Raw genomic sequence first — 56,553 nt, forward strand, 5'->3', positions numbered from 1 at the left:
TGTTGTCACAGGACGTGACGAACTTAATCGAAGATCCTTAACTCGTAAAACTTAAAAATTGATTCAGGGTTCTTTTTAAAAAGACCCGTTTCACGCTTGGCTTTTGTTCAGTTTTCAAAGAGCTGTTTTTCGCTGCCTCGTTTTTGAGGCGACCTAACTAATGTAACATCCACAAAAAATAATGTCAACAACTTTTTTGAAATAGTTTTGAACACCGTTTTTGCGGCAACAAAAAATACTTTACCAAAGCCCTGCATAACTGTCAATAAGATTTTTTCACTTTTGATTCGAAATTTTATGGCGCATATATTTTACACAGTCGGCTGGATTTGAAAAACGCTGCAGGATCTTGAAGACAAGCTGATATCTTTCTTCCATAGCGCGTTTGATGATTCCTTCAACACGATGATCTTCCATATCATGCAATAGTTCTTCAAGTTCTTTTTTTAAAAGGTACTCCATTTCTTTAACTTCTTTCTCATTGAGAACAAATCCAAGCATGGTATCAATCCCTCATTTATTTTTTTATCATTATCCCTTCTTTTTCCAATTTCTATTCCAAGATAAATCTAAGCAGATGATTACAGAAGTAGCTCCTTGGATTGAAAAGACAAGACAGGTCTATCTTGTCCTCTCATACATATACATGTACTGAGTGAATAGGATAGGAGGTAGACGACGTGAACTTCTTTTGGGTCGTGAACGGAAAAAGGTTCAAACAATATTTGATTATAATTATCGCTTCTTTCTTTGCTGCCTTGATTGCTTTTGTAGAAGCACAAGATCTCGAAGTTTTCAAAACAAAGGACGGAGATCCAAGAGCCATTTATAAGGGAGAAGAAAAAGGGAAAAGAATAGCACTCACCTTCGATGTAAGCTGGGGCGAAAAACGGATTCATGAAATTCTTGATCTTTTAGAAAAAGAAAAAGTGAAGGACACGACATTCTTCCTTTCGGGAGAATGGGCAGAGAGGCATCCCGATATCGTTGAAAAGATCACTAAAAACGGACACGAAATCGGCAGTCTTGGATATCGATATAAAAGTTATACCGAACTTGAGGCAGATCAAATTAAACGGGACATGTCGAAAGCACAGCAAATCATCAATGAGGTTTCTGGAGAAAAGCCAGTGTTGCTTCGCCCGCCGAACGGACAATTCAATAAAGAGGTTTTGGATATCGCAGAGAAACTGAACCAAACCATTATACAATGGAGTATCAACACCCATGATTGGAAAAATCCAGGTGCAGAACGAATTAGTGATACGGTTTTGTCTCAGGCGAAGGGTGGTGACATCGTCCTTCTTCATGCATCAGACGCAGTAAAACAAACCAGAGATGCATTGGAAATAATCATTTCAGAACTGAAAAAAGAAGGTTACACGTTCACTTCTGTCGGTGAACTGATTGCAAATACGGATAGTAAAACGAAAGAAATAAAATAAAGAAGTTGGGCTCTCTTGGCTCAACTTCTTTTTATGAGACGATGTAAGATTAAAATCTGCCAGGTGTTACATGCTAATAATGGGACGATGGACAACCATAGCCAAAGTATATCGCCTTGCTTCAATACAGGGATCCATTCGATAGTCGTTACCACTACAATGAAAAAAAGTGCTGGAACAAAAGCCGCTTTGTTCGTTTCCTTCATTTTGATATAGGCGACGATCATTCCGTACACCAGTAAAGCAACTGGTACAAAGATAAAATTGAATAAGGTCAACCCCGTATCTTTAAAGGCAATGTAACGTAAGTAGAATAAATCAAAAACAACGAAGGCGAGTATCAATATTTGTACCCAACTCCATAGCCGCACTGACTTGAAAATTCCTAACCCGAATCGATGGATCGTCAAATAGGCGAAATACCCCATCTGGCTGATGATGCTGAAGATGAATCCGAATCCGAGTAACCAGGCGATCATGACAAAAAAGCTTGCCATGCTCTCGATGTCCTCCCAACGAAGCAGCAGCCCGATGGCAACAGCACTAACCCCACCGATCAATAATGTTGTAAAAAATAAATAAACCCATTTCCTTATATTCACGAATAACAATTCCCCTTTAATTCTGCTCGTTTCGATTGTACCAATCCACCTGTAAAAAAGCTAGTTTCCTTTATTTAGTCCGCATATTTGTCACAACTTTCTCGAACGCTAAAGGTAAGATTGAATACTGAAAGGGGCAGTCTAGGATGAAAAACTGGATGTTCGTCCTCATCATAGCCTTTGGTTTAGTATTACAGGGGTGTACTCCTGCAGCAGCAGAAGAAAAAGGTTCTTATGAGGAAACAAAGAAAATGCTCGTGGACCTTTTAAAAACAGATGATGGTAAAAAAGCGATAGAGGAAGTCTTAACGGACGAAAAAATAAAATCACAAATCGTCATGGACCAAAAATTCGTAAAAAAGACGATTGAAGATACACTGACTTCTAAAAAAGGTCAGGATTTTTGGAAAGAATTGATGAAAGATCCGAAAACAGCTGAAGCTCTTGCCAAAAGTATGGAAAAACAAAACGAAGAGCTACAGAAGAAATTACTCGATGATCCTGAATATCGGAAAAAAGTCATCGAAATCATGAAGGATCCTGAAATATCCAAGGAAGTTATGGACTTGATGACTTCTCAAGAATTTAGGGAGCAACAAAAGAAAGTAATGATGGAGACATTTGAAAGTCCACTTATGAAAGCTCAGCTTTCTGAAATGATCAAGAAAACGGTGGAAGAAGAAATCAAAAGCGGTAGCGCTTTGAAACAAAAAGGGAAAGGTGAAGAAGGCCAATCTGGTGAAGATCAGGGTGGTCAAGGACAAAAATAGGACCGGCGAATGCCGGCCCTTTTTGTTACATTTAAAGAAAGTAGAAGGTCAACAAAAGGCTTGGCTTTGCCTAGTTTTCTTATCCTTCGACTTTTTTGATGACGTTCAACGCAATTTGCTTATAAATCTGCCCGATTTTCGAGTCTTCAAGATAAACGGATGGTGCAAAATCATCTTCACGCATTTCCGGTTGGCCGAGCGGGATTCTACCGAGGACTTCGGTATTCAATTCTTCAGTCAGTTTATCTGCCCCACCTTGCCCAAAGACATATTCTTTTTCACCCGTCTTCTTACTTTCGAAATAGGCCATATTTTCAACGACACCGAGAATATCATGGTCCGTTTTCAGCGCCATCGCTCCTGCACGTGCTGCTACGAAGGCTGCCGTAGGATGTGGTGTTGTGACGATGATTTCTTTACATTGCGGAAGCATCTTATGGACATCTAAAGCAACATCCCCTGTCCCAGGCGGTAAATCCAAGATAATATAATCAAGATCTCCCCACTCGATATCATTGAAGAAGTTCGTCAACATTTTCCCAAGCATAGGTCCGCGCCAAATGACTGGTGCATTATCTTCAACGAAAAATGCCATCGAAATCACTTTGACCCCGAAACGCTCTACAGGGAAAATTTGTTCACCGACGACTTTTGGACGCTCTGCAATACCCATCATGTCTGGCACACTGAATCCGTATATATCTGCGTCAATTAGTCCTACTCGCTTCCCTTCACGAGCAAGGCTGGTCGCGAGATTCACGGAAACTGTTGATTTCCCTACTCCACCCTTACCACTTGCTACTGCGATGAAGGTCGTTTCTGTTTGTACTCCGCTCGTCGTTTCTTGTTGAGGCGCTGCACCTTCGCGTTGTTCGAAACGCAAGCCGACAGAAGCGACCCCCGCTTCTTTTAACGTATTTACGATTTCTTGCTGTAGCTGCATTTGTTCTGGCGAATTCGCCTGGGCGATTGCAATTTTCAATCCCACGTAATCTTCTTTGATTTTGATTTCTTTCACACTATCTGAATCAACAATGCTTTTATGTAAAAAAGGTTCTTGTATCGGTTTGAGAAGCTCTAAAATTTGTTCTTCTGACATCATAACCTCGAACACCATCCTTTTTAATCGCTTTCACCCCTTAGTATAACACAGAAAAATCCGCTTTTAGAAATGTTAGGGTTGTGTTGATTAGTCAAGTACTTGGAGTCTCTACTTTTTAAAGCCTGTGAATCCCTTCATAGCTTTTGGTTCCCTGGTGTTTTTTGAAGGTAAATAAACATTTTACTCATATGACTGTGCCCAGGCTACTCGATGCTTTTCTTTAAAAAAGAAAAACCTGGTCCATCAATCACCTGGAGCAGGTTCGTTTGCATAATATCGTAAAATCCCCTGGTAAATTGAAGCAGCGAGCTTCGTCTGATAAAGTTTCGATTTCAGCAGCTCCCGCTCATTCGGATTGGACAAAAAGCCGACTTCGACTAACGAACCAGGAATTTCAGCTTTACGGACCATATAAACAGTACTGATTGGCTTCGCTTTACGCGTCGTGTTCTCCAAATTGGAGCGGATTTGTTCCTGGATGAGTTTCGCTAATTTTTCATTTTCTTCTATAGCAGGGTTGTAAAAAACTTGAGCACCATACCATCGAGATGAAGGAATGGCATTGAGATGAATGCTGACGAACATATCAGCTTCAGATGTGTTTACAATTTCAGTTCTTTTTAACAAATCTTCCGTTTTACGATTCCTGATCCGTTTCGTTCCGTCACTTGCCAGATCCCTGTCTGTTTCCCGAGTCATGATGACAAGTGCTCCGGCTTGTTGAAGGTAGTCACGGAGCTTTAAGGAAATATTCAAGGCGATATCCTTCTCCTGGACATTTCCCTTTCCAACTGCACCACCATCGACTCCCCCATGACCGGCATCCAGTACGATGATTTTTCCTGTTAACGGAAGACTCCATGTAGACCAGGAATCGTTCGAATGTAATTGTTGTTGGATGACATATAATAAAAGTGCAGCACAAAAACCAGTCAGACCCCAAAATAGCCATTTTTTCCACTTCACCACATTCCCTCCCGCATCCCATTACTTGTATATATGTATGGGACAAGTGGAGGAAATATACCTTTTTCAGATTAGTGAAGCCGCATGCGATATCGCCGCTGTCCGTTTTCGTATCCTTCTCTCCACCATCGCTGGACGAAAGCGTCACAGCACATGTGAAGGGACTCGAGAACATGATCAGGGGTATAGCTCCAGAATTGCCAGTATTCGAAAAGCGTGTCATACAATCGCTTTTCAGATGCTGCACTGCGTTCTTTAATGCTGTCAAGCGATTCACCATGATAGCCGAACTTACTGTATTCAGCCCCTAATAAATAGGCTTCAATTGCTATATCAATGCATGTATCCTGGATTTCATCTTGGAACAATAAACTATATTGTAAAAACGGGAAGAACAACCTTTGGAATTCGGTCTTGATCCCATTCAAGGAAAGTTCACGTAATACTTTTCGTTCAAATGTAATTCGCTTTTTGTATTGTCTGTCTCTAAAGGTGGTGATTACATTCATCGGTTTCGCCTCCTTCCCCATTAGTGTTCGACCGCAAAACCGATTCATACCATGGGAACTTTGGTAAAAGACAGTATGTATACCACACCCTCATTACGCAAAACTAAAAAGGAAGGACACGATTGGACACTTGTACCAGGCACTTTTTACAAACCCTTGAGCCACAACGGATCTCAAAGTGTACCTGGCACCGTTTCAGAACCCTTCTCCCCGAAGGAATTCGAAAAGGTGCCTGGCACCATCACAAAACCGTTGGGGCGCAAAGGGGAAATTGTCGTGCCAGGCACACCAGGAAAAAGCACGTAAAAAAGCTCTGGCGCAGTGGCCAGAGCTTTGTATAAGCGGTATATGATTAACGCTTTGAGAATTGTGGTGCACGACGAGCGCCTTTGAGTCCGTACTTCTTACGCTCTTTCATACGTGCGTCACGAGTAAGGAATCCTGCACTCTTAAGCGTAGAACGCAATTCTGGATCTACTTCTAGAAGTGCACGAGCAACACCATGACGGATTGCACCAGCTTGACCAGTGTATCCTCCACCATCAACGTTTACAAGTACATCGTACTTTCCTTCTGTTTCTGTTAAAACTAATGGTTGTTTAGCGATAACTTTCAATGTTTCAAGTCCGAAAAATTCGTCAAGGTCGCGACCGTTTACGATGAAACGTCCATCACCAGGTACAAGACGTACACGAGCAACAGAGTGCTTACGACGGCCGGTTCCGTAATATTGTACTTGAGCCAAGTTAAACCCTCCTTATTATTTATCCGCGAAGTTCGTAGTTTTCAGGATTTTGTGCTTGATGTGGATGTTCGTTCCCAGCATACACATGAAGCTTTTTCGCCATCTTACGACCAAGGCTGTTCTTAGGAAGCATGCCTTTGATTGCAAGTTCAAGCATTTTTTCAGGACGCGTGTCACGCATTTCCTGTGCCGTTCTCGTTCTAAGACCACCTGGGTGTCCAGTGTGACGGTGGTAAAGCTTGTCAGACATTTTCTTCCCAGTCAATTCGATCTTGTTTGCATTTAAGATAATTACGTGATCACCAGTGTCAACATGTGGTGTGTAAGTCGGCTTGTGCTTACCGCGAAGAACAGATGCAACTTCACTTGAAAGACGTCCGAGAGTTTTACCTGCAGCGTCTACCACATACCATTTACGATCAATTTCTTTTGGCTTTGCCATATAGGTACGCAATTTATTTCCCTCCTGATTCATTCACTTACAAATCTATTTTCAATACGATTCGTTTTTTCCATTTCGACGATTTCCTCATCCGGGGCTAGTGGATTTCAGAAATACCAAAGAATATCTTATAATAATTAGACAACGATGTCAAGTGTGTCAATCCGTTTTTTAGCCTATTCATCAATGTTTTTTATAGTTTACCTTCCAAAGATACAATCCATGGGCTGGCGCTGTTTTTCCAGCAGCATCCCGATCCTTCTTTTCCAGTATGCTCGAGATATCGGTTGCTTCTCGCTGCCCGGTTCCAATCTCTAACAATGTGCCGACGATGATCCGCACCATATTGTATAGAAAGCCGTTTCCTTCAATGCTTATGACCAGTTCATCGCCAGCTTCTTCAATCTCCAGCTTTGTAACGATGCGAACCCGCTCCATCACTTCCGTTTTCGCTGAACAGAACGATGTGAAGTCATGCTCTCCAATCAAAAGCTCTGCGCCAGTCCGCATACTCGATACGTCAAGCTCATACGGAAAATGATAGGTGTAGTTCCTTCTGAAAACATCCTCATCTGAATTCCTTAAAATTCGATAACGGTACTCTTTTGCTGATACATCATAACGAGCATGAAAATCAGGATCCTTCTCGGTTATTGATTCAATGCGGATATCAGCTGGAAGGAGCGTATTCAACGCGCGTTTCCAGGCTTGCGGTTCAATTTGAAGCAATGTATCAAAATGAAACACCTGACCAACCCCATGAACACCTGCATCAGTCCGGCCAGAAGCAGTCGTCCTGATAAACTCTCCTTTATGCATTCGTTGGAGAACCTTTTCGATCGTCCCCTGGACCGTCCTCTGGTCTGGTTGGATCTGATATCCCGAAAAACCAGTCCCATCATAACTGACTATTCCGCTTATCCGTTTCAAAAAGGCCACCCTCTAAGATCTTAGTAAGAATAATACGATGATCAATACGCCCACCATAAAAAGTGCCAGCGTATCAATCCCTTGCCACTTCAATATTCTGAGCTTCGTCCTGCCCTCACCACCACGGTAACCTCTGGCTTCCATCGCAAGCGCCAGATCCTCAGCTCTTTTGAAAGCACTGATGAAAAGCGGGACGAGCAATGGAACGAATGCCTTGATCCGTTCTTTAATCGGACCACTCGAAAACTCTGCACCTCTTGCCGATTGTGCCTTCATGATTTTTTCTGTCTCTTGTAAGAGAGTCGGAATGAAACGCAAGGAAATCGACATCATCAATGCGAATTCATGAACAGGGAATTTCACTTTTTTCAACGGATTGAGCAGACTTTCAATTCCATCTGTTATATCGATCGGTGTCGTTGTAAGGGTTAATAAAGAGGTTAAAAGAATAAGGAATAAGAGCCGTAAAGCAATGAATACCCCTTGAACGACACCACCCTCATGTATGGCTGTCCAACCAAAATCCACTAATACCGGACCTTCTTTCGTCATGAACAGGTGCAAGATCATCGTAAATAGGATGATCCAAAGAATCGGCTTCAACCCTTTGATGATAAAGGAGACCGGCACTCTTGATAAAAAAGCTGTCCCAATCGTGAAGATACCGAGAAAAGCATAGCTTGCCCAGTTGTTTGCAAGAAACACGATGATGACATAGATGAAAACTGCCACCAACTTAGCTCGCGGGTCCATACGATGGATCGGTGAATTTCCAGGAATGTATTGACCGATTATGACATTTTCCATCATTGGAGATTCCCCGCCTTCATCGTCCGCTCAATGATCTCTACGACTGCCTCTTCTGTAAAACCACATTCAAAAGAAATTCCGAAACGTTCTTGGAGAGATTTGAGAAAGCGTGTAGATTCCGGGATGTCCAATCCTACAGCTTGAAGCTTGTCTTCCTGCCTGAAAATTTCTGCTGGAGTCCCTTCCATATAGACGGTTCCACCCGACATGACCATGATCCTATCAGCGTAACGTGCAGCATCTTCCATGCTATGTGTCACTAAAATGATTGTAATGTTGTCTTCCCGTTGCAATGATAAAAACAAGTCCATCATTTCGCGTTGTCCGCTTGGATCGAGACCTGCAGTTGGTTCATCAAGGATCAGGACATCAGGCTTCATTGCTAAAACGCCTGCAATGGCTACACGACGCATCTGGCCACCGCTCAACTCAAAAGGTGATCGTTGCAAGTACTCTTCTCCAAGACCTACTGTGACAAGTGATTCCTTCGCCCTTCTTTTTGCTTCAACCTCACTTACACCAAAGTTGCGAGGTCCGAAACAAATGTCTTTCTCGATTGTTTCTTCAAACAATTGATGTTCAGGGTACTGGAATACCATGCCGACGTGCTTCCGGACTTCCTTGAGCCTCTTTCCTTTTTCATCCGGCCGTATTGTCGTATTGCCAATTGCAACAGAACCCGAAGTCGGTTTCAAAAGTCCATTCAAATGTTGGATCAATGTCGATTTCCCTGAGCCGGTATGACCGATGATCGCATAAAAGCTCCCAGGCGGTACATCGATTGAAACATCATATACTGCACGACGTTCCTTCGGTGTCCCCTTGCTATAGATGTGAGCTAGCTGTTTTGTCGATAGTTCCATAATGCATCCACCAATTCTGTTTGTGTTAAAGTCGGCGCAGGTAAATCAATCCCTTTTTCCTTCAACCGCTTTTGGATGTTCAAGGAAAAAGGTAATTCCAGTCCAGCATCTAACAATAACCCAGTATTTTGGAAAACTTCTTTCGGTGATCCAGATGCCACCACTTCCCCTTGCTTCATCACAACGATCCGGTCTGCTTTAATTGCTTCTTCTAAGTCATGGGTAATGGACAACACGGTAATGCCATCTTTTTCATTCAACTCACGGATTGTTGCTAATACCTCTTGTCTTCCTTTTGGATCAAGCATGCTCGTAGCTTCATCCAGGACGATGACATCAGGTCTTTGTGCTAAAACCCCTGCAATCGCAACTCTTTGTTTTTGTCCACCTGATAGTTGATGAGGCTCCTGATTTTCATACTCGTTCATCTGTACCCGTGCTAACGACTCAGAAATCCGATCAATCATCTCTTCACGTGGTACACCGTTATTCTCGAGGCCAAAAGCGACATCGTCTTTAACAGTCGTCCCGACAAACTGGTTATCCGGATTTTGAAAAACCATTCCGACCTGTCTTCTGATTTCCCACAGGTTTTCTTCTTTATCTGTCCTCTTTCCGCCGACAGTAACGGTCCCTTCATCTGGAAGCAACAGTCCATTCAACAGTTTCGCAAGCGTCGATTTCCCTGAGCCATTATGTCCGACGATTGAAAGCCATTCGCCTTCGGGAACAATCAAATTCACATTGGATAATCGATATGGCCCATCAGTTTCATAGCGGAATGATACATCATTTACCTCGATCAATTCCTTCATTCTGTCCCCTCCTCTACACTGCAGGGCTGCCCTTTTTTTATTGGCTGTTTTTGATTTTGGGTATAGTTCGATTGAGCGAAATTAATGACACTCCTACCGAAAAAATGAGCCAGTTGCACTCAAGCTTCCGTTAACGGACACTAGAGCCGTTATTAGTGACAAAATCGGTAGTTCTGAAATTTTAACGGACACCACAGCCGTTATTTGTGAAAAAAGCAGCTGATTTTTGATGAAACTAGCGAAATAAGGTCCCTGGTGTCCGTTAGCTTTGTAAAACCCTGTTGTTTTGGCCAAATAAGGTCTCCTGTGTCCGTTAACGGATGACGATGCTTGCGGTACATCCGCGCAAAGCGTGTGAATTTCAAAAAAAATAAACTTTTGAACGTACGAAAAAAAGGGCATAGAATCAGTATCTGCTTTAGATTCTGTCCCGCCCTTTTCGTCGATGTTATTGCACATTAATCTATTGTCGATTAAACAAGCTCAATAATAACCATTGGTGCACCATCGCCGCGGCGAGGACCAATCTTCTGAATGCGAGTGTATCCACCCTGGCGATCTTCGTAGCGAGAAGCGATGTCAGTGAAAAGCTTCTGTACTGCTCCTTCTCCAGACTCTTCGTTCGCAACTTCATTCCGTACGAATGAAGCAGCTTGACGGCGAGCATGAAGGTCACCACGTTTGCCAAGTGTAATCATCTTTTCAACGACGGAACGAAGCTCTTTCGCTTTCGCTTCTGTAGTTTCGATGCGCTCGTTGATGATTAGATCTGTTGCTAAATCACGGAGTAAAGCTTTTCGTGCAGATGATACACGACCTAACTTTTGATAAGCCATGAGAGGTCCCTCCTTCTTTTGTTATTTCTTTATATCTGTATCGTTGCTATTCTTCATTACGTAAGCCAAGTCCAAGTTCTTCAAGCTTCTCCTGGACTTCTTCCAATGACTTCTTACCGAGGTTTCGAACTTTCATCATGTCCTCTTCAGACTTCTGAGTGAGCTCTTGTACGGTATTGATGCCTGCACGTTTCAAGCAGTTGTAAGAACGAACGGAAAGATCAAGTTCTTCGATCGTCATCTCGAGTACTTTTTCCTTCTGATCTTCTTCTTTTTCAACCATGATTTCAGCTTTTTGTGCTTGGTCGGTCAAACCTACGAAGATATTAAGGTGTTCCGTAACGATCTTCGCTCCAAGTGAAACAGCTTCTTCAGGTCGGATACTGCCATCTGTCCAGACATCGAGGGTTAGTTTGTCATAGTTTGTAACTTGGCCGATACGAGTATTTTCTACCTGGTAGTTCACACGAGTAACAGGCGTAAAGATCGAGTCAATTGGAATGACTCCAATTGCTTGTTCTTCCGACTTATTTCCTTCCGCTGGTACATAACCTCTACCACGGACCGCAGTGATTTTCATTTGAAGATGCGCATCTTTGTTCAATGTAGCAATGTGAAGATCTGGATTGAGAACTTCAACGTCACTATCATGTGTAATGTCTGCAGCTGTTACGACACCTTCACCTTGAACATCAATTTCAAGGGTCTTTTCTTCTTCAGAATAAATTTTCAACGCCAGCTTTTTAAGGCTTAAAATGACTGTTGTCACATCTTCTACAACACCATCAATCGTTGAAAACTCATGCAATACCCCGTTTATTTGAACTGAGGTAGCCGCAGCTCCTGGGAGAGAAGACAATAAAATACGACGTAAGGAGTTGCCCAACGTGATCCCGTATCCACGCTCTAGAGGTTCAACAACAAATTTCCCGTAAGTTGCATCGTCGCTGAGCTCTACCGTTTCAATTCTTGGCTTTTCGATTTCAATCATTCAACAAACCCTCCTTCAAAACGTCGAACCTCGGTCAGACCCCGTCGATCCAACCGAAATTCCTTATAATGCGTCCTTCATAGGTTATTTGCTATAAATAACCTACTAGTATGCATTGCTCAATTATAGTTCATACATAACCATTATAGACAGGTTTCCAAATTGTAATACTTAAGGCTTTTAACCTCAAGTATTAAACACGACGACGTTTTGGCGGACGGCATCCATTATGAGGAACTGGTGTTACGTCACGGATTGCTGTTACATCAAGTCCAACAGCTTGAAGTGCACGGATAGCAGCTTCACGTCCAGCGCCAGGACCCTTTACAGTAACTTCAAGAGTCTTCATTCCGTGTTCCATTGCAGTTTTCCCAGCTGTTTCGGCTGCCATTTGCGCTGCAAACGGAGTGGATTTACGAGAACCTTTGAATCCAAGGTTGCCTGATGAAGCCCAAGAAACTGCATTACCGTGCGTATCAGTAATAGTAACAATCGTATTGTTGAAAGTGGAACGGATATGCGCGATACCACTCTCAATATTCTTTTTGACTTTACGCTTACGAGTGTTTGTTTTACGTTGTTTAGCCATGTGAGTTTACCTCCCTTACTATTTCTTCTTATTCGCAACTGTACGACGTGGGCCTTTACGTGTACGTGAGTTGTTTTTCGTTTTTTGTCCGCGAACTGGAAGACCACGGCGATGACGGATACCTCTGTAGCTTCCGATCTCGATCAAACGCTTGATGTTAAGGGAAACTTCACGACGAAGGTCACCTTCTACTTTGTGTTTGTCGAGGATATCACGAATCTTATTCAATTCTTCTTCAGTCAGGTCTCTAACACGTGTTTCTTCAGAGACACCAGCTTCAGCAAGAACTTGTTGAGCCTTAGACTTTCCGATACCGAAAATATACGTTAATGAAATGACAACTCGTTTGTCACGAGGGATATCAATTCCTGCAATACGTGCCATGTATGTGCACCTCCTGTTCTTAACCTTGTTTTTGTTTATGCTTAGGGTTTTCGCAAATTACCATGACGGTTCCTTTACGACGAATTACTTTACATTTTTCGCAGATCGGTTTGACTGATGGTCTTACTTTCATTCCTAAATACCTCCTTATGCCACGGACTTGCACAAAATTTGTGCTGACTTCGACGACAAAATCGAAAATCCTATTGAGCGAGGCACTTCAATTAGCTTAACCGTTTCACTCACTACAGTGTGGTCCCATTCATATGCCTTCAAACATACTCAAGGCATTTACCGGAAAAATGTCTTACTTGTAACGATACGTGATACGACCACGTGATAAATCGTACGGAGACAATTCCACGGTTACTTTATCGCCTGGCAGTATGCGAATATAGTGCATACGAATCTTTCCAGAAACGTGAGCTAAAATTTTATGACCATTCTCAAGCTCTACGCGAAACATTGCATTCGGAAGAGGCTCAATAACGGTTCCTTCTACCTCGATTACATCTTCTTTAGCCATCGATTTGTTCTCCCTTCTCAAGCAAGTGTGCTTGATCATTCAAGAATTTCGACACGGCGAAACGCAATTTACCGTTTGTTACACGTCCTGTTTCATCGATGCTTCGCTTAACTTCCGGCGAAATATATTGAAACAGCTCTAGATGATTGATGTTCTTCTTTTTTGCTCGGTCATATTTCCGTTTATCACCGTCAGCGATGAGGACAAATTTATCGTCCACGATACCCACAATTACATTGATTTGACCAGCATCCCGCCCTCGCAAGATATGGACCAATTGTCCAACTTGCGGTATCGGCTCGGATTCACTCACCATTTATCACCTTCACTTAGGCTTTAGTTAAAATTTCGAAACCATCTTCAACAATAGCAATGGTATGCTCGAAATGCGCACAGTTTTTACCATCCTGGGTAACGACGGTCCAGTTATCTGCTAACGTTCGAACATATCGTGATCCTGCGTTCACCATCGGCTCAACAGCTAGAACCATCCCTGGCTTCAGACGCGGTCCTTTTCCCGGTGGTCCAAAATGAGGGATTTGTGGATCCTCGTGGAGATCTTGCCCGACTCCGTGGCCGACGTATTCACGTACTACCGAAAAGCCTTCCGCTTCAACATACGATTGAATCGCATGAGAGATGTTTGTGAGTCTTTCCCCAGGTTTCGCTTCTGCAAGACCTTTATATAACGATTGTTCGGTTACCTCTAAAAGATGTTTGTTCTCGTCGGAAATTTCTCCGACACCGTAAGTCCAAGCTGAATCGCCATGGTATCCATTGTATTTTGCACCGATGTCGATCGAGATGATATCTCCATCCTTCAGTACTTTTTTACCTGGAATGCCGTGAACCAGCTCTTCGTTTACGGAAGCACAAATACTACCTGTAAAACCATTATAGCCTTTAAAAGAAGGAATTGCATCGTGGCTACGTATAAACTTTTCAGCGATTGCATCAAGTTCCCTGGTAGTCACTCCTGGTTTAATGTGCTTCTGGAGCTCCTGATGAGTTAAAGCAACAATCTTCCCAGCTTCTCGCATGATTTCAATCTCACGCGAAGTCTTAGATATGATCATTACTTCAACCCTCCAAGTAATTGATCGATATCGTTAAATACCTGATCGATATCCTGGTTTCCGTCGATGTTACGGAGATAGCCCTTCTGATCGTAGAATTCGAGCAGCGGCTTGGATTGTTCAATATTTACTTCAAGTCGTGTTTTGACTGTTTCTTCATTATCATCTTCACGCTGATAAAGCTCTCCGCCGCACTTATCACAAACGCCTTTTTCAGATGGCGGATTGAAAATTACGTGATAAGTCGTTCCGCATTGTTTACAGATCCTGCGGCCAGTCAAGCGTTCCATCAACTTCTCTTTCTCGACATCGATATTCAAGACGAAGTCGATCGAACGATACTTGTCGACGAGGATTTTTTCCAGCGCTTCGGCCTGTGCGACCGTCCGAGGAAACCCATCAAGTAAGAAACCTTTTTCACAGTCACTTTTGCTTAATCGTTCATCCACGATACCAATCGTGACTTCATCGGGTACTAGATTACCAGCATCCATATAGGACTTGGCTTTTTTACCCAACTCAGTTCCCTCTTTAATTGCAGCTCGGAACATGTCACCTGTTGAGATATGGGGGATACCATATTTATCAACAATCTCGGCAGCCTGGGTTCCTTTTCCGGCACCTGGCAGACCCATGAGTACTAGATTCATCTAATCCCTCCATACGGTCACAAACGTACATTGTAAAGAGAGTGGGGAATTCGGATGATTCCCTGTTCTCCTTTATTTGATGAAGCCTTTATAATGACGTTTAATTAATTGGCTTTCAATTCGTTTCATAATGTCTAATGCTACCCCAACCACGATCAATAAGCTGGTACCGCCTATTTGCAAAGATTGAGGCAAGTTTGCGAACTTGATGAAGAAAATCGGTAAAATAGATACAAAAGCCAAGAATAAGGCGCCGACAAAAGTCAGACGATAGAGAATACGCACAATGTACGTTTCTGTATTTTTACCCGGACGGATTCCTGGGATGTATCCACCTTGTTTCTTCAAATTCTCCGCCATTTGCTCAGGGTTGACCTGAACGAATGTATAGAAATACGTGAATCCGATGATCAAGGCCGAGTACACGACCATACCCACCGGCGTCGTATAATCAAACGTGTTTGTAATGAATCTGGTCACCGCGTTTTCAGCAAAGAACCCTGCGATTGTCGGTGGTGCAATGATCAATGAAATTGCAAAGATAACCGGAATTACCCCTGCAGCGTTGACCTTGAGTGGAAGATGTGTCTGTTGTCCTCCCACAGGCTTGTTGTTTACAACACGCTTTGCATATTGGATCGGGATCTTACGCAATCCTTGTTGAATGAAGATTACGAAGACAGTCAATACCACGATTGCTAGTGCAATCAGGAGTACCTTGACGATTCCGATGAACAGTGTTTGTTCTGATCCTGCGAACTGAGTAGCATAAAACTGGTTCAATGCACCTGGAACAGCGGCTACGATACCAGCGAAAATCAGAACGGAAATACCATTCCCGACACCATGTGCTGTGATTTGCTCACCTAACCACATCAGGAATGCGGTACCTGCTGTCAGTACCAAAGCGATAAGCAGGTATGTCGGAATGCTTGGATTTGGAATCAATCCTGGGAACAGGTTGTTGAATCCGATCGACATTCCGATCGCCTGGATGAATCCAAGTACGATCGTTCCATAACGAGTGAATTGAGCTAGCTTTTTACGCCCAACTTCACCTTGCTTTGACCATTCGGTAAACTTAGGTACAACATCCATCTGTAGCAACTGTACGATGATCGATGCTGTGATATATGGCATGATTCCCATTGCAAAAATCGAGAAGTTTTGCAGGGCGCCACCGCCGAAAGTATTCAGAAAACCGAATACGTTCATCTGATTCTGAAAATCCAGCACGTCCTTGTTAACACTTGGAACCGGAATGAATGTTCCGATCCGGAAGATGACAAGCATTGCTAGTGTGAATAATACTTTACTTCTAATATCACTTACGCGCAAAATATTGGAGATTGTACGGAACATTACATCACCTCAGCATTTCCGCCTGCTGCTTCAATTGCTTCCTTAGCAGAACCAGAAAATTTATGAGCTTTTACAGTAAGCTTCGTTTCTAATTTTCCATTTCCAAGGACCTTCACTCCGTCTTTCAACTTGCTGATGACACCAGTCTCAAGAAGCAGTTCAGGAGTGACTTCAGTTCCTTCTTCGAAACGGTTTAAAGCATCCAAGTTCACAACCGCATATTCAACACGAGTTGGGTTTGTGAATCCGCGTTTCGGTAAACGTCTTGCGAGTGGGTTTTGACCACCTTCGAATCCTGGTCGTACGCCTCCACCAGAGCGAGCATTCTGCCCTTTGTGTCCACGTCCACTTGTCTTACCATTACCGGAACCAATTCCACGTCCAACACGATTACGGTTGCCACGAGAACCTTCAGATGGTTTCAGTTCATGAAGTTTCATTATCGGCACCTCCTCATGATTTATATCGTCTTATTATTCGTTGATTTCATTGACAGTTACAAGATGAGACACCTTGCTCACCATACCACGAATCGCTTCGTTGTCTTCGTGTACAACTGTTTGGTGCATCTTGCGCAAACCAAGTGTCTTCACTGTAACACGTTGGTTCTCAGGACGACCAATTAAACTACGAGTGAGGGTGACTTCTAATTTCTTAGCCATTCAAAATCCCTCCTTAACCTAATAGTTCTTCAACTGATTTGCCGCGTAATTTCGCAACGTCCTCAGCACGTTTTAGATTTTTAAGTCCATTGATTGTTGCACGTACCATGTTGATCGGGTTGTTAGATCCTAATGATTTAGATAGGATGTCACCAACTCCAGCCAACTCTAGTACCGCACGTACAGGTCCTCCAGCGATGACTCCTGTACCCTCAGACGCAGGCTTCAACAATACGTTACCTGCTCCATATCGTCCGTTGATCTGATGAGGAAGCGTCGTACCAACGATCGGTACTGTGATAAGATTCTTCTTCGCATCTTCGATAGCCTTGCGGATCGCTTCTGGTACCTCTTGTGCTTTACCAGTACCGAATCCTACATGACCGTTTTTATCTCCAACTACCACAACCGCAGCAAAGCGAAAGCGACGTCCACCTTTTACAACCTTTGCAACACGGTTAACGGTAACAACACGTTCTTCAAGTTCTAGTTTGTTTGGATCGATTCCACGCATGATTGGATTTCCCTCCTTCTATTAAAATTGTAGTCCAGCTTCGCGAGCTGCGTCAGCTAGTGCTTTCACACGTCCGTGATAGATATAACCACCGCGGTCGAATACAACTACTTTATGTCCAGCTTCAACTGCGCGCTTTGCAATTGCTTCGCCGACTTTCTTTGCAGCTTCAACATTTCCACCGTTATCAACATCTACTTCAGAATCTAAAGTAGAAGCAGATAACAACGTTACTCCGTTTTCATCATCGATCAATTGAGCGTAAATGTGCTTTGATGAGCGGAATACGTTCAAGCGAGGACGTTCTGCTGTTCCGAAAATAGTACGGCGCACACGAGCGTGTCTTTTCTTACGCGCAGCATTTTTATCAAGCTTCGTAATCATCCTACGCCACTCCTTTCCGTAATCTTACGTTACTATTTACCAGTCTTACCTTCCTTACGACGAACATATTCTCCTTCGTAACGGATACCTTTACCTTTATACGGTTCTGGAAGACGAACAGAGCGAATATTCGCTGCAACAGCACCAACACGTTCTTTGTCGATACCTTTAACGACTACTTTCGTATTCGCTGGTACTTCAATTTCGATTCCTTGTTCAGGAACGATCTCAACAGGGTGAGAGTAACCAACGTTCAACACTAGTTTGTTACCGGATTTGTTAGCACGGTATCCGACCCCAACTAGTTCAAGAGCTTTCTCATATCCCTTAGCAACACCTTCGATCATGTTGCCGATGATACTAGCTGTTGTACCGTGAAGAGCTTTATGGTCTTTGTGATCGCTTGGGCGTTCAACAGTAACCTTGCTATCTTCAATGTTGATTTTCATGTCAGGGTTAAAAGAGCGAGTCAATTCACCTTTAGGACCTTTAACAGTTACGACGTTGTTGTCATTCTTCTCAACTGTCACGCCGCTTGGAATTTCTAAGTGTTTGTTACCAATACGAGACATTCAGGCTGCACCTCCATTCTTTCTATCTTTCAATTACCAAACGTATGCTAAGACTTCTCCGCCAACCTGTTGGTTACGAGCGTCTTTATCAGTCATAATACCTTTTGATGTGGATACTAGAGCAATTCCAAGTCCACCCAGAACACGTGGTACTTCATAAGCTTTCGCGTAGACACGCAAACCAGGCTTACTGATTCTCTTAAGGCCAGTAATAACACGTTCGTTGTTTTGACCGTACTTTAAGAAAATGCGGATAACACCTTGCTTGCTATCTTCGATGTATTCAACGTCACGTACGAAACCTTCGTTCTTCAGGATTTCTGCAATTTCTCTTTTGAGCTTTGATGCAGGAACCTCTAATTTATCGTGACCTACAGTATTTGCATTACGAATACGAGTTAACATATCTGCAATTGGATCTGTCATGACCATTACTAATTACCTCCTTCCCGACAATGGGGTTTACCAGCTAGCTTTTTTGACGCCAGGGATTTGACCTTTATATGCAAGTTCGCGGAAACAAATTCTGCAAAGCTTGAATTTACGAATTACTGAATGCGGACGTCCGCAGCGTTCACAACGAGTATATTCTTGTACTTTGAACTTCTGCTTACGCTTTTGTTTAGCGACCATTGATTTTTTCGCCACAGTTTTCCCTCCTTTGGCTCATTATTTTTGGAATGGCATACCTACTTGAAGAAGTAGTTCACGAGCCTCTTCGTCAGTGTTCGCAGTAGTTACGATAACGATATCCATACCGCGCACTTTGTTGACCTTATCATAATCGATCTCTGGGAAAATAAGCTGTTCTTTCACTCCAAGAGTGTAGTTTCCGCGACCGTCAAATGATTTCTTAGAAACACCGCGGAAGTCACGTACACGTGGAAGAGAAACACTAATCAGCTTGTCGAGGAATTCGTACATACGCTCGCCGCGCAATGTAACTTTCGCCCCAATCGGCATTCCTTCACGAAGCTTGAATCCAGCGATGGATTTCTTAGCCTTAGTAACGACTGGCTTTTGACCAGCGATTTCAGTTAGCTCTTCAACCGCGACATCAAGAGCTTTTGCGTTAGAAACAGCATCTCCGATACCCATGTTGACAACGATCTTTTCAATTTTCGGTACTTGCATCACAGATGTATAGTTGAACTTCTCTTGTAGAGAAGGAACGATTTCTTTTCTGTATCTTTCTTGTAGACGATTCATTCTAGGTAACCTCCTTTCAACAAAGCTTATTTATCAAGAGCTTCTCCTGACTTTTTAGCAACACGTACTTTCTTTCCATCCACATCTTTATATCCTACACGGGTAGGTTCATTTGATTTTGGATCGATCAACATAACGTTCGAAGCATGGATAGATGCTTCAACATTAAGGATTCCACCTTGTGGATTATCTTGAGAAGGCTTGGCGTGTTTCTTTACAACGTTAATTCCTTCAACGATGACACGATTGTTCTTCGGTAACGCTTGAAGGACTACTCCTTGCTTCCCTTTATCCTTACCTGAAATAACTTGAACTTTATCGCCTTTTTTCACGTGCATTTTAGGCATAGCGATTTGCGCACCTCCTTACAAGACAGAGCTTGAATTTTATTAAAGAACTTCTGGCGCTAATGAAACGATTTTCATGAATTGATTGTCACGTAATTCACGTGCGACAGGTCCGAAAATACGTGTTCCTCTTGGGCTCTTGTCGTCACGTACGATTACTGCAGCATTCTCATCGAAACGGATGTATGATCCGTCTGGACGACGCATACCGCGCTTAGAACGTACGATTACAGCACGAACGACTTCACCTTTCTTAACAACGCCTCCTGGTGTTGCGGATTTAACAGAACACACAACCATATCACCGATGTTCGCATACTTACGTCCAGATCCACCGAGGACCTTGATAGTTAGTAGTTCACGAGCTCCAGAGTTGTCAGCGACTTTCAAGCGTGATTCTTGTTGAATCATTTACGTGTACCTCCTTTCGGACTGAAGATATCGATCCGAACTTTATTTAGATGATGATTGATTCTTCTACTACTTCTACTAGACGGAAGCGCTTATCTTTTGATAACGGGCGAGTCTCCATGATTTTAACAATGTCACCCATTTTAGCAGTGTTGTTTTCATCATGTGCTTTGAACTTTTTAGAGTACTTTACACGCTTACCGTACAATTTATCATTTTTATAAGTTTCAACAAGTACAGTGATTGTCTTTTCCATTTTATCGGAAACGACACGACCTACATATACTTTGCGTTGATTGCGATCGCTCATTTTTTAAGTCCTCCCTTCAATTTAGGCGTTCGTAATTCCGAGCTCACGTTCGCGCAAAACAGTTTTTGCACGTGCAATGGCTTTACGGACCTCACGAATGCGGGCAGGGTTCTCTAATTGACCAGTTGCTAATTGAAAGCGAAGGTTGAATAGCTCTTCTTTAAGAGTTTTAACATTCTGTTCGATTTCTGCAGTGGTTAAGTTACGGAAATCATTAGCTTTCATTTGTGTCACCACCCACTTCTTCGCGTTTTACAAATTTCGTTTTGATTGGCAGCTTGTGAGATGCAAGACGAAGTGCTTCGCGAGCTACTTCTTCTGATACTCCAGCTATTTCAAACATGATTTTCCCAGGCTTTACGACTGCGACCCATCCTTCGGGCGCCCCTTTACCGGAACCCATACGTACTTCTAGAGGCTTAGCTGTGTAAGGCTTAGAAGGGAAAATTTTAATCCATACTTTACCGCCACGCTTCATGTAACGCGTCATCGCGATACGAGCTGCTTCGATCTGGCGGTTGGTGATCCAAGAGGCTTCTACTGCTTGTAGACCGTATTCACCAAATGCGATTTCTTGGCCGCCTTTAGCACGTCCACGCATTTTACCACGGTGTTCTCTACGATATTTAACCCTTTTTGGCATCAACATAATTATTTTCCTCCTTCCTCTTGTTTCGTTCCTTTCGTTGGAAGGACTTCACCACGATAGATCCAGACTTTTACGCCTAACTTACCGTAAGTTGTGTCTGCTTCGGCAGTTCCATAATCGATGTCTGCACGAAGAGTGTGAAGCGGAACAGTTCCTTCACTATAGGATTCAGAACGAGCGATATCAGCGCCACCAAGACGACCTGACACTTCCGTTTTAATTCCTTTCGCACCTGCACGCATCGCACGTTGGATTGTTTGCTTCATAGCACGACGGAACGAAATACGATTTTCAAGCTGACGCGCAATGTTTTCTGCAACGAGCTTGGAATTTAGATCTGCTTGCTTGATTTCAAAGATATTTACATGAACTCTTTTACCTGTAAGTTCGTTAAGGGATTTACGAAGTGCTTCTACTTCAGATCCACCTTTACCGATGACCATACCAGGCTTAGCAGTTTTGATTGTGATGTTTACACGGTTTGCTGCACGCTCGATTTCAACCGTTGATACAGCAGCATCTTTCAAACGATTTTCAATGTATTCACGAATTTTGATGTCTTCATGTAGTAGATCCGCGTAATCTTTATCAGCGTACCACTTTGATTCCCAGTCACGAATGACGCCTACACGAAGTCCTACTGGATTTACTTTTTGACCCACGATTTATCCCTCCTTCTTTTCTGAAACTACGATCGTAATATGACTTGTGCGCTTATTGATGCGGCTTGCACGACCCATAGCACGTGGGCGGAATCGTTTCAATGTTACACCTTCATCAACAAATGCGGTTTTGATTACCAGGTTGTTCGGTTCCAATTCATAGTTGTGTTCTGCGTTTGCGATTGCAGAATTCAATACCTTTTCTACAATTGGAGACGCTGCTTTTGGTGTATGACGCAAAATCGCAATCGCTTCTCCAACTTCCTTTCCTCGAATGAGATCGACGACTAGGCGAGCTTTACGAGGAGCAATTCGAACCTGTTTTGCAACAGCTTTAGCTTCCATTCGGAGTACCTCCTCTCTTGTTAACGTCTTGTTTTCTTATCATCAGCTGCGTGGCCTTTATATGTGCGTGTAGGTGCAAATTCACCTAGCTTGTGTCCGACCATGTCTTCAGTCACATATACCGGCACGTGCTTACGTCCGTCATAAACGGCAATTGTGTGTCCGATGAAATCCGGAAAAATAGTAGAGCGACGAGACCAAGACTTGATGACCTTCTTCTCGTTTGTTTCATTAAGTGCTTCTACCTTTTTCATCAAGTGATCATCTACGAAAGGTCCCTTTTTCAAACTACGACCCATGTTTGTACCTCCCTTCGCGATTGCGCTACGGTTCGTTTGAACCGTAGTTCAATCCCGTTATTTTTTGCGACGACGTACGATATATTTGTCACTTGGCTTGTTTTTCTGACGAGTCTTGTATCCAAGTGTAGGTTTGCCCCATGGAGACATTGGTGATTTACGTCCGATTGGCGCGCGTCCTTCACCACCACCATGCGGGTGATCGTTAGGGTTCATAACAGATCCACGTACAGTTGGGCGTTTACCCATCCAACGAGAACGACCTGCTTTACCGATATTGATCAATTCATGCTCAAGGTTTCCTACTTGACCGATTGTCGCACGGCAAGTCAATAGGATTCGGCGAGTTTCACCAGAACGAAGACGTACAAGTGCATAACGCTCTTCCTTACCTAGTAGTTGTGCTTCTGCTCCAGCAGAACGAACAAGCTGACCTCCACGACCAGGCTTCATTTCGATATTGTGGATGGTAGTACCAACCGGGATATCTTTAAGAGCCAATGCGTTTCCAGTCTTGATGTCCGCGTCTGGACCTGACATAACTTCCTGTCCAACTTGCATACCTTTCGCAGCAAGGATATAACGCTTTTCACCATCAGCATAGTGGATAAGCGCGATGTTCGCAGAACGGTTCGGATCATATTCGATCGTAGCAACGCGTCCTGGTATTCCATCTTTGTCGCGTTTGAAATCGATGATACGATACTTACGCTTGTGGCCTCCACCTTGGTGACGTGTAGTAATACGCCCTTGGTTGTTACGTCCAGCTTTTTTGCTCAATGGCGCTAACAACGACTTTTCGGGCTGATCTGTTGTAATTTCACTAAAATCAGATGATGTCATATGACGACGACCATTTGATGTTGGTTTATACTTTTTGATAGCCATTTACGGTCCCTCCTTTACGAGTAGGTTTATACTCCTTCGAAGAAATCGAGTTCTTTACTATCAGATGTCAACTGCACAATCGCTTTTTTGCGTTTAGCAGTGTATCCGAAGTAACGACCTACGCGTTTCTTCTTCCCTTTGTAATTTTGTGTGTTTACATTTTCGACTTTGACACCGAAAATCTCTTCTACCGCGTCTTTAATCTGAGTTTTGTTAGCACGAGGATCTACCTCAAACGTGTATTTTCCATCACCCATGATTTCTGTAGTACGTTCAGTGATAACGGGGCGCTTAATGATTTCACGTGCGTCTGCCATTATGCGAGCACCTCCTCTACCTTTTCTACAGCATCTTTCGTCATGAATAATTTATCGTGGTTCAGCACATCCAACACGTTCACTCCATCAGCGGTTACGATTGTAACTCCAGGGAGATTACGAGCGGATAAAGCTGCAAATTCATTATAATCACCAGTAACGACAAGTGCTTTTGCTTCTGAAGAGAAGTTTGCTAATAAAGCAGCCATCTCTTTTGTCTTTGGTGCTTCGAACTTAAGCTCATCTAATACGACCACATTGTTATCTTGCACTTTAGAAGAAAGTGCAGATTTGATCGCTAAGCGACGTACTTTCTTTGGAAGTTTGTAGCTGTAGCTTCTTGGTGTCGGTCCGAATACGACTCCACCGCCTACCCATTGTGGAGAACGAATGGATCCTTGACGAGCACGTCCTGTACCTTTTTGACGCCAAGGTTTACGTCCGCCGCCTCTTACCGCGGAACGGTTTTTTACAGCGTGAGTTCCTTGACGAGTTGATGATTGTTGCATGACAACCGCATCAAAAAGTACGTTTTCATTTGGTTCAATTCCAAATACATTGTCATTTAATTCGATATCTCCGATTTCAGAACCGGATTGGTTATAAAGCGTTACTTTTGGCACCGGTGTATCCTCCTTTCTTACTTAGCTTCTTTAGCCTTGACTGCAGATTCTACTGTAACGTAGCTCTTTTTCGCACCAGGTACGTTACCTTTGATCAAAAGTAGGTTGCGCTCAGCGTCAACTCTAGCAATTTCAAGGTTTTGTACAGTAACTGTGTTTCCACCCATACGTCCAGGAAGTTTCTTTCCTTTGAATACGTGCATAGGATCAACAGCTCCCATTGAACCAGGGCGACGGTGGTAACGTGAACCGTGAGTCATTGGTCCGCGTGATTGTCCGTGGCGCTTGATCGCACCTTGGAATCCTTTACCTTTTGATGTTCCAGTGACGTCGACTTTGTCGCCTTCCTGGAAAATATCTACTTTGACTTCCTGACCAACTTCATAGTCCGCTAACTCAACATTGCGAACCTCTTTAACGTAGCGCTTAGGGTTTGTGTTTGCTTTTTCAGCATGGCCCTTTGCAGGTTTGTTAGTACGAGATCCTTTCTTGTCAGCATAACCGATTTGGATTGCCTCGTAGCCGTCGTTTTCAGCTGTCTTCTTTTGTAGAACAACGTTTGGAGCAGCTTCGACAACAGTTACAGGAATTACCTCACCGTTTTCTGCAAAAATTTGAGTCATACCGATCTTCTTACCTAAGATTCCTTTGGTCATTCGTCACACCTCCTAATATATCCTTATGATTTTTGTTTTTATAGCTTGATTTCGATGTCTACGCCAGATGGTAGATCCAAACGCATTAGTGAATCGACCGTTTGTGGCGTTGGCTCGATAATGTCGATCAAACGCTTATGTGTGCGCATTTCAAACTGTTCACGAGAATCTTTGTACTTGTGAACCGCACGCAAGATAGTGTATACAGACTTTTCAGTTGGCAACGGGATTGGTCCCGATACCTTCGCACCAGATCTCTTAGCAGTTTCAACAATCTTTTCACCAGACTGATCCAAGATACGGTGATCATAAGCCTTTAAACGAATACGAATCTTTTGCTTTGCCATTATTTCCCCTCCTTCTCGTCCATTGATATAGACAATTCTCAGTAGAAATTTACCGAACGTTCCCGCCATGGCAAAGGGGCCGGGTGTGTCCGCAACCTTCTACTTCATCGCAAAATGATGGCCAACATTACAGATTATACTAGAGTCGCAAGGGTTTTGCAAGCAACTTTAGTGCATGTAAGTATTCAGCCACACTTGAACTATTATAATGGTTCTGCCTATGATTTGCAAGGAATTTTTGAATAGAATCGAAATTTGTTGGGGACGGGATTTTTATTTGAAGTCCTTCGATCCTTATTACGGAATAAAAAATGGCGATGGACTTTTCAGATCCAGGAAATCAAGCTGTTTCAATGCAGGACTGACGATCGTCAGTCTTCTATTTTGGAATTATGTTGTTTTTAGACTTATTCGGAACGTTTTAGACTGCTTTGAGAATTTTTAGACATAGAGGATCAATTTTTAGACATATTTTTAAAATTTTTAGATTTATGTCCTGGCTTTTAGAATTGAATCAGTGATATGGTATTACGTTTTTCATTTATCTCTACAACTTCATAGTGAAACGCCTCAAATTTAAAATTATCTCTACAACTCAGAAATTATCTCTACAACTTGGGAATTTCCTCTACAACGCAAAATTTATCTCTACAACACAAGAAAAGCACCCCGCAAAATACGGAGTGCTCTGAATCTTAACTAGCGATTATTCAACGATAGTTGATACTACTCCAGCACCTACAGTACGTCCACCCTCACGGATAGAGAACTTTGTGCCGTCTTCGATCGCGATTGGAGCGATCAATTCTACAGTCATTTCGATGTTGTCTCCAGGCATAACCATTTCAGTTCCTTCTGGAAGACCGATTGTTCCAGTTACGTCCGTAGTACGGAAGTAGAACTGTGGACGGTAGTTAGCGAAGAATGGAGTGTGACGTCCACCTTCTTCTTTAGATAGAACATAAACTTCAGCTTTGAACTTAGTGTGAGCTTTAACAGTTCCAGGTTGAACAAGAACTTGTCCACGCTCGATGTCGTCACGGGAAACACCACGAAGTAGTGCACCGATGTTGTCTCCAGCTTCTGCATAGTCAAGAAGCTTACGGAACATTTCTACACCTGTAACAGTCGTTTTCTTCGGCTCTTCAGTCAAACCAAGGATTTCGATTTCGTCTCCAACTTTAACTTTACCACGCTCAACACGGCCAGTCGCAACTGTTCCACGACCAGTGATTGAGAATACGTCCTCAACAGGCATCATGAATGGCTTGTCGTGGTCACGTTCTGGAGTTGGGATGTACTCATCGACTGCTGCCATAAGTTCGAAGATTTTCTCTTCCCACTCAGCGTCTCCTTCAAGAGCTTTAAGAGCAGAACCTTTGATTACTGGTACATCGTCACCAGGGAAGTCGTATTCAGAAAGAAGGTCACGTACTTCCATTTCTACTAGTTCAAGTAGTTCTTCATCGTCTACCATGTCACACTTGTTCATGAATACAACAAGGTAAGGTACACCTACTTGACGAGAAAGCAGAATGTGCTCACGAGTTTGTGGCATTGGGCCGTCAGCAGCAGAAACAACAAGGATTCCGCCGTCCATTTGTGCCGCACCAGTGATCATGTTCTTAACGTAGTCTGCGTGTCCTGGGCAGTCAACGTGTGCATAGTGACGGTTGTCAGTTTCGTACTCAACGTGTGCAGTAGCGATTGTAATTCCACGCTCACGCTCTTCTGGAGCACCATCGATTTGGTCGTATGCACGAGCTTCACCTTTACCAGACTTCTTGTGAAGTACTGTAGTGATTGCTGCAGTTAGTGTAGTTTTACCATGGTCAACGTGTCCAATTGTACCAATGTTAACGTGGTCTTTGGAACGATCAAATTTTTCTTTACCCATGAGTATGTTCCTCCTTTAAATATAAAAGATAGTTGTTTTTTTATTTGTAAGATAGGCGAATAATGCTTCACCTATCTTAGCTTACAATAAATGTACTTTCTTGTACAAGTCGTAAACGATTATTGACCGCTTACTTTTTTGATGATTTCTTCTGAAATGGACTTTGGTACTTCTTCGTACTTTTCGAAGTGCATCGTGTACGTTCCGCGACCTTGCGTTCTAGAGCGTAGTGTAGTCGCATAACCGAACATTTCAGATAGAGGTACCATTGCACGGATAACTTGAGCGTTACCGCGAGCTTCCATACCTTCAACTCTACCACGGCGAGATGTTACATCTCCCATGATATCTCCCATGTATTCTTCAGGCACAACGACTTCAACTTTCATCATCGGCTCAAGAAGTACTGGTTTACAATATTGCTTAGCGTTTTTCAATGCCATGGATCCGGCAATTTTAAACGCCATTTCGTTTGAGTCGACATCGTGGTAAGAACCATCGTAGATTCTTGCTTTAAGGTCAATTACAGGGTAACCTGCGATCATACCGTTCTGCATAGCTTCTTCGATTCCGTTTTGTACCGCTGGAATGTATTCACGTGGTACAACCCCACCGACGATCTTGTTCTCAAATTCGAATCCTGCGCCTTCTTCGTTTGGTTCGAATTCAATCCAAACGTGTCCGTATTGCCCACGACCACCTGATTGACGTACGAACTTACCTTCAACCTTCGCGCCTTGGCGGATGGTTTCACGGTAAGCAACTTGAGGTGCACCTACATTCGCTTCAACTTTGAACTCACGACGCATACGGTCAACGATGATGTCAAGGTGAAGTTCACCCATTCCAGAAATGATCGTTTGTCCAGTTTCTTGGTTCGTTTCAGTTTTGAATGTTGGGTCCTCTTCTGCTAATTTAGCAAGAGCGATCGCCATTTTGTCCTGGTCAGCCTTAGACTTAGGCTCAACAGACAATGAAATAACCGGCTCTGGGAAGTCCATTGATTCAAGGATGACTGAGTCATTCTCGGCACAAAGAGTGTCACCAGTAGATGTATCCTTCAATCCAACTGCAGCAGCGATATCCCCTGCATATACAGTTGAGATCTCCTCACGAGAGTTTGCATGCATCTGCAGGATACGTCCTACACGTTCACGCTTATCCTTCGTAGAGTTTTTGATGTATGATCCAGAGTCAAGTGTCCCTGAGTACACACGGAAGAATGTCAATTTTCCAACGTAAGGATCCGTCATAACCTTAAATGCTAAGGCAGAGAATGGACCATTATCGTCTGCTTCACGTGTAACTTCCTTCTCTTCATCACCTTCTGGGATGAAACCTTTGATTGGAGGTACATCTAATGGAGATGGTAAGTAGTCAAGTGTAGCATCCAATACAAGTTGAACACCTTTGTTCTTAAATGCAGATCCGCATAGAACCGGGTAGAATTCAACATCTACTGTACCTTTACGGATGCCGGCTTTCAGTTCTTCAACTGTAAGCTCTTCACCTTCTAAATACTTCATCATCAGGTCTTCGTCTAATTCAGCTACTGCTTCAACAAGCTTTCCGTGATATTCTTCAGCGAGTTCTTTGTACTCATCTGGAATCTCACCTGCTTGCGTACGAGTGCCTAGATCATCTTCATAGAAATAAGCCTTCATTTCTACAAGGTCGATGATGCCTTCGAAGTTATCCTCTGCTCCGATTGGAAGCTGGATTGCATGTGCGTTAGCACCCAGGCGTTCACGAAGTGTTCCAAGGGAGTAGAGGAAATCTGCTCCGATTTTGTCCATCTTGTTGATGAACACGATACGTGGTACATGGTATGTTGTCGCTTGACGCCATACTGTTTCTGTTTGTGGTTCAACTCCGGATTGAGCATCAAGAACCGCTACCGCTCCATCTAATACACGTAGTGAACGTTCAACTTCAACAGTGAAGTCTACGTGTCCGGGTGTATCGATGATGTTGATACGGTGGTCTTTCCATTGAGCAGTTGTAGCAGCGGAAGTGATTGTGATTCCGCGCTCTTGTTCCTGCTCCATCCAGTCCATTTGTGAAGCTCCCTCATGAGTTTCACCAATTTTGTGGATACGTCCTGTATAGAATAAGATACGTTCTGTCGTAGTCGTCTTACCGGCATCAATGTGAGCCATGATCCCGATATTACGTGTATCTTTCAAGGAGAACTCTCTTGCCATAGGGTCTTTCTCCTTCCTTCGAATGTGATTGATAGTTTATTATTTCTTTGATCTTACCAACGATAGTGAGCGAATGCTTTGTTCGCTTCAGCCATCTTGTGCATGTCTTCACGCTTCTTGACAGAAGCACCAGTGTTGTTAGCTGCATCCATGATTTCGTATGCTAGTCTCTCTTCCATCGTTTTTTCTCCACGAAGACGAGAGTAGTTCACTAACCAACGAAGTCCAAGTGTCGAACGACGCTCAGGGCGTACTTCAACCGGTACTTGGTAGTTTGCACCACCAACACGACGAGCTCTTACTTCAAGAACTGGCATGATGTTCTTAAGTGCTTGGTCAAGTACTTCCATTGGATCCTGGTTTGTTTTCTCTTGTACGATGTTGAACGCATTATATAAGATCGTTTGCGCTACACCTCTTTTTCCATCAACCATGATCTTGTTGATTAGGCGTGTCACAAGTTTAGATTTATAAATTGGATCTGGTAATACATCACGACGTTCTACAGGTCCTTTACGAGGCATGTAGTCCCCTCCTTTCAAAAGTTGTCAATATTTTCGAGTGTTCAAAAGTGGCACAGTTGCCGTTCATCATTCGATGAATTTTGAACTACCTTATATTATTTCTTTTCATCTTTAGGCTTCTTCGTTCCATACTTAGAACGACCTTGTCTACGGTCATTGACTCCAGCAGTATCAAGTGCACCACGAACGATGTGGTACCGTACCCCTGGTAAGTCCTTTACACGACCTCCACGGATAAGTACAACACTGTGTTCTTGTAGGTTGTGACCAATTCCAGGGATGTAAGCTGTAACTTCAATCTGGTTAGTCAAACGAACACGCGCGTACTTACGAAGTGCAGAGTTCGGCTTCTTAGGTGTCATTGTACCAACACGTGTACAAACACCGCGTTTTTGCGGAGAAGAAAGATCAGTGTTTACTTTCTTGAAGCTATTGTAGCCTTTGTTAAGTGCTGGAGAGTCGGATTTCTTACCTTTTGAATGACGACCTTTACGTACCAATTGGTTAATAGTAGGCATTTTATATCCTCCCTTCTAATACTTGTATTCCTAGCCCACACATCCAGGTGGTTCATTTTTGGACAAAATAAAGTTTTTGCGCAGGGCTAAAGAGCCCTGGCAAAAACAATTTTATCCTATTATCGCAACCGTTGCAGCACCAACGTCAATTCCGCAAGCTTTTCCGAGCTTTTTCATAGAGTCGACGTTTGTGACAGGAACGCTTTTTTCTTTTGCGATGTGAACGACTTTATTCGTTACACGCTGATCTGCATCATTTGCAACGATTAGCTCTTTCACTTCCCCATTCTGAAGGGCTTTTATTGTTTGCTTCGTGCCAACAATAAAATTGGTTGCCTGCGTCACTTTTTCATAAGACATTTGTTTTTATATCCTCCAAAGCAACAGGTTTATATGAAAGCACTCCGTTATATTATCAGAGTTGAAAAATGTTGTCAACAATACAATTAATCTTGTGTGACTAATTCTTCTGTGGCAACAGATTCTTCAGTTGCTTCCAACTCGGTCTCTTCTCCAACTGGAACGATGCTGCGGTAACGCGACATTCCTGTTCCTGCTGGTACAAGCTTACCGATGATGACATTCTCTTTCAGTCCAAGCAACTCATCACGCTTACCTTTGATCGCTGCATCAGTCAGGACACGTGTTGTTTCCTGGAAGGAGGCTGCAGATAAGAATGACTCGGTTTCAAGAGATGCTTTCGTGATACCAAGTAAGATCGGTCGTCCTGTAGCTGGTTGACCGCCTTCTAACAAGACTTGCGTATTGACATCTGTGAATTGGTTGATATCGATAAGCGATCCTGGTAAGACGTTTGTATCTCCAGCTTCAATGACACGAACTTTCCGCATCATTTGACGAACCATCACCTCTACGTGCTTATCACCGATTTCTACCCCTTGCATACGGTAAACCTTCTGTACTTCACGAAGCAGATAATTTTGGACTGCATCGACACCTGAAACCTTCATCAGTTCTTTCGGATCGATTGAACCTTCTGTCAGTTCTTGGCCGGCAACAATCGTATCATCTACTTTCACCTTGATACGTGCACCATAAGGGATGGTGTACGAACGGCTCTCCACTTCACCTTGTACTGTGATTTCACGTTTATCGCGAACTTCATTGATCGCTGTAACCGTGCCATCAAGCTCAGAAATGACCGCTTGACCTTTCGGGTTACGCGCTTCAAACAATTCTTGGATACGAGGCAGACCTTGTGTGATATCGTCTCCTGCAACTCCACCTGTATGGAATGTACGCATTGTAAGCTGGGTTCCCGGCTCACCGATTGATTGAGCTGCGATGATCCCGACAGCCTCTCCTACTTCAACTTCAGTACCTGTAGCAAGGTTGCGTCCATAACACAAGTTACACACACCGTGGCGAGTGTTACATGTAAATGCAGAACGGATGACCACTTCTTCAATTCCAAGGTCGATGATTTCTTTCGCAATGTCTTCTGTAATCAATTCGTTACGTCCGACAATGACAGAATCATTTTCAGGGTGATGGATCGTCTTGAATGCTACACGACCAATCAATCTTTCATCGAGCGGTTCGATGACTTCATTTCCTTCTTTAATCGCTTTGACGGTCAGACCTCTATCTGTTCCGCAATCTTTTTCACGGACAATCACGTCTTGTGCAACGTCGACAAGACGACGAGTCAGATAACCAGAGTCAGCTGTCTTAAGTGCTGTATCCGCTAGACCTTTACGGGCACCATGCGTTGAAATGAAGTATTCAAGTACCGTCAGACCTTCACGGAAACTAGACTTGATCGGAAGTTCGATGATTTGACCAGCTGGGTTAGCCATCAATCCACGCATTCCAGCAAGCTGGGTGAAGTTTGATGCGTTACCACGGGCACCTGAATCACTCATCATGAAGATCGGGTTATACGGATCCAATGAAACCATCAGTTTTTCTTGGATGGCATCCTTCGCATTACTCCAGATGGAGATGACACGATCATAACGCTCTTCTTCTGTGATGAGTCCTCGACGGAATTGCTGTAATACTTTTGTGACTTTCTCTTCAGCTTCCTCAAGGATCTCCTTCTTCTCAGAGAGGACGACGATGTCAGATACACCAACGGTAATACCTGCTTTTGTCGCGTATTTGAATCCAAGATCTTTCATTCGGTCAAGCATTCTAGAGGTTTCAGTGATTTTGAATCGTTTGAAGACCTCCGCAATGATCTTTCCTAAAATACCTTTCTTGAAAGGCGGAATCAATTCCCGCTTATCGAGTTCCTCATTCAAATCAACGGTTGGATCGATAAAGTACTTCTCTGGTGTTGCTACCTCCAGATTGTACTCGGTCGGTTCGTTGATATATGGGAATGACGGCGGCAAGATTTCGTTGAAAATCAATTTACCAATCGTCGTAACTAACAATTTACTGTTCTGCTCCTCAGTAAATGAACCTTTACCAAGTGCTTTCGCAGGAATTGCGACACGTGTATGAAGATGTACATAACCATTCTGGTATGCAGTTAGTGCTTCATTCGTGTCATTGACGATCATACCCTCTCCGATCGCACCTTTCCGTTCAAGCGTAAGGTAGTAATTCCCCAATACCATATCCTGAGACGGTGTAACAACCGGCTTTCCATCTTTCGGGTTCAGAATGTTTTGTGCTGCAAGCATCAAGATACGTGCTTCAGCTTGAGCTTCTGCTGACAATGGAACGTGAACCGCCATTTGGTCTCCATCAAAGTCCGCATTGTATGCTGTACATACGAGCGGGTGAAGGCGAATCGCACGGCCTTCAACCAATGTTGGTTCGAATGCCTGGATTCCCAAACGGTGAAGTGTAGGTGCACGGTTCAGCAGAACTGGGTGTTCTTTAATGACTTCTTCAAGTACATCCCATACTTCAGGTTGAACGCGCTCAACTTTACGCTTCGCACTCTTGATGTTATGAGCAAGGCCTTTGTTGACCAACTCTTTCATGACAAACGGTTTGAATAGTTCCAGTGCCATCTCTTTCGGAAGACCACACTGATACATTTTCAAGTTAGGACCTACAACGATAACGGAACGACCAGAATAGTCGACACGCTTACCAAGCAGGTTTTGACGGAAACGACCTTGTTTACCCTTCAACATATGGGAGAGGGACTTCAACGGACGGTTTCCTGGTCCTGTGACCGGTCTGCCGCGTCGTCCATTATCAATCAATGCATCCACAGCTTCTTGCAGCATACGCTTCTCGTTTTGGACGATGATATTCGGTGCACCAAGATCCAATAGACGCTTCAGGCGGTTGTTACGGTTGATTACCCGACGATATAAGTCGTTAAGGTCTGATGTCGCAAAACGACCGCCATCCAATTGGACCATAGGACGTAGTTCCGGCGGAATGACCGGAAGCACTTCGAGAATCATCCATGAAGTAAGGTTTCCTGAGTGGCGGAATGCCTCCAATACTTCAAGTCTTTTGATTGCTCGGGTACGTCTTTGTCCTTGTGCAGTTTTGAGTTCTTCTTTCAATACTGCTACTTCTTTATCAAGGTCGATATCCTCTAGAAGTTTCTTGATGGATTCAGCACCCATTTGCGCAGTGAATCCTTGACCATACTTTTCACGGTATGAGCGGTATTCTTTCTCGGATAAAAGTTGTTTCTTCTCAAGTGGTGTTTCACCTGGCTCCGTCACTACCCAAGAAGCAAAATAAATCACTTCTTCAAGAGCTCTAGGAGACATATCAAGCACAAGGCCCATTCTGCTCGGAATGCCTTTGAAGTACCAGATATGAGAAACTGGTGCAGCAAGTTCGATATGTCCCATGCGTTCACGTCGAACTTTTGCACGTGTGACTTCTACACCACAGCGGTCACAAACGACGCCCTTATAGCGGACGCGCTTGTATTTACCACAGTGACACTCCCAGTCCTTTTGCGGACCGAAAATTCTTTCACAGAATAGCCCATCTTTTTCAGGCTTCAATGTACGGTAGTTAATCGTTTCTGGTTTCTTGACTTCACCGCGAGACCAAGAGCGGATCTTATCAGGTGAAGCAAGACCTATTTTCATATACTCAAAGTTATTTACATCGATCAAGGGGTCTACCTCCCTTATGATATGCTGCTATACCCTTATTCACCGACGGATTGGGTTTCTACGTTCAAGTTCAATTTATCGTTAGAGCTTTCCTCTTCATCATCCAGTTCACGCATCTCGATTTCCTGTTCGTCGCTCGTAAGCATCTTGACATCCATTCCAAGACTCTGAAGTTCTTTGATCAATACTTTAAAGGACTCCGGAACACCTGGTTCAGGAACGTTTTCGCCTTTGACGATCGCTTCATACGTCTTCACACGGCCGACAACATCATCAGACTTGACTGTGAGGATCTCTTGGAGCGTGTAGGCTGCACCGTATGCTTCAAGCGCCCAAACCTCCATCTCACCGAAACGCTGTCCACCGAACTGGGCTTTACCACCTAGCGGTTGCTGGGTTACGAGTGAGTATGGCCCTGTAGAACGGGCATGTAGCTTATCATCTACCATGTGAGCCAGCTTGATCATATACATGACCCCGACAGAAATACGGTTATCAAACGGTTCACCTGTTCGACCGTCAAATAGAACTGTCTTACCGTCTCTTGATAGACCTGCTTCATCGAGCGTTTCCCAAACGTCTTCTTCACGCGCACCATCGAATACTGGTGTTGCCATATGAAGTTTCAGTTCTCTCGCTGCCATACCGAGATGAAGCTCTAATACCTGACCAATATTCATACGAGATGGTACCCCTAGAGGGTTCAGCATGATATCGATCGGTGTACCGTCAGGCAAGTACGGCATATCTTCTTCAGGTAAAATCCTGGAGATAACACCTTTGTTACCGTGACGCCCTGCCATCTTATCTCCTTCATGAATCTTCCGCTTCTGTACGATGTATGCACGTACTAGCTGGTTGACTCCTGGAGGAAGTTCATCGCCATCTTCACGGTTGAAGACTTTCACATCATGGACGATCCCATCGCCACCGTGAGGTACACGAAGTGATGTATCACGGACTTCACGAGCTTTTTCACCGAAGATCGCATGTAAGAGACGTTCTTCTGCTGTCAGTTCAGTTACACCTTTAGGCGTTACTTTACCGACCAGGATATCCCCGTCTTTCACTTCAGCACCAACACGGATGATTCCGCGTTCGTCCAAGTTTTTAAGCGCATCTTCACCAACGTTCGGAATATCACGTGTGATTTCTTCTGGTCCAAGCTTCGTATCTCGTGCTTCTGATTCATACTCTTCAATATGGATCGAAGTATAGACATCATCTTTCACCAGACGTTCACTCATGATGACGGCATCCTCGTAGTTATATCCGTCCCATGTCATGAATCCGACGAGTACGTTTCGTCCTAGAGCAAGTTCACCAACTTCCATCGAAGGACCATCTGCGAGGATTTCCCCTTTGGTCACCCGGTCCCCTTGACTGACGATCGGACGTTGGTTGTAACAAGTTCCCTGGTTTGATCGGACGAATTTCATCAAGTTATAACGGTCCAAATCACCTTTTATTTCTTTACCGTCGACTGTTTCAATACGACGAACATATACACGAGCGGCAGATACCTTCTCGACAATACCTTCGTGTTTACAAATGACAGCAGCACCAGAGTCTTTTGCAGAAACGTGTTCCATTCCTGTTCCAACGATCGGTGACTCAGGGACCATCAATGGTACAGCTTGCCGCTGCATGTTCGCACCCATCAATGCACGGTTGGAGTCATCGTTTTCTAAGAACGGAATACAAGCAGTAGCTGCTGAAACGACCTGTTTAGGTGAAACGTCCATGTAATCGATTTTGTCACGTTTTGCAATCGTGTTCTGGTCACGATAACGTGCGATGACCTCTTCATCGATAAATGATCCGTCTTCTGCAAGCTTTGCGTTCGCCTGTGCAACCACGTAATTATCTTGTTCATCTGCCGTCAAGTAATCGATCTGAGCCGTCACTTTCCCTGTTTCAGGATCGACACGTCGATAAGGCGTTTCGATAAATCCGTATTCATTGACCTTCGCATAGCTAGATAGCGAGTTGATCAATCCGATGTTCGGACCTTCAGGCGTTTCGATCGGACACATACGGCCATAGTGGGAGTAGTGGACGTCACGAACTTCGAATCCAGCACGTTCACGCGTCAAACCACCGGGTCCAAGTGCAGATAAACGACGTTTATGAGTAAGCTCTGCCAACGGATTCGTCTGATCCATGAATTGAGAGAGCTGTGAGCTTCCGAAGAACTCTTTGATTGATGCAATTACCGGTCTGATATTGATCAGTGCTTGCGGTGTGATCGAATTCGTATCTTGGATGGACATACGTTCACGGACAACACGCTCCATACGGGATAAACCGATACGGAATTGGTTTTGTAAAAGTTCTCCTACTGAACGAAGTCGACGATTACCAAGGTGATCGATATCATCTGTCAGACCTACACCATGCAGCAGGTTAAAGAAATAGTTGATGGAAGCAATGATGTCAGCCGGTGTAATGTTTTTGATGGAACGATCGATCTGACCGTTTCCAATCACATTGATCACCTGATCTTGCTCACCTTCAACCGGAGAGTATATTTTAATAGATTGAAGTCGAACTGGTTCATCTTCAATCACTCCACCTGCAGGTGTAACTTCTTTAAATGCTTCATCTTTTTCTAAAGCCGGCAGGATACGCTCGAGAAGACGGCGATCAAGAACCGTTCCTTCTTCTGCGATCACTTCGCCAGTTTCAGGATCCGCAATCGTTTCAGCTAAGCGCTGATTGAATAGACGGTTTTTAATATGAAGCTTTTTGTTAATCTTATAGCGTCCGACGTTTGCAAGATCATAACGCTTCGGATCAAAGAAACGGGACTCTAATAGACTTTTAGCATTATCTACTGTAGGGGGCTCTCCTGGACGTAAACGCTCATAAATTTCAAGAAGCGCTTTTTCTGTACCTTCTGTATTATCTTTTTCTAGTGAATTGCGAAGGTACTCATCTTCCCCTAGTAAATCGATGATTTCTTGATCAGAACCAAACCCTAATGCACGCAACAAGACCGTCACTGGTATTTTACGAGTACGGTCGATACGAACATGGACGACGTCTTTAGCATCTGTTTCAAGCTCTAACCATGCGCCCCGGTTTGGAATTACCGTAGCTGTGAAACCTCTCTTGCCGTTTTTGTCCAATTTTTGATTGTAATACACGCTCGGTGAACGAACGAGTTGTGAGACAATTACGCGTTCTGCTCCGTTGATGATGAAAGTACCTGTGTCCGTCATCAAAGGGAAATCTCCCATGAACACTTCTTGTTCCTTCACTTCACCTGTCTCTTTGTTAATCAGGCGTACCTTAACACGAAGCGGAGCGGCATAGGTAACGTCTCGCTCCTTGGACTCCTCTACAGAATACTTAGGCTCTCCTAAACTATAATCGATGAACTCAAGCACTAAGTTACCTGTGAAATCCTCAATTGGAGAAATGTCGTGGAACATCTCTCTCAAACCCTCATCAAGAAACCATTGATAGGAGGAAGTTTGGATTTCAATGAGGTTTGGAAGTTCCAAAACTTCATTAATTCTTGCATAGCTTCTCCGTTGGCGGTGGCGTCCAAACTGAATGAGTTGACCTGTCAACTGATTCACCCCTCAAATCCAGCATAGTATCGTCAAGCAACTAGTTATAATAACTAGAAAAACGAAGCAAACACCAATCTTTATATAGGTGGTTGCCAGTCGTCTCCTTCCAACCCTACCAGCGTCAGCAGAGAAAATCTAGCAGAAGCCGTTCGTAGAGTAAAAAGAAAACTTGGCTAATGCCAAGCTAAAATAGCGACAATAGCCTTTTCACCTAAAGGTAGATCCTAAAGGCTCTTGCACTTATACTTTGAAAGCAGAATTTTCACTTTCATAACGTGCAAAAAGAAAAAAAGGGTTATATAACCACATTTTTTCCAAATTAACAAATGATTATACTATTTTTCCCACACCAATTGAATTTTATGCAAATTTTGCGCTAAAAATTCAATTGGTGAAAATACACGTATCTTTGGCATTTTATAATATTACCATAGACCTAAATTCGAGTCAACACTTTTTCGAGCGAATAATAAAATACCCTTTTTTCCGCTCTACGACTTCGACTTCCCCGTAAATGGACTCTAGCTTTTCGATCGCTGATGGAGCTCCCTGTTTCTTTTGAATGACGATCCAAAGCTCTCCATCTTTCACCAGATGATCATAGGCCTGTTCAAATATCGCGTGAACAACGCTTTTTCCGGCCCGAATCGGCGGATTCGTAAGGATAGCATCGAAATCATTTTCTTTCACCTGCTCAAATAAGTTGCTCCGGTAGATGGTCACATTGTCTATTTGATTGCGTATCGCGTTCTTTTTCGCGAGCTCGATTGCCCGCTCGTTGATATCAACCATCGATATCGGCGTATCCGGATAGGCTGCCGCAAGGGACAATCCGATCGGACCATATCCGCAGCCCATATCTAAAATCCCGCCATCTGCATCCGGTCTTTCAAATGTTTCTATTAAAAGCCGGCTGCCGAAATCCACTTCTCTTTTTGAGAAAACGCCTGAATCTGAATAAAAACGGAAAGTGCGGTCCTTCAATGTAAACGACCAATCTTTCATATCGCTCTGTGAAACAGGTTTACTCGAATAATAATGATCTCCCATTTTGCCATCTCCTTAGATAAACTTACTATGATCGAAGGAAGTCCTAACATCTTGTATAACTCTTTGGTGCGCTAAATATACATGCCTATACACGTGTTGACTTCAGCAAGAAAAAAAGCCCGCGATTCACGCGAGCTTCTTTTGTAAGTCAATAAGGTTCAAGATTACTTAAGTTCGATTGTAGCTCCAACTTCTTCAAGCTTAGCTTTCATTTCTTCAGCTTCTTCTTTAGCTACGCCTTCTTTAAGTGGCTTTGGAGCTCCGTCTACTAGTTCTTTAGCATCTTTAAGTCCAAGACCTGTGATTTCACGAACTACCTTGATGACTTTGATCTTAGATGCTCCAGCGTTTTCAAGGACTACGTCAAATTCAGATTTTTCTTCAGCTCCGCCTTCAGCAGCGCCACCAGCAACAGCTACAGGTGCTGCAGCAGTTACTCCAAATTCTTCTTCGATTGCTTTAACTAGATCGTTAAGTTCTAGTACAGACATTTCTTTAATTGCATCAATGATTTGATCTTTACTCATTGTTGAATCCTCCTATTAGTTGTGTTTTAAATTAAATAAACGTTTCCGTTATTTTGAAATCCAGATTATGCACCTTGCTCTTCTTTTTGATCTGCAACAGCTTTCGTAGCCAACGCGAAGTTACGCATTGGTGCTTGAAGTACGCTAAGAAGCATAGAAAGAAGTCCTTCGCGTGATGGAAGTTCAGCAAGTGCTTTGATGTTCTCGACAGATGTGACCTGACCTTCGATTACACCAGTTTTGATTACTAACGCTTCGTGTTCTTTAGCGAAGTTGTTCAAAATCTTTGCTGGAGCAACAACCTCTTCCTCACTGAAAGCGATCGCTGTAGGTCCAACTAGTGATTCACTCAATCCGCCAAGCTCAGCTTCCTCAGCAGCACGGCGAGTCATCGTGTTTTTGTATACTTTGAAAGTGATACCAGCATCACGAAGTTGCTTACGCAATTCAGTTACTTCAGCAACATCCAGTCCGCGGTAATCTACAAAGATCGTAGCTTTACTATTACGAAGCTGATCTGCAATTGTTGAAACTAACTGTTTCTTTTGTTCAAGTACGCTCATTTTTACACCTCCTGTTTTTTCATACCGCAGTTGTTTACACAACCCATGAAAAAAGCCTTTATGTCTGTAGACATAAAGGCGTAGTGTCATAAAATCATAACGATGTATGAAATCAAACACACCTCGGCAGGAAATTAAGCGATTCCTCGCACCTACTGTCTACGGTATGACCTATTCAATTACCGATAGTTATTATATCTTGGGTGTATCTAAAAGTCAACAGCTTATTTTGTGCCAAAGCTATTCGGGCTGACTTTGATTCCAGGTCCCATCGTTGAAGCGATAGCAATGTTCTTGATGTAAGTTCCTTTAGCTGCAGCTGGCTTGACTTTGATCAACGTGTCGATGATTGTAGTCAAGTTTTCTACAAGCTTGTCATCTTCGAACGATACTTTACCGATTGGGCAGTGAACGTTACTTTGCTTGTCTACACGGTATTCAACCTTACCAGCTTTGATTTCTTGCACTGCTTTTTCAACTTCGAATGTTACTGTCCCTGTTTTCGGGTTCGGCATCAAGCCTTTAGGTCCTAATACGCGACCAAGCTTACCAACTTCACCCATCATGTCAGGTGTTGCAACGATTACGTCAAATTCGAACCAACCCTGGTTGATTTTGTTGATGTAATCAGCATCCCCTACATAATCAGCTCCAGCAGCTTCTGCTTCCTTCGCTTTATCACCTTTTGCAAAAACAAGAACACGTTGTGTTTTACCAGTTCCGTTCGGAAGTACAACTGCTCCACGAACTTGTTGGTCTGCTTTCTTAGGGTCAACCCCAAGACGAACAGCAACTTCTACAGTTTCGTCAAACTTAGCTGGAGCTGCTTTTTTCACAAGCTCGATCGCTTCGTTTGCACCATATTGATTGGAACGATCAACAAGCTTTGAAGCTTCTTGATACTTCTTTCCTTTTTTAGCCAATTTCTTTTCCTCCTTAAGTGTGGTTTTTACGGAATATCCTCCCACTTGTGCGCCAATTCAGCGCCATAAGAAAGGTTGCGAAGAACGCAACCTTATGTGCTATGCATGATTAGTCCTCAATTACAATACCCATACTGCGCGCAGTACCTTCTACCATACGCATGGCAGATTCTACGTTTGCAGCATTAAGGTCAGGCATTTTCGTCTCAGCGATCTCTTTTACCTTATCACGCTTAACCGTTGCAACCTTGTTACGGTTTGGTTCTCCAGAACCTGACTCGATACCTGCTGCTTTTTTCAATAATACTGCAGCCGGTGGAGTTTTCGTAATGAATGTAAATGAACGGTCTTCAAAAACCGTAATTTCAACCGGGATAATCATACCAGCTTGATCAGAAGTTCTTGCGTTGAATTCTTTACAGAATCCCATGATGTTAACACCTGCTTGACCTAAAGCCGGTCCTACTGGTGGTGCTGGGTTTGCTTTCCCTGCAGGAATTTGCAATTTCACTACCTTAATTACCTTTTTAGCCACGTGACACACCTCCTTAGTCCGTGATGTGGTATATTGGGCTCTTTTGGCCCTCCCACTCAATAACGGGGCTGACGTACGCCAACCCTCCCAATTTTATATCGGGTTGTTTCAAACATTAAAATTCTATCATTTCCTGTTTTACATTTCAACATTTTCTTGAAAGTTTTGTTGAAAAGCCGAATTAGATGCCTTTGAAAGATTGGTTTTGTTAAAAAATGATATTGATTCCTTCGAAATATTCCCTCTCCGCTGGCACAAGAAAAGCGGAAGCGATCTGTATATTAACAAAAGCACATCTCGACTTCGTTTGGTTAACGGACACAGGAGGCCTTAATTGTTCAATATTAATCGATTTAAGAAAAGTAACGGACACCACAGACCTTATTTCATGCAAAACCATAGAAATCATCTACAAAATTGACAAATAGCGTCTCTCATGTCCGTTAAAAATTTCTAAAACCCTCTAAATGTCACAAATAACTGCGCTGATGTCCGTTAACCAGCAACCTGCTAAATTGTGAACCTTCGCCTGGCTCGCTGTTCAGGAGCGGCTTAAAGCAACTTTCTCACCCAGTAAGTCAATACGTGAGGACCGGAGAAACCGAGTAACGATCACCGGCTAAAACCGTCACATCCTGTGACAACGCCGGTACTAGCACGTCCTGTGCGTCGGAAATTCGCCGTTTATCATTCGTTTAGCTATTGGATCTTCTCGACTTGGGTGAACCCAACCTCCACAGGAGTCTCTCTTCCGAACATGTTGACGTGGACCTTGAGCTTTTGTTTATCGATGTCGATATCTTCAACAGACCCTACGAAATTCGCAAAAGGACCTTCTTTAATTTTCACACTTTCTTTAACTTCGTAATCGACCTCAGCTTTTGGTTTTTCAAGTCCCATGCTAGATAGAATACGATCTACTTCTTCAGGTAACAGGGGTGTAGGTTTCGATCCTGAACCCGTGGAACCTACGAAGCCTGTAACACCAGGTGTATTCCGTACGACATACCAGGAATCGTCTGTCATGACCATCTCTGTCAAAACATACCCTGGGAACACCTTCTTCATAGCGGTCTTCTTCTTGCCGTTCTTAATTTCTGTTTCTTCTTCTTGCGGCACAAGCACACGGAAGATCTTATCCTCCATACCCATTGATTCAACGCGCTTTTCCAGGTTCGCTTTTACCTTGTTTTCGTATCCAGAATACGTGTGTACTACATACCATCTTTTTTCCATAACTTGTGAGGACACGATCGTCCTTTCCCTCCCAAACGGATATACTTTACCATTGTAGCCATTTGTTTTTCAGATTAATCAAGTACATTCAATTATTCAAATACGGTTTCAATGACCCAAGTCAACCCTTGGTCAATCAATGCAAAGAAGATTACGATGAAAATCACTGTAGTCAATACCGTAATTGTGTACTTTGTCAATTCTTTACGATTCGGCCAAGAAACCCTTTTTAGTTCCCTGACAACATTTGTGAAAAACCTACCTGTTTTTTGTGCAATTCCAGCCATTTATTTTACCCCCCAGTAAAATTGGTTATGAATGAATAACTCCCTAAACTTCCCGTTTTGCCATGTTAATTTGCATAAAGTGACAGGTTCAATGTTGAATCGGCGGCTACCGCAGGCAATACGGTTCTATTTATCTGATCCTTGGACGGATTTCATTTGGTTTCACGATGTAACGTGTGCGTCTGGCAATGTTTACAGAACTTTTTCATTTCAATTCGACCTTGATCACTTTCTTTGTTCTTCTTAGTCGAATAGTTTCGTTGTTTACATTGTTCACAAGCAAGTATGACCTTCGTACGCATCAGTAATCATCTCCAGAACACATCAAAATCCGAACATTTTCGAGTTTAATCCATACTTTGTCCATTTTATGCTATACACTTTATCACAGGGGTATAGTCCTGTCAACGCAACCAGAGCGTGCTCCAATGCCCTTGGGACACGTTTTTCAAATGTATATTCGCACTTTCGAATCACCTTTAAACTGCAAGAAAAAAACAGGGACATAACTTCCCCTGTCAACAATGAATGCGCGTTCAAAAGTCGCCGTATTAGATTTGATGCTTTTTTGCACTTGATGAATTTCTCTAGTTTAAGCGCAACAAACGTTCACATTCGCTAATTTTTAAAGCGTTTTCTATAGACCGACTTCTCTTAACTCGAGATAACGTTCAAGTTTTCTTTTTACTCGTTGAAGGGCATTGTCAATTGATTTCACGTGACGGTTCAAATCAACTGAAATCTCCTGATAAGATCGTCCATCAAGGTAAAGCATCAATACTTTCCGTTCCAGATCACTTAACAGTTCCCCCATTTTAAGTTCGATATCATCAAATTCTTCTTGATTGATGATGAGCTCTTCCGGGTCTGTAACCCTTGAACCACATATGACATCCAACAGCGTCCGATCAGATTCTTCATCATAGATTGGTTTATCGAGTGAGACGTATGAATTAAGCGGAATGTGTTTTTGTCTTGTTGCTGTTTTTATGGCGGTTATCATCTGGCGAGTAATACAAAGTTCAGCGAAAGCTTTGAAAGAAGATAGCTTGTCCTCTTTAAAATCACGGATAGCCTTGTAAAGTCCAATCATACCTTCTTGAATGATGTCTTCGCGATCCGCACCAATCAAAAAATAAGACCGTGCTTTTGCGCGGACGAAATTCTTGTACTTGTTGATTAAGTATTCAAGTGCGGGGCTGTTACCTTCATGAACCTGCTCCACAATCGACTCATCTTCAAGCTCGTCAAATTTCGGGTGTACAATCTCTTTGAGTTCTATGCTCACGAGAATCCCTCCGACCATGGCGACCTGGATATAGAAATATTATACAGTCACATTCGACAAGCGTCAACCACTCACCGGTCCCCTCGCCGCCATTTTTCAAAAATTTCTGCCACTTCATCTGACAGTGTCAAGGCTGAAGAGCGTCTTTCATTTTGAATATCTTTCACTTTTCGACTGATTCTTTTTTCGATATTGTCTACCTCAATTGCTAGTTCCCTGGCAGACTTCCGTAATGCTCCAAGGCCGAAAGTAACCCATTGTTCCAGAAAATCAGATGTAGCTACATGGATTTTAGTACGTATATCCTTCAGTTCTTTTGCCAGCTTTTCAATTCGCTCGTCAGCCGATTCATTCTCTTTTGTAAAAATAACTTCGATCCGATAATTTTTGTATTTCGTTTCGTTTCCAGGTACATAATGGGCATCAAAAACGACGATTACCCTCATGCCCGTGTATGCCTGGTATTCTGCCATCTTATCAACCAAGAGATCGCGTGCAGCGGCAAGGTCATCATCCCTAAGGATTCGGAGGTCCGGCCAATCCCCTATCATGTTATAGCCGTCAACCAGTAGAATCTCCATCGTTATTCACCGAAGGACCTTCGTTGCCTGAATACTTCGTACATCAACAGTCCTGCCGCAACCGAAGCATTCAAGGAAGTCACTTTCCCTTTCATTGGAAGAGATACGAGGAAGTCGCATTTTTCTTTCACCAATCGACCGATTCCTTTACCTTCGCTTCCTATGACCAACCCGATAGGCATATCGTATCTCGCATCAGTGTAATCCTGGTCTCCTTTTGCATCTGTCGCGACAAACCATACTCCACGCGCCTTCAGGTCTTCAATCGTCCTTGCAATATTCGTCACACGGACAACAGGCACGTACTCAATTGCACCTGTCGAAGCTTTTGCGACAGCAGAGGTCAATCCTACAGCCCTTCGTTTCGGTATGATCACACCATGAGCACCGGAGGCATCGGCTGTCCGTAAAATCGACCCGAGATTATGTGGGTCTTCGATTTCATCCAACACAAGGAAGAATGGATCTTCATTCTGTTTTTTTGCTAGATTGAAAATATCCTCGATATCTGCATAATCATAAGCTGCTACATAAGCCAGGACACCTTGATGATTGACGCCTTCAGCCAGGGAATCCAGCTTTTTCTTTGGCACATACTGGACTTGGATCCGTTCTTTCTTAGCTTGACTGATGACTTGTCCGATCGACCCTTTCTGTGCCCCTTCTGCTACAATGATCTTGTTGATGTCTCGCCCAGATCGAAGTGCTTCGAGGACAGGATTCCTCCCGGTTACAATATCATTATTCATCTGCTTTCCCCTCCTTCAGGTTCTTCTACGATGGTTATGGCTTTTTCAATGATTGAATCCAGTCGTTCTTTACTATCGGATAAATAAAGAAATCCAATCAAGGCTTCAAAGGCTGTCCCATAGCGGTAGGTCTGGATATCTGTATTCTTCGGAATCGTACCCATTTTACTGTTCCTTCCTCTACGGACCACGCCTTGTTCTTCTTCCGTCAGTTCAAGGTTCTCAAGCATCGTCAATATGACAGATGCTTGAGCCCTGGCTGAAACGTATCGGGTAGAAAGCTTATGAAGCTGGTGTGGTTTGACCTCTCCTTTCCCTAACAAATAGGAACGGATGTACACTTCATAAACAGCGTCCCCCATATAAGCGAGAGCAGAGGATTTTAATTGTTTTGGATCTGCGATCGACTGACTGTAAGGCTCCTTCATGATTTCCGTTTCCACCTTACTCCTTGAGGAGTATCTTCTAATATGATGCCTTGCTCATCTAAGTTATCTCGTATTTCATCAGCAAGCTGGAAGTTCTTTTCTTTACGTGCCTGATTCCGTTTTTCGATCAAAGCTTCGATGTCTTCGTCCAATAACTCTTTTTCAGCTTTAAGAACCAATCCTAGAACCTCTCCGATTTCAGCAATAACTGAAACGAAACTTTCTAACACCTCAATGGTTGTATTCTTTTCTTGAAGATATACATTCGCTTCTTTAGACAAATCGAACAAGGTTGCGATTGCGTTCGAGGTATTGAAATCGTCATCCATTTCCTTGATGAACCGCTGCTTGTAATCCTCGATTTTCTGCAGCCATTTTTCATTTTCTATTCCGAGGTCCGCACTATGGTCGATTCGATGTTCAAGGTTTTCAACGGTCGTACGGATCCGGTCTAAACTTGTCTTTGCACTTTCAAGCAGTTTTTCAGTGAAGTTAATCGGGTGCCTGTAATGGACATTCAACATGAAGAACCGGAACGCTTGCGGATCGACTTTCTTGATCAGGTCGTGCAGCAGGATGAAATTCCCGAGTGATTTCGACATTTTTTCATTGTTGATGTTAATATACCCGTTATGCATCCAATAATTTGCCATCTTCTTATCATTCAATGCTTCAGATTGAGCTATCTCGTTTTCATGATGGGGAAACGATAGGTCTTGCCCGCCTGCGTGTATGTCAATTGTGTCTCCGAGATACTTCTTCACCATTGCAGAGCACTCGATATGCCAACCCGGCCTTCCTTTCCCCCAAGGGCTTTCCCAAAAGATTTCTCCTTCTTTGGCTGTTTTCCATAAGACGAAATCCAACGGATCTTCCTTGTGTTCTCCCACCTGGATCCTGGCACCTACACGAAGTTCATCAATTGATTGCTGTGAAAGCTTACCGTAATCTTTGAACTTCTTCGTCCTAAAATAAACGTCTCCGCCTGCTTCATAGGCGTATCCTCTTTCAATCAATATTTCAATGAATTGGATGATATCATCCATTGTTTCGGTTACACGTGGATGGAGATCCGCTTTTTTGACATTCAACTCGGATGTATCATTGTGGTAGGCTTTTATGAACCTTTCCGCTAAACTTGGAACGTCTTCACCAAGTTCTTTTGCAGCCTTGATGATCTTGTCATCGACATCTGTGAAGTTTGAGATGAAATGAACATCATATCCTCGATACTCGAGATAACGGCGAACCGTATCGAAGACGATCGGAGGTCTCGCATTTCCGATATGGATGTAGTTATAGACGGTAGGTCCACACACATACATGCTCACTTTTCCTTCTTCAATCGGTTTGAATGGTTCTTTTTGCCGTGTCAATGTGTTATAAATGTGAATGCTCATTTCAACTCACTCCTTCTTAAAAACTCGATTTCTTCTTTCAAACGCTCGATTTCTCTATCCATCACTTTCAGTTTATCCGATACAGGATCCGGGAGATCGCTATGGTCAAGATCCCCTTTCACACGAACGCCATCTTGAACCACTACCTTGCCGGGTATACCTACGACCGTGGAATTTTGAGGTACATTTTGCAAAACGACCGATCCCGCTCCTACCTTAGAATATTTACCTATTGTGATCGAACCTAAAACTTTCGCACCTGTTGCAACCAATGTATGATCTTCAAGCGTCGGGTGACGTTTACCTTTTTCTTTCCCGGTTCCACCTAATGTCACGCCCTGGAATAAGGTTACGTTATCTCCGATTTCACATGTTTCGCCAATGACGACACCCATTCCATGGTCAATGAAACAGCGTCTACCCACCTTTGCACCTGGATGTATTTCAATACCAGTAAAGAAACGGCTTAGTTGCGATATGACGCGGGCCATAAAGAAGAATTTCTTTTTCCAGAAAAAATGCGCGAAGCGATGCGCCCAAATGGCATGCAGACCTGAATAAGTCAAAATCACTTCAATATAGCTTCTTGCAGCAGGGTCTTGGTCGAATACCACATCGATATCTTCCTTCAAGGTTTTAAACATATACGTCACTCCTCTCCACTATGATTTTCTTTAACCAAAACCACGAAATTCATTCCCAGATGTCTTTTTAACGGACACAGGAGACCTTATTTAGCAGTTTTTAATATTAATTGAGATGCTAACGGACACCAGAGACCTTAATTAGTGAAAAATATGGTAAAACAGCTGTTTTGTTCACAGATAACGTCTCTCATGTCCGTTAGAGTCATGAATTATGGCTTTTGCACACAAATAGCGTCTCTCATGTCCGTTACACCCGTTCGCTTTTCTCGCAGGAGTGTCGCACCCCTATTCAACACAGCTTTTCTTAAATTCTCTTGGAACTGCACCCCAAAATACCTTCCATTTAAATCCGCCCTCTTTGCTCCCAAAAGAGAGAACATAAAAAAACGCCTCTGTGATTACTCACAGAGACGCTTTCGGCGCGGTCCCACTCTGTTTAGAAGAACGAATCCTCTTCTCTCTCAGCTTCCTCTAACGGTGGAAGAACCGCTCCTATCTACTCGCTTCAATAAGAGTCTCAGAGGTGCATTTCAGGCGTCCTTCCTTGAACCACTTTCAGCCGATGATGGTTCTCTCTACTAAGAAAGGGCACACCTTACTTCTCCTCTTCACAGATTTATCGTCATTGTTTTCTTTTTACTATATTACATTTCACATAAAATGTGTATCGTTTAGTTTCCGAATTGCCCGATTGCATCTTCAAGCCTTGCGATGACCACTTCTTTACCAAGCAACGATAAGGAATCCGGAAGTTCCGGTCCGTGGGACTGGCCTGTCGCTGCTACACGGATCGGCATGAACAACTTCTTGCCTTTGTGTCCGGTCGCTTTTTGCGTTGCTTTGATCGCAGACTTGATTTCAGCAGGCTCGAATGTTTCCATCGGTCTGATTTGTTCGATTAATCCGCTCAACACTTCCGGAACTTGTTCTTCGCTTAACACCTCAGCAGCTGCTTCATTGTAATCAACAGATTTATTGAAGAACAATTCCGTCAAAGGTACAATTTCAGCTCCAAACGTAAGCTGTTCTTGATAAAGCGCGACAAGCTTATGAACCCAAGCTTCCTGTTGTTTATTACGCTCTTCAGAAACACGTCCAGCACGCTCCAGGTGGGGAACAGTCAATTTCAATACGCGATCGAAGTCAGCTTGCTTGATGTATTGGTTGTTCATCCATTCTAATTTTTTTGTATCAAATACTGCTGCTGCTTTGGACAAGCGATCTGCATCAAAAATTTCGATGAACTGTTCTTTCGTGAACAGCTCCTCTTCTCCTTTTGGAGACCAGCCAAGCAAAGCGATGAAGTTGAATAGCGCCTCAGGTAAATAGCCAAGGTCTTCATATTGTTCGATGAATTGGATCGTTGATTCATCACGCTTACTGAGCTTTTTGCGGTTTTCGTTAACGATCAAAGTCATATGGCCGAATTTCGGTTCTTCCCACCCGAATGCTTCATAAATCATCTGTTGCTTTGGCGTATTCGAAATATGATCGTCTCCACGTAAAACATGAGAAATCTTCATATGATGGTCATCAACAGCAACTGCGAAGTTGTATGTGGGAATGCCATCTTTTTTCACGATGACCCAGTCACCGATCCCATCAGATTCGAAGGTTACACGATCTTTTACGATGTCGATGAACGAATATTCCTTTCCACGTGGAACCGCGAAACGGATACTTGGCTTTCTTCCTTCTGCAGCAAGCTTTTCCCGCTCTTCTGCCGTCAAGTGGCGGCACTTTCCGGAATAGCGAGGCATTTCACCGCGCCCCTGCTGTTCTTCTCTTTCTTGTTCGAGTTCTTCTTCCGTGCAATAGCATTTATAAGCTAAACCTCGATCGAGCAAATCATTGTAGTGTGTGCGGTAAATATCAATACGCTCCATTTGGCGATATGGACCGTAGTCACCACCGACATCGACACTTTCATCCCAATCGATGCCAAGCCATTTCAAATAGTTGAGCTGGCTGTATTCGCCGCCTTCTACATTTCTTTTTTGATCGGTATCTTCAATACGGATCACGAATGTACCGTTCTGGCTGCGGGCAAACAAGTAATTGAACAAAGCCGCACGCGCATTACCGATATGTAAATGTCCTGTTGGACTTGGTGCATAACGAACTCTTACGTTAGACATAATGATCTCACCTTCCACATTTTCTTTGTAGCTATTCTATCATAGTTGTAAAGCGCCTTCCTGTTAATGATTCCCACTAACACGAAATGCTATTTTTCCATCAATATGACAGCCTGGGCAGCGATTCCCTCTCCTCTACCCGTAAAACCTAGTTTTTCCGTAGTGGTCGCTTTTATGTTCACTTGATCAAGTTCAGCCTCCAGCAATTCAGCGACGACGTTCCTCATCTCTTCAATATGGGGAGCCATCTTCGGAAGCTGGGCGATGATCGTTGCGTCCACATTCCCTAGTGAAAACCCTTTTTCTTTACCCAGTTCATACGCACGCTTCAATAGGATTTTCGAATCGATATCTTTAAAATCATCACTTGTATCTGGGAAGTGTTTTCCGAGATCACCCTCCCCGATTGCGCCGAGAACGGCATCGGTGATGACATGCAAGAGGACATCTGCATCAGAATGTCCGAGCAGCCCTTTTTCGTACGGAATGGTTACACCTCCGACGATAAGAGGCCTCCCCTCAACCAATTGATGAACATCAAAGCCTTGTCCTATCCTAAACATCCTTTTGTTGCGCCTCCCTCTCCCGAATGATTGCATTCGCAAACAACAAATCTTCCTTTGTCGTCAATTTGATATTTAGATAATCCCCTTCTACAATCGACACCGGTTGTCCAAAGTGTTCAACCAGACTAGCATCATCTGTACCAAGATGACCATTTTCTGCAGCAGCTTCATGTGCATCCCGGATAAGGGACAGATGAAAAGCTTGTGGGGTTTGCACAGCCCACAAGCTACTTCTGTCCACAGTCTCGATGACGGTATCCTGATCGATCCGTTTCACTGTGTCTTTAATCGGCACTGCAAGAACAGCTGCACCACAATCTTTTGTTTTCGTAACGAGTTTATGGATGGATTCAATCGAAACGAACGGTCTTGCACCATCATGAATCAATATGACCGTTTCTGAATCGATCGCTTTTACTCCCTCATACACGCTATGTTGTCTTTCATGCCCTCCTGGGACAATATGTTCAACTTTATCCAACTTATAAGTGGCGACGATCCGTTCGAGCTCAGCCACCTCGTTTTTATTTCCGACAAGGATAATACCACTGCACCAATCATCCTCTTGAAAAATTCGCAAGGTATGAACGATAAGTGGTATTCCTTGAAGTGTTATGAATTGTTTATTCTTCCCTGCACCCATCCGTTTACCTTGACCGGCAGCAGGAATGACCACGACATAATCCACACATCTCATCTACTTTCCGAAAGGATTACAGAGCCTTTTCTAACAGTTTAGGCTTCGCAAAAATCATTCGACCGGCAGATGTTTGGAGCACACTTGTAACCAGGACATCAATCGTTTTACCGATATAATCACGGCCATCTTCCACGACGATCATTGTGCCATCATCAAGATATCCGACACCTTGATTCTGTTCCTTCCCGTCTTTGATTACCTGAACATTCAGTTCTTCTCCTGGAAGGACTACTGGTTTGACAGCATTGGCTAGATCATTGATATTCAACACCGGAACACCCTGGAACTCACATACCTTATTCAGGTTATAATCATTCGTTACGACCATTCCAGAGACTAATTTCCCTAGCTTCACAAGCTTACTATCGACTTCTTGAACGTCTTCAAAGTCACCTTCGTAAATTTCAACTTTGATAGCAAGTTCTTTTTGGATCCGGTTCAGGATATCGAGACCCCGACGTCCTCTGTTCCTTTTTAAAACATCAGAAGAATCCGCGATATGCTGCAATTCTTCAAGGACGAATTGAGGAATGACGATCGGCCCTTCCAAAAATCCTGTCTGACAAACATCTGCTATTCTACCGTCAATTATGACACTCGTATCAAGGATTTTCAATATACCGGTGCCGGTAGATTTCGTTTCGATTTCCGCTTCCTTTTTCTTATTCGCAAAACGTGCTGAAGTAAATACGTTTACTAATTCCTCACGTTTCTTGAAACCGAACTGGAACCCGATATACCCTAACAAAGCAGTGACGAAAAAGCCGATTACATTCACAACAATACTCAATTCCATACTGTTCAACGCAAACATGGCTAAATAAGCAACAAACAGACCGAAAATCAAACCGAATGAACCAAAGAGCACATCAGCTACAGGCGCCTTCATCAAGGATTCCTCAATCCATTGGATGAACCCGACGATATAATCCGCCAACCAGAATGTACTTAAGTAAAAGACTATTGCACCAATGACAGTTCCCATGTAAGGTGATGTAACGAACCCAGGTAAATCTCCAATATTAATCAAATTATTTAATAATCGTATAAGTTCAGGTACATACAAGTAACCCAGGGTTCCACCCACGATGATAAAAAACAATTGAACAATTCGCTTTAACAAAATTGTTCACCTCCTTCTTCTCATTATAGACAGTTCATCAAATTTGAAACCTATTGCTATCATTTTACATAAAATTACATGAAAAATACAGTCATTTGAACTCGAAATCCTATCAATTTTGTGTCAGATATGACGATCAAGAAACAGTTGCTCTTGAATTCGCTTCAGACCGTCCTTGATTTTCCGGGCACGTATTTCTCCTATACCCTCTACTTCATCCAACTCTACAATAGAAGCCTTCAATGTATTTTGGAGATGTTCGAAATGATGGACGAGATTTTCAATGATAAGGGACGGTAATCTCGGTATTTTATGGAGAATACGATAGCCTCTTGGTTTGACAGGCTCCTCATATATATTCGCTGAGGGGAGGTAGCCTAATAGCCGCACAATTGCATTTTCTTCTAATAATTCTTCGCTGGATAGTTTTTTCAGTTCATTCAAGGTCCGATATGGATCCACTTTGGCATCTCGAGCATAATCTTTCACAATAAGGGCGGCTTCCGATTCGATATTGGATACGAGTTCCTCCATCTGCATGCTGATCAAGCGTCCCTCAGATCCGAGTTCGTTTACATACTTGATGATTTCGTTCCGGATACGGAGTACCATTTCGATCCGATGAATGACTTGAGAAACCTCCTGGAAGGTAACCAATTCTTCAAACTCGAGCGCCCCAAGGTCAGTCAGACTCTGATCAAGGACAGATTTATATTTTTCCAGAGTCTGTAACGCTTGATTGGCTTTTGTCAGAATAACACCGATATCCTGTAAGGAATAACGGATATTCCCTTGATACAACGTGATGACATTCCTTCTCTGTGAAATGGAAACCACTAAATTTCCGGTTTGCTTGGCAACACGTTCTGCAGTACGGTGCCGGATCCCGGTTTCTTTTGAAGGAATCGATGTATCCGGTATAAGTTGAGTATTCGCAAATAAGATTCGATTTCCTTCATCATTTAGAATAATTGCGCCATCCATTTTCGCCAATTCGTATAAATAAGCTGGAGAGAATCGGCAATTGATTGAAAAACCGCCATCGACAAGCTTCTGGACCTTGTCATTGAAGCCGACGACGATCAATCCCCCGGTTTTCGCCCGTAGAACGTTATCGATTCCATCACGTAAAGGTGTTCCAGGTGCTATATATTGAAGCATTTTACTTACAATCAGTTCTTTCATGGTAACGTCCATGCATCATCCTCCTAATGTGTGACGTAGCGTATCTTGAACAGATGATACACCGACAACTTCTATTCCTTCAGGGACCGTCCATCCTCCTATATTTTTCTCAGGCAGGATGACACGTTTGAACCCTAGCTTTGCAACCTCGTGGACACGTTGTTCAACACGTGAGACACGTCGCACTTCCCCCGTCAAACCGATTTCGCCTATGTACACATCGGTAGGTTTAGTAGGTTTGTCTTTAAAACTGGACGCGATGCTCACTGCAATTGCGAGGTCCACCGCGGGTTCATCCAATCGGACACCTCCAGCAACATTGACATATGCATCCTGATTCTGCATCAATAAGCCTACTCGTTTTTCAAGGACTGCCATCAAAAGGGAAACTTTGTTATGATCGATCCCGCTCCCCATCCGGCGCGGATTACCAAAGCTAGTCGGTGATACTAATGCCTGTATTTCTACGAGAACGGGTCGTGTTCCTTCCATGGAAGCGACAATAGCAGAACCAGCTGCACCGTCCGAACGTTCTTCTAAAAAGACTTCAGAGGGGTTCTCGACTTCATCCAATCCTGCTTCCTTCATTTCAAAAACACCGATTTCATTTGTAGATCCAAAACGGTTCTTTACAGCACGTAATATCCGATACGTATGATGTCTCTCTCCTTCAAAATAAAGAACAGCATCTACCATATGTTCAAGCAGGCGAGGGCCTGCGATTGATCCTTCTTTAGTAACGTGTCCTACAATAAACGTTGCAATTCCATTCGTTTTCGAAATCCTCATGAATTGGGAGGTACATTCCCTCACTTGTGAAACACTGCCTGGTGCAGAGGTGATTTCAGCTCTGAAAACAGTCTGGATTGAATCGATGATCAATAAGCTCGGTTTGATTTCTTCAATCGCTTTTTCGATCAGATCCATATCTGTTTCAGCATGTACATAAAGGTTATCGTGATTGATTCCGAGTCTTTGTGCCCTCAATTTTGTCTGTTTGATCGATTCTTCTCCCGATATATACAAGACGGTATGGTTGTATTGAGCTAGTTTCGCAGATGTCTGCAGCAAGAGCGTCGATTTCCCGATACCGGGATCACCGCCGACCAAAACAAGCGATCCTGGGACAATCCCACCACCCAGCACTCGGTTCAATTCTTTGATCTGCGTATTGATCCTAGGTTCTTTTTCACTTTTTATTTTAGTGATCGGAGCGGGCTTCTTACTGGATCCTCCGGTTTGAAAGGATCTGCGGTGTCCTTTTTCAGGTTGGGTGATTTCTTCCACCATCGTATTCCACTGTCCACATCCAGGACATTTTCCCATCCACTTTGGAGAATCATACCCGCAATCCGAGCATAAGAAACTTGTTTTTCTCTTTGCCATCTATATTTTCCCCATTTCCCAAACGGTTTCCAATTCTATATTTGTTACATTTGAAGAAAGTATAAATACTTTTTCAATATTAGGGCGACTAAGGCTCAGCCTGCGTTAAGGCTTTGCAAAGCCCATGTTTTCTTTAATGCCATCATATCATAAACGGGTTTGGGAACTCTTCTTTTATACATTGTATTCATAAGTTCTCATCATATGGGTAATTATGGGTATTTGATGAAAAACCGTCCAAAAAATAGTGTTAAATCTTCCAATATTTTCGTGAATTCCAATCCCTTTCACTCATAAAACAAAAAGCTCCATCAGCTTTATGAGCTGATGGAGCTTGGTAGTTCCCTTTAAATCACGTGCCGGCGCCGACAGTATTGACGGTGAAGTCGTTGTTTTCCACGTCGATCCGTACTGTCTGTCCTTTGGCGATTGTACCTCTAAGCAGCTCTTCAGATAGTCGGTCTTCGATTCTACGTTGCAAGGCACGGCGTAATGGACGTGCACCATAATCCGGATCATAGCCTTCTTCAGCGATCTTCTCAAGTGCAGCCTCAGTCATTTCAATATCAATACCTTGTTCAGCAAGACGTTTCTGAAGCTGATTCGACATCAAACCGATGATGTGTTTGAGGTGTTCTTTTTCAAGTGTATGGAACACAATCGTTTCATCAATACGGTTCAAAAACTCTGGCCGGAACGCTTTTTTCATTTCGTCCATTACCTTGGTTTTCATATTTTCATAAGCCTGATCTTCCGATTGGGTCGTGAAGCCCATGTGTTTATTGCGTTTCAATGTATTTGCTCCGACATTGGAAGTCATGATGACAACCGTGTTACGG

The 56,553-nt window shown here is 43.2% G+C and carries 72 protein-coding genes and 2 other annotated features (1 of these 74 only partly in view); of the genes, 2 read left to right on the plus strand and 70 right to left on the minus strand.

Translation table 11 applies throughout. The annotated features are described in order from the left end of the window. Positions 1 to 276: 276 nt before the first annotated feature. Positions 277 to 501 carry a hypothetical protein gene (locus tag N8M93_RS21160; protein WP_221569152.1) on the minus strand — a complete coding sequence of 75 codons (225 nt, stop codon included), beginning with the start codon at positions 499 to 501 and terminating at the stop codon, positions 277 to 279. A 179-nt stretch (positions 502 to 680) separates the two neighbouring features. Between N8M93_RS21160 and pdaB the strand changes: the two genes are divergently transcribed. Beyond that, complete coding sequence (gene pdaB / locus N8M93_RS21165) at positions 681 to 1,445, plus strand: polysaccharide deacetylase family sporulation protein PdaB (RefSeq protein ID WP_261134644.1); 765 nt, start codon at positions 681 to 683, stop codon at positions 1,443 to 1,445. 20 nt (positions 1,446 to 1,465) lie between these two features. On the opposite strand, the gene N8M93_RS21170 is transcribed toward pdaB, so the two are convergent. Beyond that, positions 1,466 to 2,047 carry a KinB-signaling pathway activation protein gene (locus tag N8M93_RS21170; protein WP_261134645.1) on the minus strand — a complete coding sequence of 194 codons (582 nt, stop codon included), beginning with the start codon at positions 2,045 to 2,047 and terminating at the stop codon, positions 1,466 to 1,468. Positions 2,048 to 2,193: 146 nt separating this feature from the next. On the opposite strand from N8M93_RS21170, the gene gerD reads away from it, so the two are divergent. Then, on the plus strand, positions 2,194 to 2,817 hold the full coding sequence (gene gerD, locus N8M93_RS21175) for a spore germination lipoprotein GerD (protein ID WP_261134646.1): 624 nt from the start codon (positions 2,194 to 2,196) through the stop codon (positions 2,815 to 2,817). Positions 2,818 to 2,896: 79 nt separating this feature from the next. Here the strand turns inward: gerD and N8M93_RS21180 are convergent, their stop codons facing one another. The 68 genes from N8M93_RS21180 to clpC all read right to left on the minus strand — a co-directional run. Further along, positions 2,897 to 3,919: an Mrp/NBP35 family ATP-binding protein gene (locus N8M93_RS21180; RefSeq protein WP_261134647.1), complete on the minus strand. Its 1,023-nt coding sequence runs from the start codon at positions 3,917 to 3,919 to the stop codon at positions 2,897 to 2,899. Between the two features lie 243 nt (positions 3,920 to 4,162). Next, the gene (cwlD, locus tag N8M93_RS21185; protein WP_396125756.1) at positions 4,163 to 4,888 is read right to left on the minus strand and encodes an N-acetylmuramoyl-L-alanine amidase CwlD; all 726 of its coding nucleotides are present in this window, start codon (positions 4,886 to 4,888) and stop codon (positions 4,163 to 4,165) included. Between the two features lie 68 nt (positions 4,889 to 4,956). Then, positions 4,957 to 5,394 (minus strand): DUF2521 family protein, encoded by a 438-nt coding sequence (locus tag N8M93_RS21190; RefSeq protein ID WP_221569157.1) that lies wholly within the window; start codon positions 5,392 to 5,394, stop codon positions 4,957 to 4,959. Positions 5,395 to 5,746: 352 nt separating this feature from the next. After that, the gene (gene rpsI / locus N8M93_RS21195; protein ID WP_261134648.1) at positions 5,747 to 6,139 is read right to left on the minus strand and encodes a 30S ribosomal protein S9; all 393 of its coding nucleotides are present in this window, start codon (positions 6,137 to 6,139) and stop codon (positions 5,747 to 5,749) included. Between the two features lie 19 nt (positions 6,140 to 6,158). Continuing rightward, positions 6,159 to 6,593, minus strand: a complete 435-nt coding sequence (rplM, locus tag N8M93_RS21200) for a 50S ribosomal protein L13 (RefSeq protein ID WP_396125757.1) — start codon at positions 6,591 to 6,593, stop codon at positions 6,159 to 6,161. A gap of 171 nt (positions 6,594 to 6,764) precedes the next feature. Continuing rightward, a complete protein-coding gene (truA, locus tag N8M93_RS21205) occupies positions 6,765 to 7,511 on the minus strand; it encodes a tRNA pseudouridine(38-40) synthase TruA (RefSeq protein ID WP_261134649.1) in 747 nt (248 codons plus the stop codon). A 12-nt stretch (positions 7,512 to 7,523) separates the two neighbouring features. After that, a complete protein-coding gene (locus N8M93_RS21210; protein ID WP_261134650.1) occupies positions 7,524 to 8,321 on the minus strand; it encodes an energy-coupling factor transporter transmembrane protein EcfT in 798 nt (265 codons plus the stop codon). Beyond that, a complete protein-coding gene (locus N8M93_RS21215) occupies positions 8,318 to 9,184 on the minus strand; it encodes an energy-coupling factor ABC transporter ATP-binding protein (RefSeq protein ID WP_396125758.1) in 867 nt (288 codons plus the stop codon). The genes N8M93_RS21210 and N8M93_RS21215 overlap by 4 nt, the downstream gene beginning before the upstream one ends. Further along, entirely contained in the window at positions 9,160 to 9,999 is an 840-nt protein-coding gene (locus N8M93_RS21220; protein WP_261134651.1) for an energy-coupling factor ABC transporter ATP-binding protein, read from the minus strand. The genes N8M93_RS21215 and N8M93_RS21220 overlap by 25 nt, the downstream gene beginning before the upstream one ends. 473 nt (positions 10,000 to 10,472) lie before the next feature. Then, positions 10,473 to 10,835 (minus strand): 50S ribosomal protein L17, encoded by a 363-nt coding sequence (rplQ, locus tag N8M93_RS21225; protein ID WP_261134652.1) that lies wholly within the window; start codon positions 10,833 to 10,835, stop codon positions 10,473 to 10,475. Between the two features lie 46 nt (positions 10,836 to 10,881). Beyond that, positions 10,882 to 11,826 (minus strand): DNA-directed RNA polymerase subunit alpha, encoded by a 945-nt coding sequence (locus N8M93_RS21230; protein ID WP_221569165.1) that lies wholly within the window; start codon positions 11,824 to 11,826, stop codon positions 10,882 to 10,884. A 193-nt stretch (positions 11,827 to 12,019) separates the two neighbouring features. Next, complete coding sequence (gene rpsK, locus N8M93_RS21235; protein WP_261134653.1) at positions 12,020 to 12,415, minus strand: 30S ribosomal protein S11; 396 nt, start codon at positions 12,413 to 12,415, stop codon at positions 12,020 to 12,022. 18 nt (positions 12,416 to 12,433) lie between these two features. After that, positions 12,434 to 12,799: a 30S ribosomal protein S13 gene (gene rpsM, locus N8M93_RS21240; RefSeq protein ID WP_261134654.1), complete on the minus strand. Its 366-nt coding sequence runs from the start codon at positions 12,797 to 12,799 to the stop codon at positions 12,434 to 12,436. Between the two features lie 19 nt (positions 12,800 to 12,818). Next, positions 12,819 to 12,932 carry a 50S ribosomal protein L36 gene (rpmJ, locus tag N8M93_RS21245; protein WP_003322638.1) on the minus strand — a complete coding sequence of 38 codons (114 nt, stop codon included), beginning with the start codon at positions 12,930 to 12,932 and terminating at the stop codon, positions 12,819 to 12,821. Positions 12,933 to 13,106: 174 nt separating this feature from the next. Continuing rightward, positions 13,107 to 13,325 (minus strand): translation initiation factor IF-1, encoded by a 219-nt coding sequence (gene infA / locus N8M93_RS21250; protein WP_093073147.1) that lies wholly within the window; start codon positions 13,323 to 13,325, stop codon positions 13,107 to 13,109. After that, entirely contained in the window at positions 13,318 to 13,638 is a 321-nt protein-coding gene (locus tag N8M93_RS21255) for a KOW domain-containing RNA-binding protein (RefSeq protein ID WP_261134657.1), read from the minus strand. The genes infA and N8M93_RS21255 overlap by 8 nt, the downstream gene beginning before the upstream one ends. Before the next feature lie 16 nt (positions 13,639 to 13,654). Beyond that, positions 13,655 to 14,401 carry a type I methionyl aminopeptidase gene (map, locus tag N8M93_RS21260; RefSeq protein WP_261134658.1) on the minus strand — a complete coding sequence of 249 codons (747 nt, stop codon included), beginning with the start codon at positions 14,399 to 14,401 and terminating at the stop codon, positions 13,655 to 13,657. Further along, positions 14,401 to 15,051: an adenylate kinase gene (locus N8M93_RS21265; RefSeq protein ID WP_261134659.1), complete on the minus strand. Its 651-nt coding sequence runs from the start codon at positions 15,049 to 15,051 to the stop codon at positions 14,401 to 14,403. Before N8M93_RS21265 ends, map begins: the two co-directional genes overlap by 1 nt. A gap of 72 nt (positions 15,052 to 15,123) precedes the next feature. After that, complete coding sequence (secY, locus tag N8M93_RS21270; RefSeq protein ID WP_261134660.1) at positions 15,124 to 16,413, minus strand: preprotein translocase subunit SecY; 1,290 nt, start codon at positions 16,411 to 16,413, stop codon at positions 15,124 to 15,126. Next, the gene (gene rplO, locus N8M93_RS21275) at positions 16,413 to 16,853 is read right to left on the minus strand and encodes a 50S ribosomal protein L15 (protein ID WP_261134661.1); all 441 of its coding nucleotides are present in this window, start codon (positions 16,851 to 16,853) and stop codon (positions 16,413 to 16,415) included. The genes secY and rplO overlap by 1 nt, the downstream gene beginning before the upstream one ends. A 33-nt stretch (positions 16,854 to 16,886) precedes the next feature. Beyond that, positions 16,887 to 17,075, minus strand: coding sequence for a 50S ribosomal protein L30 (gene rpmD, locus N8M93_RS21280; protein ID WP_261134662.1), 189 nt, complete (start codon positions 17,073 to 17,075; stop codon positions 16,887 to 16,889). A 13-nt stretch (positions 17,076 to 17,088) separates the two neighbouring features. After that, entirely contained in the window at positions 17,089 to 17,589 is a 501-nt protein-coding gene (gene rpsE, locus N8M93_RS21285) for a 30S ribosomal protein S5 (protein WP_221569174.1), read from the minus strand. A 21-nt stretch (positions 17,590 to 17,610) separates the two neighbouring features. Beyond that, positions 17,611 to 17,973, minus strand: coding sequence for a 50S ribosomal protein L18 (gene rplR / locus N8M93_RS21290; RefSeq protein ID WP_261134663.1), 363 nt, complete (start codon positions 17,971 to 17,973; stop codon positions 17,611 to 17,613). A gap of 32 nt (positions 17,974 to 18,005) precedes the next feature. Further along, the gene (gene rplF / locus N8M93_RS21295) at positions 18,006 to 18,545 is read right to left on the minus strand and encodes a 50S ribosomal protein L6 (protein ID WP_261134664.1); all 540 of its coding nucleotides are present in this window, start codon (positions 18,543 to 18,545) and stop codon (positions 18,006 to 18,008) included. Positions 18,546 to 18,578: 33 nt separating this feature from the next. Beyond that, positions 18,579 to 18,977, minus strand: coding sequence for a 30S ribosomal protein S8 (gene rpsH, locus N8M93_RS21300; RefSeq protein ID WP_221569177.1), 399 nt, complete (start codon positions 18,975 to 18,977; stop codon positions 18,579 to 18,581). Between the two features lie 30 nt (positions 18,978 to 19,007). After that, positions 19,008 to 19,193 carry a type Z 30S ribosomal protein S14 gene (locus tag N8M93_RS21305; protein ID WP_138420165.1) on the minus strand — a complete coding sequence of 62 codons (186 nt, stop codon included), beginning with the start codon at positions 19,191 to 19,193 and terminating at the stop codon, positions 19,008 to 19,010. Positions 19,194 to 19,214: 21 nt separating this feature from the next. Further along, positions 19,215 to 19,754, minus strand: a complete 540-nt coding sequence (rplE, locus tag N8M93_RS21310) for a 50S ribosomal protein L5 (protein WP_261134665.1) — start codon at positions 19,752 to 19,754, stop codon at positions 19,215 to 19,217. 26 nt (positions 19,755 to 19,780) lie between these two features. Further along, complete coding sequence (gene rplX / locus N8M93_RS21315) at positions 19,781 to 20,092, minus strand: 50S ribosomal protein L24 (protein ID WP_221569223.1); 312 nt, start codon at positions 20,090 to 20,092, stop codon at positions 19,781 to 19,783. Between the two features lie 51 nt (positions 20,093 to 20,143). Continuing rightward, the gene (gene rplN / locus N8M93_RS21320; RefSeq protein ID WP_221569179.1) at positions 20,144 to 20,512 is read right to left on the minus strand and encodes a 50S ribosomal protein L14; all 369 of its coding nucleotides are present in this window, start codon (positions 20,510 to 20,512) and stop codon (positions 20,144 to 20,146) included. 46 nt (positions 20,513 to 20,558) lie between these two features. After that, complete coding sequence (gene rpsQ, locus N8M93_RS21325) at positions 20,559 to 20,822, minus strand: 30S ribosomal protein S17 (protein WP_221569180.1); 264 nt, start codon at positions 20,820 to 20,822, stop codon at positions 20,559 to 20,561. Positions 20,823 to 20,843: 21 nt separating this feature from the next. Further along, positions 20,844 to 21,047 (minus strand): 50S ribosomal protein L29, encoded by a 204-nt coding sequence (gene rpmC / locus N8M93_RS21330; protein ID WP_225067063.1) that lies wholly within the window; start codon positions 21,045 to 21,047, stop codon positions 20,844 to 20,846. Continuing rightward, entirely contained in the window at positions 21,037 to 21,471 is a 435-nt protein-coding gene (rplP, locus tag N8M93_RS21335; RefSeq protein WP_236338425.1) for a 50S ribosomal protein L16, read from the minus strand. Before rplP ends, rpmC begins: the two co-directional genes overlap by 11 nt. 2 nt (positions 21,472 to 21,473) lie before the next feature. Beyond that, positions 21,474 to 22,133, minus strand: a complete 660-nt coding sequence (rpsC, locus tag N8M93_RS21340; RefSeq protein WP_221569183.1) for a 30S ribosomal protein S3 — start codon at positions 22,131 to 22,133, stop codon at positions 21,474 to 21,476. 3 nt (positions 22,134 to 22,136) lie between these two features. Next, complete coding sequence (rplV, locus tag N8M93_RS21345) at positions 22,137 to 22,478, minus strand: 50S ribosomal protein L22 (RefSeq protein ID WP_221569184.1); 342 nt, start codon at positions 22,476 to 22,478, stop codon at positions 22,137 to 22,139. A gap of 20 nt (positions 22,479 to 22,498) precedes the next feature. After that, positions 22,499 to 22,777, minus strand: a complete 279-nt coding sequence (gene rpsS / locus N8M93_RS21350) for a 30S ribosomal protein S19 (protein WP_221569185.1) — start codon at positions 22,775 to 22,777, stop codon at positions 22,499 to 22,501. Positions 22,778 to 22,834: 57 nt separating this feature from the next. After that, positions 22,835 to 23,665, minus strand: a complete 831-nt coding sequence (gene rplB, locus N8M93_RS21355) for a 50S ribosomal protein L2 (RefSeq protein ID WP_261134666.1) — start codon at positions 23,663 to 23,665, stop codon at positions 22,835 to 22,837. Positions 23,666 to 23,691: 26 nt separating this feature from the next. Then, entirely contained in the window at positions 23,692 to 23,982 is a 291-nt protein-coding gene (rplW, locus tag N8M93_RS21360; protein ID WP_221569187.1) for a 50S ribosomal protein L23, read from the minus strand. Beyond that, positions 23,982 to 24,605, minus strand: a complete 624-nt coding sequence (gene rplD, locus N8M93_RS21365) for a 50S ribosomal protein L4 (RefSeq protein WP_261134667.1) — start codon at positions 24,603 to 24,605, stop codon at positions 23,982 to 23,984. The genes rplW and rplD overlap by 1 nt, the downstream gene beginning before the upstream one ends. A gap of 17 nt (positions 24,606 to 24,622) precedes the next feature. After that, complete coding sequence (rplC, locus tag N8M93_RS21370; RefSeq protein WP_261134668.1) at positions 24,623 to 25,261, minus strand: 50S ribosomal protein L3; 639 nt, start codon at positions 25,259 to 25,261, stop codon at positions 24,623 to 24,625. A gap of 38 nt (positions 25,262 to 25,299) precedes the next feature. Further along, entirely contained in the window at positions 25,300 to 25,608 is a 309-nt protein-coding gene (rpsJ, locus tag N8M93_RS21375) for a 30S ribosomal protein S10 (RefSeq protein WP_221569190.1), read from the minus strand. Between the two features lie 706 nt (positions 25,609 to 26,314). Next, positions 26,315 to 27,505: an elongation factor Tu gene (gene tuf / locus N8M93_RS21380; protein WP_261134670.1), complete on the minus strand. Its 1,191-nt coding sequence runs from the start codon at positions 27,503 to 27,505 to the stop codon at positions 26,315 to 26,317. A gap of 119 nt (positions 27,506 to 27,624) precedes the next feature. Continuing rightward, positions 27,625 to 29,709, minus strand: a complete 2,085-nt coding sequence (fusA, locus tag N8M93_RS21385) for an elongation factor G (protein ID WP_261134671.1) — start codon at positions 29,707 to 29,709, stop codon at positions 27,625 to 27,627. 53 nt (positions 29,710 to 29,762) lie between these two features. Further along, complete coding sequence (rpsG, locus tag N8M93_RS21390) at positions 29,763 to 30,233, minus strand: 30S ribosomal protein S7 (protein WP_221569193.1); 471 nt, start codon at positions 30,231 to 30,233, stop codon at positions 29,763 to 29,765. A 95-nt stretch (positions 30,234 to 30,328) separates the two neighbouring features. Further along, positions 30,329 to 30,751, minus strand: a complete 423-nt coding sequence (rpsL, locus tag N8M93_RS21395) for a 30S ribosomal protein S12 (protein ID WP_221569194.1) — start codon at positions 30,749 to 30,751, stop codon at positions 30,329 to 30,331. Positions 30,752 to 30,862: 111 nt separating this feature from the next. After that, a complete protein-coding gene (locus N8M93_RS21400) occupies positions 30,863 to 31,111 on the minus strand; it encodes a 50S ribosomal protein L7ae-like protein (RefSeq protein ID WP_261134672.1) in 249 nt (82 codons plus the stop codon). Positions 31,112 to 31,197: 86 nt separating this feature from the next. After that, entirely contained in the window at positions 31,198 to 34,821 is a 3,624-nt protein-coding gene (gene rpoC, locus N8M93_RS21405; protein ID WP_261134673.1) for a DNA-directed RNA polymerase subunit beta', read from the minus strand. Between the two features lie 35 nt (positions 34,822 to 34,856). Then, positions 34,857 to 38,399, minus strand: a complete 3,543-nt coding sequence (gene rpoB, locus N8M93_RS21410; protein WP_261134674.1) for a DNA-directed RNA polymerase subunit beta — start codon at positions 38,397 to 38,399, stop codon at positions 34,857 to 34,859. Positions 38,400 to 38,849: 450 nt separating this feature from the next. Then, a complete protein-coding gene (locus N8M93_RS21415; RefSeq protein WP_261134675.1) occupies positions 38,850 to 39,452 on the minus strand; it encodes a class I SAM-dependent methyltransferase in 603 nt (200 codons plus the stop codon). Between the two features lie 164 nt (positions 39,453 to 39,616). Further along, a complete protein-coding gene (gene rplL, locus N8M93_RS21420; RefSeq protein ID WP_221569199.1) occupies positions 39,617 to 39,979 on the minus strand; it encodes a 50S ribosomal protein L7/L12 in 363 nt (120 codons plus the stop codon). Between the two features lie 65 nt (positions 39,980 to 40,044). Then, the gene (gene rplJ, locus N8M93_RS21425; protein ID WP_261134676.1) at positions 40,045 to 40,542 is read right to left on the minus strand and encodes a 50S ribosomal protein L10; all 498 of its coding nucleotides are present in this window, start codon (positions 40,540 to 40,542) and stop codon (positions 40,045 to 40,047) included. Between the two features lie 39 nt (positions 40,543 to 40,581). After that, positions 40,582 to 40,725: a sequence feature (ribosomal protein L10 leader region), on the minus strand. A gap of 41 nt (positions 40,726 to 40,766) precedes the next feature. Beyond that, on the minus strand, positions 40,767 to 41,465 hold the full coding sequence (gene rplA / locus N8M93_RS21430) for a 50S ribosomal protein L1 (RefSeq protein WP_261134677.1): 699 nt from the start codon (positions 41,463 to 41,465) through the stop codon (positions 40,767 to 40,769). 109 nt (positions 41,466 to 41,574) lie between these two features. Beyond that, entirely contained in the window at positions 41,575 to 42,000 is a 426-nt protein-coding gene (gene rplK, locus N8M93_RS21435) for a 50S ribosomal protein L11 (RefSeq protein ID WP_221569202.1), read from the minus strand. A gap of 699 nt (positions 42,001 to 42,699) precedes the next feature. After that, complete coding sequence (nusG, locus tag N8M93_RS21440; protein ID WP_221569203.1) at positions 42,700 to 43,236, minus strand: transcription termination/antitermination protein NusG; 537 nt, start codon at positions 43,234 to 43,236, stop codon at positions 42,700 to 42,702. 92 nt (positions 43,237 to 43,328) lie between these two features. Further along, on the minus strand, positions 43,329 to 43,523 hold the full coding sequence (gene secE, locus N8M93_RS21445) for a preprotein translocase subunit SecE (RefSeq protein WP_221569204.1): 195 nt from the start codon (positions 43,521 to 43,523) through the stop codon (positions 43,329 to 43,331). Between the two features lie 152 nt (positions 43,524 to 43,675). Continuing rightward, a complete protein-coding gene (gene rpmG, locus N8M93_RS21450; protein ID WP_261134678.1) occupies positions 43,676 to 43,825 on the minus strand; it encodes a 50S ribosomal protein L33 in 150 nt (49 codons plus the stop codon). Between the two features lie 335 nt (positions 43,826 to 44,160). Then, positions 44,161 to 44,829 (minus strand): RNA polymerase sporulation sigma factor SigH, encoded by a 669-nt coding sequence (sigH, locus tag N8M93_RS21455; RefSeq protein WP_261134679.1) that lies wholly within the window; start codon positions 44,827 to 44,829, stop codon positions 44,161 to 44,163. A 53-nt stretch (positions 44,830 to 44,882) separates the two neighbouring features. Beyond that, positions 44,883 to 45,392 carry an NYN domain-containing protein gene (locus tag N8M93_RS21460; RefSeq protein ID WP_261134680.1) on the minus strand — a complete coding sequence of 170 codons (510 nt, stop codon included), beginning with the start codon at positions 45,390 to 45,392 and terminating at the stop codon, positions 44,883 to 44,885. 2 nt (positions 45,393 to 45,394) lie between these two features. After that, positions 45,395 to 46,141 (minus strand): 23S rRNA (guanosine(2251)-2'-O)-methyltransferase RlmB, encoded by a 747-nt coding sequence (rlmB, locus tag N8M93_RS21465; RefSeq protein ID WP_261134681.1) that lies wholly within the window; start codon positions 46,139 to 46,141, stop codon positions 45,395 to 45,397. Continuing rightward, positions 46,138 to 46,545 (minus strand): Mini-ribonuclease 3, encoded by a 408-nt coding sequence (locus N8M93_RS21470; protein ID WP_261134698.1) that lies wholly within the window; start codon positions 46,543 to 46,545, stop codon positions 46,138 to 46,140. The genes rlmB and N8M93_RS21470 overlap by 4 nt, the downstream gene beginning before the upstream one ends. A gap of 20 nt (positions 46,546 to 46,565) precedes the next feature. After that, on the minus strand, positions 46,566 to 47,969 hold the full coding sequence (gene cysS / locus N8M93_RS21475) for a cysteine--tRNA ligase (protein WP_261134682.1): 1,404 nt from the start codon (positions 47,967 to 47,969) through the stop codon (positions 46,566 to 46,568). Continuing rightward, complete coding sequence (gene epsC, locus N8M93_RS21480) at positions 47,966 to 48,613, minus strand: serine O-acetyltransferase EpsC (RefSeq protein WP_261134683.1); 648 nt, start codon at positions 48,611 to 48,613, stop codon at positions 47,966 to 47,968. Before epsC ends, cysS begins: the two co-directional genes overlap by 4 nt. A gap of 406 nt (positions 48,614 to 49,019) precedes the next feature. After that, positions 49,020 to 49,237: a binding site (T-box leader), on the minus strand. 50 nt (positions 49,238 to 49,287) lie between these two features. Then, complete coding sequence (gene gltX / locus N8M93_RS21485) at positions 49,288 to 50,754, minus strand: glutamate--tRNA ligase (protein WP_261134684.1); 1,467 nt, start codon at positions 50,752 to 50,754, stop codon at positions 49,288 to 49,290. Between the two features lie 89 nt (positions 50,755 to 50,843). After that, positions 50,844 to 51,317, minus strand: a complete 474-nt coding sequence (ispF, locus tag N8M93_RS21490) for a 2-C-methyl-D-erythritol 2,4-cyclodiphosphate synthase (RefSeq protein WP_261134685.1) — start codon at positions 51,315 to 51,317, stop codon at positions 50,844 to 50,846. After that, positions 51,310 to 52,008 (minus strand): 2-C-methyl-D-erythritol 4-phosphate cytidylyltransferase, encoded by a 699-nt coding sequence (gene ispD, locus N8M93_RS21495; protein WP_261134686.1) that lies wholly within the window; start codon positions 52,006 to 52,008, stop codon positions 51,310 to 51,312. Before ispD ends, ispF begins: the two co-directional genes overlap by 8 nt. Positions 52,009 to 52,033: 25 nt before the next feature. After that, positions 52,034 to 53,143 carry a PIN/TRAM domain-containing protein gene (locus tag N8M93_RS21500; RefSeq protein ID WP_261134687.1) on the minus strand — a complete coding sequence of 370 codons (1,110 nt, stop codon included), beginning with the start codon at positions 53,141 to 53,143 and terminating at the stop codon, positions 52,034 to 52,036. Positions 53,144 to 53,266: 123 nt separating this feature from the next. Further along, positions 53,267 to 54,340 (minus strand): DNA integrity scanning diadenylate cyclase DisA, encoded by a 1,074-nt coding sequence (gene disA / locus N8M93_RS21505; protein WP_261134688.1) that lies wholly within the window; start codon positions 54,338 to 54,340, stop codon positions 53,267 to 53,269. Positions 54,341 to 54,343: 3 nt separating this feature from the next. Further along, positions 54,344 to 55,714 carry a DNA repair protein RadA gene (radA, locus tag N8M93_RS21510; protein ID WP_261134689.1) on the minus strand — a complete coding sequence of 457 codons (1,371 nt, stop codon included), beginning with the start codon at positions 55,712 to 55,714 and terminating at the stop codon, positions 54,344 to 54,346. A 352-nt stretch (positions 55,715 to 56,066) separates the two neighbouring features. Next, positions 56,067 to 56,553, minus strand: the end of a protein-coding gene (clpC, locus tag N8M93_RS21515; protein WP_261134690.1) for an ATP-dependent protease ATP-binding subunit ClpC. The gene runs 1,946 nt beyond the window's last position; 487 of the gene's 2,433 nt are visible here — the last part of the coding sequence; its start codon lies beyond the right edge, outside the window; the stop codon is at positions 56,067 to 56,069.

The sequence above is a fragment of the Bacillus sp. Marseille-Q3570 genome, assembly GCF_946151055.1.
Lineage (GTDB): Bacteria > Bacillota > Bacilli > Bacillales > Fictibacillaceae > Pseudalkalibacillus.

Bases quoted from the DNA above. Each gene is read 5' to 3' on its own strand.
- infA (WP_093073147.1), bottom strand. From the start codon at position 13,325: ATGGCTAAAGAAGATGTAATCGAGGTAGAAGGAACCGTTATTGAGCCT.
- radA (WP_261134689.1), bottom strand. From the start codon at position 55,714: ATGGCAAAGAGAAAAACAAGTTTCTTATGCTCGGATTGCGGGTATGAT.
- rpsE (WP_221569174.1), bottom strand. From the start codon at position 17,589: ATGCGTGGAATCGATCCAAACAAACTAGAACTTGAAGAACGTGTTGTT.
- secY (WP_261134660.1), bottom strand. From the start codon at position 16,413: ATGTTCCGTACAATCTCCAATATTTTGCGCGTAAGTGATATTAGAAGT.
- N8M93_RS21220 (WP_261134651.1), bottom strand. From the start codon at position 9,999: ATGAAGGAATTGATCGAGGTAAATGATGTATCATTCCGCTATGAAACT.
- ispF (WP_261134685.1), bottom strand. From the start codon at position 51,317: ATGTTTAGGATAGGACAAGGCTTTGATGTTCATCAATTGGTTGAGGGG.
- secE (WP_221569204.1), bottom strand. From the start codon at position 43,523: ATGGCTGGAATTGCACAAAAAACAGGTAGGTTTTTCACAAATGTTGTC.
- N8M93_RS21190 (WP_221569157.1), bottom strand. From the start codon at position 5,394: ATGAATGTAATCACCACCTTTAGAGACAGACAATACAAAAAGCGAATT.
- epsC (WP_261134683.1), bottom strand. From the start codon at position 48,613: ATGTTTAAAACCTTGAAGGAAGATATCGATGTGGTATTCGACCAAGAC.
- rpsS (WP_221569185.1), bottom strand. From the start codon at position 22,777: ATGGGTCGTAGTTTGAAAAAGGGACCTTTCGTAGATGATCACTTGATG.
- rplJ (WP_261134676.1), bottom strand. From the start codon at position 40,542: ATGAGCGTACTTGAACAAAAGAAACAGTTAGTTTCAACAATTGCAGAT.
- rpmD (WP_261134662.1), bottom strand. From the start codon at position 17,075: ATGGCTAAGAAATTAGAAGTCACCCTCACTCGTAGTTTAATTGGTCGT.
- rpsL (WP_221569194.1), bottom strand. From the start codon at position 30,751: ATGCCTACTATTAACCAATTGGTACGTAAAGGTCGTCATTCAAAAGGT.
- rplN (WP_221569179.1), bottom strand. From the start codon at position 20,512: ATGATTCAACAAGAATCACGCTTGAAAGTCGCTGACAACTCTGGAGCT.
- rplW (WP_221569187.1), bottom strand. From the start codon at position 23,982: ATGGCAGACGCACGTGAAATCATTAAGCGCCCCGTTATCACTGAACGT.
- rplQ (WP_261134652.1), bottom strand. From the start codon at position 10,835: ATGGCTTATCAAAAGTTAGGTCGTGTATCATCTGCACGAAAAGCTTTA.
- tuf (WP_261134670.1), bottom strand. From the start codon at position 27,505: ATGGGTAAAGAAAAATTTGATCGTTCCAAAGACCACGTTAACATTGGT.
- gltX (WP_261134684.1), bottom strand. From the start codon at position 50,754: ATGTCTAACGTAAGAGTTCGTTATGCACCAAGTCCAACAGGACATTTA.
- rplP (WP_236338425.1), bottom strand. From the start codon at position 21,471: ATGTTGATGCCAAAAAGGGTTAAATATCGTAGAGAACACCGTGGTAAA.
- fusA (WP_261134671.1), bottom strand. From the start codon at position 29,709: ATGGCAAGAGAGTTCTCCTTGAAAGATACACGTAATATCGGGATCATG.
- rpmJ (WP_003322638.1), bottom strand. From the start codon at position 12,932: ATGAAAGTAAGACCATCAGTCAAACCGATCTGCGAAAAATGTAAAGTA.
- map (WP_261134658.1), bottom strand. From the start codon at position 14,401: ATGATCATATCTAAGACTTCGCGTGAGATTGAAATCATGCGAGAAGCT.
- rplX (WP_221569223.1), bottom strand. From the start codon at position 20,092: ATGCACGTGAAAAAAGGCGATAAAGTTCAAGTTATTTCAGGTAAGGAT.
- rplL (WP_221569199.1), bottom strand. From the start codon at position 39,979: ATGAGTAAAGATCAAATCATTGATGCAATTAAAGAAATGTCTGTACTA.
- N8M93_RS21160 (WP_221569152.1), bottom strand. From the start codon at position 501: ATGCTTGGATTTGTTCTCAATGAGAAAGAAGTTAAAGAAATGGAGTAC.
- rpsJ (WP_221569190.1), bottom strand. From the start codon at position 25,608: ATGGCAAAGCAAAAGATTCGTATTCGTTTAAAGGCTTATGATCACCGT.
- nusG (WP_221569203.1), bottom strand. From the start codon at position 43,236: ATGGAAAAAAGATGGTATGTAGTACACACGTATTCTGGATACGAAAAC.
- rlmB (WP_261134681.1), bottom strand. From the start codon at position 46,141: ATGAATAATGATATTGTAACCGGGAGGAATCCTGTCCTCGAAGCACTT.
- rplC (WP_261134668.1), bottom strand. From the start codon at position 25,261: ATGACCAAAGGAATCTTAGGTAAGAAGATCGGTATGACTCAAATTTTT.
- rplF (WP_261134664.1), bottom strand. From the start codon at position 18,545: ATGTCTCGTATTGGTAACAAACACTTAGAAATTCCAAGCGGCGTGACA.
- rplB (WP_261134666.1), bottom strand. From the start codon at position 23,665: ATGGCTATCAAAAAGTATAAACCAACATCAAATGGTCGTCGTCATATG.
- N8M93_RS21230 (WP_221569165.1), bottom strand. From the start codon at position 11,826: ATGATTGAAATCGAAAAGCCAAGAATTGAAACGGTAGAGCTCAGCGAC.
- rplO (WP_261134661.1), bottom strand. From the start codon at position 16,853: ATGAAACTTCATGAACTGAAACCATCTGAAGGTTCTCGTGGCAACCGT.
- rplR (WP_261134663.1), bottom strand. From the start codon at position 17,973: ATGATTACGAAGCTTGATAAAAATGCTGCGCGTAAGAAAAGACACGCT.
- disA (WP_261134688.1), bottom strand. From the start codon at position 54,340: ATGGACGTTACCATGAAAGAACTGATTGTAAGTAAAATGCTTCAATAT.
- rpsK (WP_261134653.1), bottom strand. From the start codon at position 12,415: ATGGCTAAACAACGTAAAACAAACACTCGTAAGCGTAAAGTCAAAAAG.
- rpsG (WP_221569193.1), bottom strand. From the start codon at position 30,233: ATGCCTCGTAAAGGACCTGTAGAACGTCGTGATGTATTACCAGATCCA.
- rplV (WP_221569184.1), bottom strand. From the start codon at position 22,478: ATGGAAGCTAAAGCTGTTGCAAAACAGGTTCGAATTGCTCCTCGTAAA.
- N8M93_RS21180 (WP_261134647.1), bottom strand. From the start codon at position 3,919: ATGATGTCAGAAGAACAAATTTTAGAGCTTCTCAAACCGATACAAGAA.
- N8M93_RS21400 (WP_261134672.1), bottom strand. From the start codon at position 31,111: ATGTCTTATGAAAAAGTGACGCAGGCAACCAATTTTATTGTTGGCACG.
- N8M93_RS21210 (WP_261134650.1), bottom strand. From the start codon at position 8,321: ATGATGGAAAATGTCATAATCGGTCAATACATTCCTGGAAATTCACCG.
- N8M93_RS21215 (WP_396125758.1), bottom strand. From the start codon at position 9,184: ATGGAACTATCGACAAAACAGCTAGCTCACATCTATAGCAAGGGGACA.
- rpmC (WP_225067063.1), bottom strand. From the start codon at position 21,047: ATGAAAGCTAATGATTTCCGTAACTTAACCACTGCAGAAATCGAACAG.
- N8M93_RS21460 (WP_261134680.1), bottom strand. From the start codon at position 45,392: ATGGAGATTCTACTGGTTGACGGCTATAACATGATAGGGGATTGGCCG.
- rpmG (WP_261134678.1), bottom strand. From the start codon at position 43,825: ATGCGTACGAAGGTCATACTTGCTTGTGAACAATGTAAACAACGAAAC.
- N8M93_RS21415 (WP_261134675.1), bottom strand. From the start codon at position 39,452: ATGGGAGATCATTATTATTCGAGTAAACCTGTTTCACAGAGCGATATG.
- cysS (WP_261134682.1), bottom strand. From the start codon at position 47,969: ATGAGCATTCACATTTATAACACATTGACACGGCAAAAAGAACCATTC.
- rpsM (WP_261134654.1), bottom strand. From the start codon at position 12,799: ATGGCACGTATTGCAGGAATTGATATCCCTCGTGACAAACGAGTTGTC.
- rpsQ (WP_221569180.1), bottom strand. From the start codon at position 20,822: ATGAGCGATCGCAATCAACGCAAAGTATATGTAGGTCGTGTCGTTTCC.
- sigH (WP_261134679.1), bottom strand. From the start codon at position 44,829: ATGGTCGGAGGGATTCTCGTGAGCATAGAACTCAAAGAGATTGTACAC.
- N8M93_RS21265 (WP_261134659.1), bottom strand. From the start codon at position 15,051: ATGAATCTAGTACTCATGGGTCTGCCAGGTGCCGGAAAAGGAACCCAG.
- gerD (WP_261134646.1), top strand. From the start codon at position 2,194: ATGAAAAACTGGATGTTCGTCCTCATCATAGCCTTTGGTTTAGTATTA.
- rplE (WP_261134665.1), bottom strand. From the start codon at position 19,754: ATGAATCGTCTACAAGAAAGATACAGAAAAGAAATCGTTCCTTCTCTA.
- rpsH (WP_221569177.1), bottom strand. From the start codon at position 18,977: ATGGTCATGACAGATCCAATTGCAGATATGTTAACTCGTATTCGTAAT.